Raw genomic sequence first — 57,671 nt, 5'->3', positions numbered from 1 at the left:
ATCGATAACCTAGGAAGGCGAGGCATGGACGCCGAGCCAGCCTGAGCTAGGGCGTGTCTGAAAAATGCTTGTACTGGACTGTGCACTCCACTTAGTGGGGTGGAAGTTCAAAAATCAGGAGGCGTAGCGAGCTACGTTGACTAATTTTTGAGCTTTCAGACCGCTGAGTGGAGGGTGCAGAACAGTGCAATGATTTTTCAAGATATGCCCTAAGGCAGGATGCCGAATTGAGGGCGATTCCGTAAAATTCCAATAGCTTTCCATACACACTTAGAAGTACTTAGGTGTGTAGCGTGTTTCGTATTATAGGGTAGCAACGAAGAAGCTCGTAAACCTAAAAGTTTTGCATCACAAACCTACCATACACAGGTAGTCACCCACCTATTTTTGATTGATATAATTAATCAACCCTTCTGCTTTGATGATTTTTTGCATAAACTCTGGGAAGGCTTGACCTTGGTACTCTGTTCCTTTTGTTTTGTCATAAATCATACCATTATCAAAATCAATTTCTACTTCATCGCCAGCTTCAATTTCTTTAGCAGCAGCTTCACATTCAATAATAGGTAATCCTATATTAATTGCATTACGGTAGAAGATTCTTGCAAATGTTTCTGCGATTACACAACTAACACCTGATGCTTTGATTGCGATTGGTGCATGTTCTCTTGAAGAACCACAACCAAAGTTTTTGTTTGCAACCATGATATCTCCTGGTTTTACTCTATTAACGAAGTCTGCATCGATATCTTCCATACATTTTTTCGCTAATTCTGCTGGGTCAGATGAATTCAAATATCTTGCTGGAATAATTACATCTGTATCTACGTTATCACCATATTTGTGTACTGTTCCACATGCTTTCATATTTATAATCCCCCTTATAATCCAAGCTCACTAGGACCTGAAATCTTACCTGTTACTGCACTTGCTGCCGCTACTGCCGGGCTTGCAAGATATACTTCTGATTCTACATGTCCCATACGACCTACAAAGTTACGGTTTGTTGTTGCAACTGCTCTTTCTCCTGCTGCAAGAATTCCCATATGTCCACCAAGACATGGTCCACATGTTGGAGTTGATACAACACCACCTGCTTTGATAAATGTTGCAAGTAAGCCTTCTTCCATTGCTTGAAGATAGATTGCTTGTGTAGCAGGGAATACGATAAGACGCATTCCTTTTGCAACTTTACGTCCTTCTAACACTTTTGCTGCAACTCTAAGGTCTTCAATACGACCATTTGTACAAGAACCAATTACTACTTGGTCAATTACTACTTCACCAACTTCATCAATTGCTTTTGTATTCTCTGGAAGATGTGGGAAAGCAACTGTTGATTTAAGTGTTGATAAATCAATTGTATAAACTTCATCATATTCTGCATCTTCATCTGCTTCATATGTTGTAAATTCTTTTGTTGAATGATCTTTCATATATGCAACTGTTTGATCGTCTACAGGGAAGATACCATTCTTTGCTCCTGCTTCTATTGCCATGTTTGCCATTGCAAAACGGTCATCCATTGATAGATTCGCAATACCATCACCAACGAATTCCATTGCTTTGTATAATGCTCCATCTACACCTATCATTCCGATAATGTGTAAGATAACATCTTTTCCGCTAACCCATTGTGCTGGTTTTCCTGTCAATTCAAATTTGATTGCGCTTGGTACTTTAAACCAGGCTTTTCCTGTTGCCATTCCTGCTGCCATATCTGTACTACCAACACCTGTAGAGAATGCTCCTAGTGCTCCATACGTACAAGTATGTGAATCTGCTCCGATAACAACATCTCCAGCTACAACAAGACCTTTTTCTGGTAACAATGCATGTTCAATTCCCATTTCACCAATTTCAAAGTAATTAGTAATATCATTTTCTTTTGCGAAATTACGAACACACTTACAGTGTTCTGCTGATTTGATATCCTTGTTTGGAGTAAAATGATCTGGAACTAGTGCTATTTTATCTTTATCGAATACAGTTTTTGTATTCATTTTTTCCATTTCGTGAATCGCTACTGGTGCTGTTACATCATTACCTAGTACTAAATCAAGATCCGCTTCAATTAATTGCCCTGCAGATACGTAATCAAGACCAGCATGGGCAGCCAATATTTTTTGTGTCATTGTCATTCCCATAATTAAATCCTCCTATTTAAAATGTTTTGGTTATCTAATGTACGTTTATTCTAACACACGTTTAGCTATAAATAAAATACATATTAATCATATTTACTATATTATTTAGTTATGTTGTTTGAATTGTACTTTTAACATTTTTCAAATTTTCAAAAAACCTATTGACAACCGCAATTAAATTGTGTACAATTCATTTATATCAATTGCATACAATTTAATTGCAAACAATATTTAAGAAAGGACGTTTTAATATGAATATCTATGATTATAAAGTAAAAGATGCTAACGGCAATGAAGTTTCTATGGAGATTTACAAGGATAAGGTTTTACTTATTGTTAATACTGCTACTGGTTGTGGCTTTACTCCACAATATGATGAGCTTCAAGATTTGTATGAACTATATGAAGAGAAAGGGTTTGAGATTTTAGATTTTCCATGTAATCAGTTTGCGAACCAAGCTCCCGGTAGTGCTGAGGAAATCGCTGATTTCTGTAACTCAAGATACGGAATTACATTTCCACAGTTTCAAAAGATTGATGTTAATGGTGTAAATGCTGCTCCTCTCTATACTTACCTTAAATCACAAAAGGGTGGTATTCTTGGAAGCAATGTTAAATGGAATTTTACAAAGTTCCTTGTTGACCAAAAAGGAAATGTTGTTGGTCGTTTTGCACCAACTACGAAACCAAATGCTATAAAGCAGGAAATTGAGAAACTTTTATAATTGACATCATCGTTCTAACTACCAAACGAATGAAACACTACAAAGAATTTTTAAATAAACGTTTATACTCACAAACAAAAAACAACTTTAAAGGAGAGATTAAGATGAACGTGTACGATTTTTTAGCCAAAAATGCAAATGGAGAAACTATTCATTTAAAGGATTATGAAGGTAAGGTGTTACTTATTATAAATACTGCAACAGAATGTGGCTTTACTCCTCAATATGATGATTTACAAGATTTATATGAGCAATATCAAAGCAGTGGTCTTGAAATTCTTGATTTTCCATGTAACCAGTTTGGTAATCAAGCACCTGGAAGTGATGAGGAAATTGTAAGCTTCTGTGATTCAAGATTCGGAATCACTTTCCCTCATTTCGCTAAGATTGATGTTAATGGCGAACATGCATTACCACTTTATATGTTTCTGCAAAACGAAAAAAGCTTCTCTGGATTTGATTCAGAGCATCCTCTAACTCCTATTATCGAAAGTGTACTCGAACGAACAAATCCTAGTTATAAGACAGAAGCTGATATTAAATGGAACTTTACAAAATTCCTTATTGATAGAAGTGGAAATGTCGTGGAACGTTTTGAACCAACTGAGCGTATGGATGTTATAGAAGAAAAAATGAGAGAATTACTTTAAATTTTAAAATCAGAAAGGATGATAATTATGGTATATAACTACACTACAAAAAATACATGTTCTACAAATATTAAACTTGAGTTAGATGGAGACATCGTAAAAAACATTGAATTTACTGGTGGCTGTAACGGAAATTTAAAGGCGATCCAACTTCTTGTACAAGGCTGGACCGTAGAGCAAATCGAAGAAAAATGTCATGGTATTACTTGCGGAAGACGTCCAACTTCTTGTGCTGACCAACTAGCTCTTGCTGTTCGCGAAGCCTATAACGAATCACAGAAAGAATTTGCTGCTGAGTAGTATGTTGTTACTGTTCACACATAACGTTCACAGTAACAGTATGTTAACACTGTCGTCTTAATCTTTAAATCAGCATTGCAATAAAAGAAAAAAGATGGTAAATTTAATTGTATGCAATTTATTAATGATTCAAAAACTATAGTGATACAATGAAACGAATAGATATGGAGTACAATACTATGCAGAATAAATATGATGCTTTAAAATTAGAAAACCAATTATGCTTTCCACTGTATGCCTGTTCAAAAGAAATCGTAAGAAAATACAAACCATTTCTCGATTCCATTGATTTGACTTATACACAATATATTACAATGATGGTATTGTGGGAACACAAACAGATGAGTGTAAAAGAGCTGGGCGAATTTCTCTATTTGGATTCTGGTACATTAACACCAGTTCTAAAGAAATTAGAGCAAAAAGGATACATCACAAGAAGCCGTGATAAACAGGATGAAAGAATTCTAACAGTTTCTTTAACAGACGCTGGTGAAGAGTTAAAAAAAGAGGCTGTTGAAGTCCCTATGCAGATTGGAAAATGTATTAACCTTGCACCAGAAGAAGCTATGACACTCTATCAGCTTCTATACAAAGTATTGAATTCTTGTAACGAGTAACTAACTTCCACTTGCATTCTCCCCCCATCTTGGTATAAGATAATATCATACAAATATATTCTTGCTATAATAGTAAGTTATGTAATGGATTATTTAGATCAGGCAGATTACGAGAAAGGCATGGTTATTACTATGGAACAGAATTTATCCCTATACAAAATATTTAATTGCGTTGCAGAGACTGGCAATATATCACGTGCGGCAAAAGAATTATATATTAGCCAACCGGCTATTAGTAAGGCAATTAGCAAATTAGAACAAAATCTTGAAGTTGTTTTATTTACAAGAAATTCTCGTGGTGTCCATCTAACAGATGAAGGTAAGATGCTCTACGAACATACGAAATCTGCATTTGAAACATTACAGCTTGGAGAAGATACGATTCGAAAAGTTAACGAACTTGGAATCGGTCATATCCGTATCGGTGTCAGTACTACTCTCTGTAAGTATTTGTTGATTCCTTATCTTAAAGATTTTATTATTAAATATCCACATATCAAGATTACAATTGACTGCCACTCAACTTTTCAAACACTTGAGCTACTTGAAAGTCGCAAAATCGATATTGGTCTAATTGCTAAACCAGAACAACTGCGCAATATAACATTCTTCCCAATCGCAGAAATTGAAGATGGTTTTGTTGCAACAAAAACATATATGGATAATCTTAAACTTCGTGAGTCTGAGGATAATTTCGATGTATTCAAGTCTGCAAATTTGATGCTTCTTGACGAAGAGAATATTACTAGAATGTATATTGATAACTACTTCAGAACTTATCATGTAGAAACTAATAGAATTCTTGAAGTAAACGACATCGACTTACTAGTTGAATTTGCAAAGATTGGTCTAGGAGTAAGTTGTGTTATTAAAGATTTCGTTCGTGAAGATTTAAAAAATGGTACTTTAATCGAAGTACCGTTTGTAGCTCCTATCTCCAAACGTCATGTAGGCTTTGCTTATGCAGAGAATGCAGAACCATCGGAATCACTACAGAAATTCATTGATTTCTTTCAAGAGAGAGCATAAAATTATAATATTAATTTGATAAGGACGACGATGCCATTTTGAAGCTCAAATTGACACGCCCTAGGGTCACCCCCCTACTTAATAATTTCATAAGATTTTCATAAGAATAATTCATCAATTCTTTCACATATCTTAAAACATAAACTTTGATTTTGTGGTTTAATAGTATTAGAGCGCATATGAAAATATGCTCTTAGGAATTACGAAACACATTGGTATGTTTTTGAAAGGAATGATATAGTTATGTATATTTATGATACTAAGAAAGAACAGTTTAGCAAGATTAAATTTCTATTTCTAAAGGCAATTGGAGAAGTTATTTTATTCATCGGCATCTTAGCCGGAATTAGTTTTGGAATCGGAAAGTACTTTGGATAACCCCTACACTAATATACTGCCAAGTAAAAAGATTATTTTGAACTTTTTGCTTGGCTCTCTTTTTGCTTTATGCTAAACTTATATAATAAACAATCTATAGGTATAGGAGGTTTCTAAAATGATTGGAATACTTACTTTAAGTTATTATCTTGACAAACAAACATATCAAAATATAAGCCAGAAATATGATTTAACCAAGGAAAACACCAAAAAAGCGTTTGATGAAAATCCAATATTGGGAATTAATTTATTTAGTTTACATTATGAAAGATGGGGAGATGTTTACTTTTTTTATACGACTATTGACTTGAATCGATTGTACAGTGCCAAAAAAGATACCTTTGTTCCCTTTGATAAAATTGATACTGAAACTTTCTGTCAGCTTCTTGCTAAAGCATATCAAAACACCTTTGGACAAGAAATTACTGAGGGGATAAGTAAAAGAGAACACTTCTATTGCACTTATATAGAATATAACGCTCATATAAAGTGTGATGATGCTGATATATTAATGGAAAAATTAAAACAAGGAACTTTCACTGACGAACAACTTGATATAAACTGCTTTCATTCGTATCGTCTTAAAAATGCCTTCATTAGTTTTACAATAAACAAAATTGACAAGCATACAATCCGCTTATGCGCAAAATGCCCTAACACGGCTTTGAAAAAAATATTTAAAATTTCTGGTTCAGATGAAGATGGTAATATTGCACACACAGAATTAAATCAAGTATTAGACAAAGAAACAGCAGCAAATATATTATATAAACAGGTTGTTAAGTTCACCAAACCCCAAACACCTATAGAATTGTCGAAAGAAAATATATTAGCTGCTTTATAAATACCTATTCTTATATAAATCATATCTACATTTGAGGAACTAAGATTTATGACTTTACCAAATCTTATATCCTTCAAATGCAGATGGCAATGCATAGGACTCTTCCACTTCTTTATAAGGAACAATTCTATAACTATTCATACTATTCTCTTTATAATTTGACTCTTCTCTCACAGTAGAGTTATCCACATCTGCATCATCATTCTTCCCAAGTTGTCCACAAAACAGTTCCATTTGTTCACTTTTGGTGAATTTTATGTGGATACCTGTCATGTGCCACTCAATATGGCTAAAGATATGTTTCTTTTCTCCCAAGGATGTCAGCTCTATACAATCAGACTCTTCACTAGAAAAAAACTGTTTTAACATGTCCTGTGCTTTATCTATAGAACTCTTACCTTCTATATTCGGTAATTCCCATAGACCTGCTAACAAACCGCTTTTCGGACGTTTGTGTAATGCTATTTTTCCTTTATATTCAAGTACGAATACTGTTTTATCTTCTATTTTTCTTCCTTTTTTCTTTGGCTTAACTGGAATCTGTGCCTGTAAACCTTTCTTAAATGCGATACACAGATGCATCACTGGACACTTCTCACATAATGGCTTTCCATTTGGTATGCAGACTGTCGCCCCTAGATCCATTAACGATTGATTAAATGCCCCCGCTGCATCTTCGGGTATAATCGCAGCAAAATCTGTTTCCAGTTGCTTCTTAACACTTGCTTTTGTAATATCAGCAAAACTTCCAGATAGACGATGGGCAATTCGAAATACATTACCATCTACTGCTGCTACCGGAATTCCATACGCAATTGAGGCGATTGCACCTGCTGTATAAGTTCCGATACCCGGTAGTTTTAGTAACTGCTCATAGGAATCAGGTACTTTGCCATCATATTCATTAACAATAACCACTGCTGCCTTTTGTAGGTTACGAACTCTTGTATAGTAGCCAAGCCCTTCCCACAATTTCAATATTGTCTCTTCCGATGCATTTGCCAAATCTTCTATTGTCGGTAATGCAGTAAGAAACCTGTCATAATATCCTCTTACTGCTTCTACTCTTGTTTGCTGTAGCATGATTTCAGAAACCCACACATGATAAGGCGTGGGGTCTAATCTCCATGGCAAAATTCTCGCATTTGCTCCAAACCAATCTACAAGATATGGAACAATCTCTTTATATTCATATGATTTATCATCTATTTCGCTCATCTCGAACCTCTTTATCATTCAATTACAACATTTTGTCACCGACTTCTATCTTATGACTTTCCAAGCTTCAACTAACCGCTCAAGAGAAAAGGAAGCATTCGCTGGACTCGTTGACGGAAGTTTAATTATATCACGACCTATCACTGGAAGACAATATTTATTATACAATTCATATGATTTGTTTCCGTTCGCAAAAATATTCTCTACTTTCGAATGTTGCAATATAATTGATAAATCATTCGGTATTACATTCCTAATACTACTGTCACTAGAGCCTGTAATCTCACAGCTTTGAATGACATCCCAAACTGCAATTTTATTCTCTAGCAAAAACTGTGTCTTCTCTTCAATAGAGGAGGGCACATCTGTCTCACAAACATTTGCCAACACCTTCCAAAACCGATTCTGTGGATGATGATAAAAGAACTGCCCTTCTCTTGATTTTACCGAAGGAAATGTTCCAAGAATCAATATATTAGAATCCTCATTAAAAATTGGTTGTATTGGATGAATGATTGTATCAGACATATGTGCCTCCCTTATGATAACTGTAACGCTTTCAGACTTCCTTCTTCCAAGTACAATAAGATACTCTTGAAGAACATCACGTTTTTCTTTTATAATTTACTTCGCTATTTCAAATTCCTGAATTCCCATGAAACCTGGAGCTACTTCATATTTTTCAAATACAACTACAGGATTACCATCTTCATTAACATAAAAGTTTACGTTTTCATCAACGCTAACAAATCCACCCTCTTCTTCTGTAAAATACATGATATTCTCTCCAGCATTCACTCTCTGTTCCATCTCTTCACGAATTGCTTTATTTGCTTTTTCAATATATCCGTCGCCTAAGATATCTTTTAATGTTAACACATCTCCTGTTGTCAAATCAAGCGTATAGAAGAATTGTTCTGTATATGCACTTGCCCAATTTTCATAAGATGTAATCACGATTGAAACCATCTCATTTGTCTCTGTTTTAATTTCATGTGATACATTTGCAACGATACCCTTTTCTGTGAATTCTTCTTCTGTACCACCAGTTGCTATAAACGCCTCTTTATATTCAGCAATATGCTGATTTGCTAACTTAATATGTTCGTCAACTAATTCCCCAATCTCTTTGTTTAAGTCAGCCACAGCCTCTTTCACTTTTTCATTATCTGTCTCTACTTCTATCTGTGCTACATCTGCTCTGATTGTTCTATCCTCATTCGTATCTTCATATGTACGAACGGTCAACACTCTTGCAATTGTTCCAACGACTGGTATCTTCTCAGCCCCTTTTGCAAATGTTTCACTTGTATTAAGTCCAATTACAAACACAGCAAAACATGCTGCAATCCCCACTCCTATACGAACCAAAATCTTTTTTGGCTTACCTGTTTCTTTCGTGTTTGTAGTATCATCCATCGTATTCTTCATACTCCCCATCTCCTTCTCTTTTTGCTCATATTCATGAAACATTTCATTTACCCGATTATGCAATTCCTTTGGTACTGGAATCTGATTATAACTTTGCTTACTTTTATTAAGAATTGCATCTTGAACTCTCTTGTTATCTTTCTTCATTCTCAACCTCCCGCAATGCCTGTTTTAATCGATTTAGCCCTGCATATAATCTTGATTTTACAGTGCTTAGATTTGTCTCAGTTATCTTTGCAATTTCTTTCAGCGAACATTCATTATAAAATCGCAACACAACAACCGTCCTAACTTCATCTGTGAGAGTATCTAAAGCTTGTAATACTGTATCATCCCCTTCTACTCCGTATTCTTGTACGTATGCTTCTTCTCGTATGTTTTCTTCCCCGCAGACAATCTCTTTGGAATTCTTTCTTATAAATCCTAAGCTCTCATTGACAATCACCCTGTAAAAATAAGTGGATAGATACTTCATATTATGTATCTCTTCATAGCACTCAAGTAACTTACATATACTGTTTTGTACAACATCTAAAGCAGCTTCTTCATTCTTTACATAAGAGAATGCCAAACGATAGAATTTCTGTTGATTTGAAATTACATACTCCTTCACTATCTCATATTTTTCTTTATTCATAGAAATACATAATCTCCTTCCTACATCCTTTAGATGATTTTACAGATGCAAAAGTTTTAGAATTTAATACTTTTATAAAAAACTTATTTGCAGAAAAACTCATAGACAATCAATTCAGATAATCTATGAGCTTCTCTTTTTTGTAGTATTTTCCTATATAATTTTTTATATATCATTCAAATAGTTATATAACTCTTCTAATGCTATTGTTGAATGTAAGTCCAAACAAATATTTCCCACTAAATTATAAATATCTATTTGAATATGTTCAAAATTCTCCTTTGCACAGACTGTTCTCAATTCAAAATGTTTTATACATTATACGTTAATTTCAGCCGTCATTCCTAAAAGTTCTTTACTTGCTTCTAACACTGGATTGATTACCTCTGTAATAAATTCTTCTGTTTGCATTGGTGCACAACCAACATATTTGCTTGGATCCATTGTTTTCTTTAGCTCTTCAAGTGACATATTAAATGCTGGATCAGCGGCAATAAGTTCTAACAGATTGTTATCTAAACCATTCTCTTTTACATTCTTACCAGCTTCCATTGATAATAGACGAATCTTTTCATGAAGTTCTTGTCTATCTCCACCAGCTTTAACAGCATCCATCATAATATTTTCTGTCGCCATAAATGGTAGTTCAGACATAAGACGTTTTTCGATAACTTTTGGATATACAACAAGACCATCAACAACATTTAAACAAAGGTCTAGGATACCATCAATTGCCAAGAATCCTTCTGGAATACTAACTCTCTTATTCGCAGAATCATCTAATGTTCTTTCAAACCATTGTGTAGATGCAACCATTGCTGGATTTAATGCATCTGCCATTACATAGTTAGCTAAAGAAGCAATTCTTTCACTTCTCATTGGATTTCTCTTATATGCCATTGCACTTGAACCGATTTGGTTCTTTTCAAATGGTTCTTCGATTTCTTTAAGATGTTGTAGTAAACGGATATCATTCGAGAATTTATGAGCACTTGCTGCAATTCCTGATAATACATTCAAGATTCTTGCATCAATTTTACGAGAATATGTTTGTCCTGAAACAGGATAGCATTCTTCAAATCCCATCTTCTTAGCAATTGTACGGTCTACTAATTTAACTTTTTCATAATCACCATCAAATAATTCTAAGAAACTTGCTTGTGTTCCTGTTGTTCCTTTCGAACCTAGTAATTTCATAGAATCAATTAAGTAATCTAAATCTTCAAGGTCAAGTTTAAATTCCATTAACCATAGTGTTGCTCTCTTACCTACTGTTGTTGGTTGCGCTGGTTGAAAATGTGTAAATGCTAATGTAGGAAGGTCTTTGTATTTCATCGCAAAATCTGCTAATTCTGCAATAACATTGATTAATTTCTTTCTTACTAATTTAAGAGCTTCTGTCATTACGATAAGATCCGTGTTGTCACCAACATAGCAAGATGTTGCACCTAGATGGATAATTCCCTTTGCTTTTGGACATTGTACGCCATATGCATACACATGAGACATTACATCATGTCTAACCAAAGCTTCTCTTTCCTTTGCAACATCATAGTTGATATCATCTTTGTGAGCTTTTAACTCTTCAATCTGCTCATCAGTAATATTCAAACCTAGTTCTTTCTCTGTTTCTGCAAGTGCAATCCAAAGTCTTCTCCAAGTACGGAATTTCATATCTGGCGAGAAGATATATTGCATCTCTTTACTTGCGTATCTTTCAGACATAGGGCTTACATATCTATCATTACTCATGTGTATTTCTCCATTCATTGTTTTTAAGTAACTATTCAGAACTTCTTCCTTCTGCATAATTACGCTTATACTATATAGTAACAAAAATCTTCTTATTCGTCAAAGTCACCGCGAATATTCTCTTTTGGTGGCTCGATTGGATAATCTCCTGTAAAACAAGCACTACAGTATCCCATATTATTTCCTAACAATTCTGCAAGGCGATTCACATCAAGATAGCCAAGTGTATTTGCTCCTAACATTTCGCAAATTTGCTCTACAGTATTATTATGTGCAATTAATTGATCGTCTGATGGGATATCTGTTCCAAAATAGCAAGGGTGCAAGAACGGTGGTGAACTGATTCTAACATGAACTTCTGTTGCCCCTGCATTCTTTAACATACGAACGATTCTCTCGCTTGTCGTACCACGTACAATCGAGTCGTCAATCATAACTACTCTTTTCCCTTTTACAACTTCTTTAAGAACATTCAACTTTATCTTAACACTTGATTCTCTTACACTTTGTTTTGGTTTGATAAATGTTCTTCCTACATAACTATTCTTAACAAATGCCATCCCATATGGTATTCCAGATTCCATAGAAAAACCAAGTGCTGCAGCATTACCCGAATCAGGAACGCCAACAACGATATCTGCATCAACAGGATGTGTCTGTGCAAGAATCTTACCAGCCATAATTCTTGAATTATATACACTCACTCCATCAATACAACTATCTGGTCTTGCAAAATAGATATATTCAAAGATACATCTTGCTGTCTTTTCACTACACATACTTGTGTCGGACTTAATTCCGTCCTTCGTAATCGTTACAATTTCACCTGGCAATACGTCACGTACAAATTCCGCACTTACTGCATCGAGTGCACAAGTTTCTGATGCAAGAATATAACAGTTATCTCTCTTACCAATAACAAGAGGACGAAAACCGAACGGATCTCTTGCTCCAATTAACTTTCTTGGACTCATAATTACTAAGGAATAAGCCCCTTTGATTTTTTGCATTGCATTCTTAACTGCCGATTCCACATCTGCTACTTTCAGACGTTCTCTCGCAATATGATAGGCAATTACTTCGGAGTCAATTGTTGTTTGAAAGATTGCTCCTGTATATTCTAATTCATGACGAAGCTCTAATGCATTAATTAAATTACCATTATGTGCTAACGCCAATGTACCCTTTACATAATTCAAAACAAGTGGTTGGATGTTTTCACTTGTGCTCGCACCTGCTGTTGAATAGCGAACATGTCCAACTCCAATATCACCTTTTAAACCTTCTAAGCTTTCTGGGGTAAATACTTCGTTCACTAACCCCATTCCCTTTACAGAAGATACTTTTCCTTTTGGTCCGTTTGTATCTGATACTGCAATACCGCAACTTTCCTGACCTCTATGTTGTAGGGCAAATAGTCCATAATAGATAGAAGAGGCTACGTCGTTTCCAGCTAGATCATATACACCAAACACACCACATTCTTCATGTAACTCATCTGATATTATACTACTCACTTTGTTTTCACTCATTCTCTAGCCTTCCCTTATCTTAAAGTCCTAATCGTTTAAATACTTCCGCATACGCATCCTCTACGTTACCTAAATCTCTACGGAATCTATCCTTATCTAATTTATCATGTGTTTCACTGTCCCATAGTCTACAAGTATCTGGAGAAATCTCATCAGCAAGAATAATCTCACCGTTACATCTACCAAATTCCACTTTAAAATCAATTAATTCAATTCCACAAGACATAAAATACTTACATAATTCTTCATTTACTTTAAACACAAGTTCTGTTATCTTATCAATCTCTTCACGAGTAGCGATTCCCATTGCAACAGCATAGTAATCGTTAATCATCGGATCTCCAAGTTCATCATTTTTATAACTAAATTCCAAAACAGGAGCTAATAATTTTGTACCTTCTTCGATACCAACCTTCTTAGAAAATCCTCCAGCAGCAACATTTCTTATGATTACCTCAAGCGGTACAATTTCCACTTTCTTAACGGCAGTTTCTCTATCACTAAGTTCTTCTACAAAATGTGTTGGTATTCCTGCTTCTGCAAGAATTTTAAACAAATGGTTACTCATTCTGTTGTTAATAACACCTTTACCAGTGATAGTTCCTTTTTTCAAACCATTAAATGCAGTTGCGTCATCTTTGTAATCTACAATATACACATCTTCCACATCTGTTGTGTAAACCCTTTTAGCCTTACCTTCATAGAGCATTTCTAACTTTTTCATCGTTTGCCACCTATCCTTTGATTCCCTGTTTTGAGATTGCTATTGGTTATCAGTTTCTTTACATATATCTCGCCATGGAGTTACATTTTTTTACAGTTAACCTTATAAAAATATTAATGTAAACATACATTAGCTACTTCTAATTATAAACTTGAGACGAAGATACGCAACATTTTTTTTTAATTTTGTCAAATTACACGAAAAGGAAAGTTTTGATTTTTATTGTTTTGTGTAGATTGATTAATCTCTTAAAAATAATAATAAGGAGTACCTCTCACTTACATAAGCACTCCTTATAATTCAATGTTATTAAATTGTTGTGAACTTATAAACTGTTACGAAATCGTATTCCTCTTCTGCTTTAATAATTGAAGATGGAAACTCTGCTATATTACAAGCATTTGGATAAAATTGTGTTTCAAAACATACACCATCTCTTGCGTTGTATGTAGTTCCTTCTTTGCCTTTTTCTCCATCTAGGAAGTTTGCAGTATAGAATTGCATACCTGGTTTATCTGTATATACTTCCATCTTACGTCCACTTGCTTCATCAATTAATTCTGCTACAAGCTCTACATCTTCTGACTCACGATTTAATACATAATTGTGATCATAACCGCCACCTTGCTTTAATGGTTTGTAATCTGCGTTAATATCTTGTCCTATTGTTTTCACTGTTCTGAAGTCCATAGGTGTTCCTTCTACATCAACAAATTCTCCTGTTGGAATTAAGCTGTCATCTGTTGGCGTGAATTGATTTGCATTAATCCATACTTTATGATTTAATATTGATCCAGATTTATGTCCTGAAAGATTAAAGTAAGTATGGTTTGTAAAGTTTATTACCGTATCTTGGTCAGGTACTGCAAGATATTCAATTACAAGTTCATTCTCTTCTGTTAATGTATATGCTACTGTTACATCAAGATTTCCAGGGAAGCCTTGTTCCATATCTGGACTTAAACGTGAGAATTCAATTGTTAAAGAACCATCTTCTTCATAATACTCTGTTTCATATAGGAATTTATTATAGCTCTTGCTTCCTGAATGTAAGTTATTATTGCCATCATTTTTCTCAAGTTCATATGTTTTGCCGTTGATTGTAAATGATGCATTCCCGATACGATTTGCATGTCTTCCAATAAAAGACCCAAAACCAGGAGCATTGCCTGTGTATTGCTCAAGATTATCATATCCAAGAACTACATCTTCTAATTTTCCTTTTGCATCTGGCACGAATACATTCACAATTGTTGCACCGTAATCACTAAATGTTACTGTCATTCCTGATTTGTTTGTAAGGGTATAAAGACTTGCTGTCTCACCATTGCTTGTTTTTCCAAATACTGTTTTCCTTATATTCATTATACATTCTCCTTTTATATTACTTTTCTATTGCTATTATACATCATTTTATACAAAACTAAAGTCTTTCTTTTTAATAAAACAAATTATTTTATAAATTGCTGTACGATTCTCTCGTATTCACAATTTGGAAGTATTTCTCTTTTTATTATTGTTTTCTGTAGCATCACCTTAATGATATTAACTACATCTGTCATCAGTCCAATTTTCTCGTTTGTCCATTCGGGCTCTGTGTTCTTATCACAAAATGCTATGATAATCGTTTCGTTCCATTCAAATTCAAGCATAATCATCGCCAATGATTTCACTTTCCGGAAATAAAATTGTCCCTGTAGATATTCTGGCATCTCTCCTTGCTGATAGACAACCATACTCCTATGTTTCAATATGTAAAGCAGTTCTTCACATTCTTTTAGATTGATTTGCTCACGGACTTGTGTTATCTTACGATTTTCTTCCCCATTTGTACTCCACTCAAATAGCTTCTCATAATAATCTTCTTCGCCAACTTGGTGAAATAGTAACGTCTCTCCAACATCTATATATTGTGTAAGATTACGAATAATCTTATTCAATCCACTATGCCAATCGTCTTCTGTCAATGCAATTTCTAATTCCTTGTTTAAAAACTCACTTTTTCTTTGCTCTATTCTAAGTTGAAACTCTGCACTCTCACGTCGGTCTTTCTCTCTAAGCATCTCTATATTCATTTCTACCGAAGAACATAGTTTTTCTATTACATCGTTTAGAAATAGAAGTACTGGTGAATCTGATGGCATCTCCTCTTTTGACAATACATTAAATACTCCAATACATTTGTCTTCAATACGAAACGGAACGGCATACACATAGATTTTTCTTTTTTTATCGTATATATAATTTGACTCTTTGTCTCTTACTAGTTTATACAGACTACGAAAGGCATCTCTTCCTTCTTTTCCTTCATAGTATTGATAAACCTCCTCTTCTATAAATGGGTGTCGCATTATCTTACAGAGTAATTTTCCTACATAATCTGTTATTACACAACTTATGTTCATCATATCGGAGAAATTTTTCGTCGTAGTCAATATTTCTTCCAGCTTAAACAAGTCTGTAAACCGTACTAATTTAATTGGAATCTCTCCCTTTTTAATCATCTCCAACTTTGTTTTTGCAATATCCTTACTAATTTCTAGTTCCTTTTTCAGTGTTTTAACTTCTGTTATATCGCTTAACATTACATCGATATACGAATACTTCACTGGATCTTTCTCTGAACTCATATAGACACATGTACTCTTTACCCATATTGGAGTTTCGTCTGCTTTTCTAATTCGATACTCCATCACAAGGCTTCCCGCTCCTTGTTTCTTTACACTCATAAACTCTCGTAACACCAATCGCAAATCCTCTTTCACTATCAGCTTACGAAAATTTATTTTCCTCACATAGAAGTCCTTACTTGTATAGCCTAACTTTTCAATGTTAGGGGTCACATATTCTACTGACCATTCCGAATCGGTACGAACTCGTAGAAATATTGCATCATTGGCTACTAATAACTTTGTAAGTCTGTTTTTTTCCGATTCAAGCCACTCTAGTTCCTCTTCCAATTCTTTTTTGCCAAGTACTAATTGATAATTCCCTAGTATCCCTGTTACTGTTCCATTTCTGTTTATAATCGGAATACGACTTGTATTAATAAACTTTTCTGTTCCATTTTTATACTGAATCAACTGTAATACATTCCAACTAGGCTCTTTTGTATTAAGAATCTCTATCTCTTTCTCCATTAGCATATCTTTGCTAATCCTATCATAAGAGCTTTCGATTTCATCACAGTTAATCTGTCTTTTCCTTACATCTTCATAATAAAAATAATTTGCGCCTTTTAATTTTAACTTCTTATCCTTCCAGAAAAATCTAGGCACATGGTTGCTTGATTTATCTGTAAAGCTTTGATTCTCTGTATAGTCTAGCAATAGTATTATAATATGCTTTCCATCAAGCTCTATCGAATTAATCTCTATATCAACATTTACCTCTTGATTTCCAAACACTGCGGCTACATTAAACAGCAATTCGCTTTCCTCGGCCATAACTTGTTGTCTTATCTGCTTTCTTAATTTTGTATTTGGCATATACTTTAGCATTTTCCCATTTGGGACTAATATATTTTTTGCATTCTCATTAATAGCAATGATTCTGTATGTCTCATATGTATATATTACTACTGGAAATGAAATTCCATCTATTAGCTGTTGGTATTTCAATTTTTCGTCAATTCTCACTCTTTATGTCTCCTTAAATCATCTTCTTATGTTTGTAATGTCATGCTTCATGTTGTTTCTTTATAATCACAAAATCCACACGACTTCTTAGTTGCCAAACAGTAGCAACATGGATTGTTAAATCTATTCCTGCACTCCTCTGTCATTGATTTTAACTCCACAACAAAACCACAAATTGTATTCTCTGGTGTAAACTGATTCTTATCACTAAGAACAATTCCCATCTTACTACCATTAAGCAACTCATATAATTGTCTATTTTCCATTAAATCTATTCCAAAATATCCTGGCCCTAACACGGGTGTAAACACACCTCTATCGTCCATTTCCTCGCTTACCATATATTTATCTACTAAATCATCACGACAGCCTTGCAAAGCAGCATATATCCACATTGTCTCGTAATACTGACTTAGTAAATTCGCTTGTAGCTCTTTCTCTTCCCCCTTATCAACCGTAATAAGAAATGCCATTACCGACATTGCATCATGAAAACAGTCGTTTGCAAATACTTCGCCCTGAATACTAACTTGACCAATTGAAATCCTTGTATTACTAATTTTGAATTCTTGAGATGTATATACTTTAGATGCACTTGTAATCTTGCATGTTTTATTTAACTGTTGGAGAACTTCCGAGGCTGATTTTTTTTCTTCCTCATCCAAAAGTTCATTTCCCTTTATTTTATTAAAATATTTCTCAATATTATATTTGTTTAAATCTTCTACTGCCAATCTCATTATGTATTTGTTTCCTTCCTGAATCCTATGAACCAAAAAAAACTGCCTCTTATTAGTAACAACTAATTCCGAGGCAGTTTCTTTACAATTTAATACATTAAATCGTGTAGGTAATCAATTCATTAAAACAATATAGCTATTTCTGTATAAAAATTAAATAATTTATATATTAGAAATAAGGTACACTGATTAAACTGCTTTGATTATACTCTTGTAACATTTGTTGCTTGTGGTCCTTTTGCTCCGTTAGAAACTTCAAATTCTACTTCTTGTCCTTCTTCTAAAGATTTGAAACCATCCATGTTAAGACCAGAGTAGTGAACGAATACATCGTTACCTTGTTCATCAGAGATGAAACCAAAACCTTTTTGATTGTTAAACCATTTAACTGTACCTTTCATAATTCAATTCCTCCAAAAACAAATAATAATATGTTGCATCTTGCAACCAGTCATATCATAACATTTTTTCTAAAGATTGTCAATGCATTTTTCATTCAATAGCATAAATAGGTCTTAATACTCATAAAAGTAGGTAATATGTCGCAAATTGTGTGACATTAATTCAGAATCGTTGCAATAAGCACACTCAACTCTATATTATTAATGCAACAGAGTAAGGCAACTAATTGTTGCTTCACGAAAAAGCCACGTTTTGTTGCTTTTAAAGCCTTTTTCATATTAAATTGGTATAATAGGGTAAGTCTTGTATTACTAATCTAGGAGGAATATATGACATCGGATAACTTATCGCTCTCAGAAAAACTCAGAGAATTGCGTATTACACATGGATATACCCAAAAGTATATCGGCGTTTACCTTAACATTACAAGACAAGGGTATGCGCATTACGAAAAAGGTGGACGTACACCAGATAACCAAACGTTATTGCAACTTGCTGCTCTATATAATTTAAATATAGATGAATTAATAAACACAAATCTTATTACGAGTACGCTTCATGAAGAAACACCCTATTCTACAAATGATCGCTCAAATATAGAAAAATCTAAAATGAGAACTTCCGTTCAACCTAGTAATTCTATCGAACATAGTCTATTGCAGAATTTCAGACAACTTCCACCCCACATACAACTAGATATACTTGAGTATGTTAAATACCGACTCTCTAAGTGTCCAAAGCAATAGATTTTTTCTCTATTGCTTTATTTTTTTATCTTTTGCCTTACTTTATTATTACATAGGCAATTATTATGCAAATCTGTAGCAACAAAATCGCTGGCATCCCTATTGTAAATGTTTTATGCTTTGTCTTATGTCGAAACTGTTTCATTCCTAATATGCTTCCTATACTTCCACCTATAATTGCTATAAAAAACAATGTCTTTTCAGGTATTCTCCAATCCTTTTGCTTTGCCCTTCTTTTATCAATTCCCATACTAACAAAGCCTGCTATATTCATTATAACAAGATACGCACAAATTCCCGCTATCACATACGTATTAACCCCTTCTACAATGTCCATTATGTACCTTCCTTCTACAAGAAAAGAACGCGTTGAACATTTTCATCATCGCGTCCTTTTTTCTTGGTTCTATGTTCTATTCTTCTGTAGCTGCTTCTTCTACTTCTGAAATTTCAATTCCTAATTCTACTAATTGTTTCTCTTCTACGATATTTGGAGCGTCTGTCATTAGACAAGAAGCATCTTTTACTTTAGGGAATGCAATTACATCACGGATACTCTCTTCTTTCGCCATAAGCATAATCATACGGTCTAAACCATAGGCAAGTCCTGCATGTGGTGGTACACCATATTTGAATGCATTTAGCAAGAATCCAAAGCGATCATAGGCATCTTCCTTGCTGAATCCTAATACTTCAAACATCTTCTCTTGAATATCATTTTGGAAGATTCTCACGCTACCGCCACCGATTTCTGTACCGTTTAATACGATATCGTAAGCTTTCGCTCTAACTTTACTTGGATCAGTATTTAATAATTCAAGATCTTCTTCCATTGGCATTGTGAAAGGATGATGTTTTGCTACATATCTTTCTTGCTCTTTTGAATACTCAAGTAATGGGAACTCTGTTACCCATAAGAAGTTATATACGTTCTTATCAAGTAAATCTAAGTTTCTTGCAATTTCAAGACGTAAATTTCCAAGTACATCAAACACAACATCATCTACATCTGCTGCTAATAATAATAAGTCTCCTGGTTTACCTTGCATTGCATCTACTAATGTTGCTAATTGTTCTTCTGTCATAAACTTAGCAAAGGAAGATTTGTATGTTCCGTCTTCATTGATTGAAAGATAAGCAAGACCTTTTGCTCCAAAACCTTTTGCAAATTCTACTAAGGCATCAATCTTCTTACGAGGCATTGCACCTTGTCCATCTGCATTGATACCTCTTACAGAACCACCGTTCTCAAGAGCACCTGTGAATACTGCAAATCCACAGTCTTTCACTACATCTGATACATTCTTCAATTCCATACCAAAACGTAAGTCTGGTTTATCTGAACCGAAACGATCCATAGCTTCTGCATATGTCATTCTACGGATTGGTAATTGAACATCTACATTGATTGTTTCTTTGAATAATTTTTGTAATAATCTTTCGTTTACAGCGATTACATCATCTACATCTACGAAAGATAATTCCATATCGATTTGTGTAAATTCTGGTTGACGATCTGCACGTAAATCTTCATCACGGAAACATTTTACGATTTGGAAGTAACGGTCATATCCAGAACACATTAATAATTGTTTGAATAACTGTGGTGATTGTGGCAATGCATAGAAGTTACCTGGATGAACACGGCTAGGTACAAGGTAATCTCTCGCACCTTCTGGTGTACTCTTTGTAAGCATTGGTGTTTCAATTTCAAGGAATCCTTCTTCTGCTAAGAATTGTCTTGTTAATGTAGCCACATTACTTCTCATAATAAGGTTTCTTTGAAGGTCTGGTCTTCTAAGATCTAGGTATCTATATTTAAGACGTAAGTCTTCTTTTGTATTGCTTTCTTCCTCGATTGGAAATGGAGGTGTTTCTGCTTCTGAAAGGATACGAAGCTCTGTTGCACGAATCTCAATCTCTCCAGTTGCCATATTCTCATTCACAGCACCAGAACGTGCTTCTACTTTACCTACAACAGCAATAACGAATTCACTTCTTAACTTGCCAGCTTTATCAAATCCTTCTGTTCCTATATCGTTTTCATCAAATACAATTTGAAGAAGACCAGAACGATCTCTTAAATCTACGAATATTAAACTACCTAAATTTCTTCTTTTTTGTACCCATCCCATAGCGGTTATCGTTTCACCAATATTCGCTTTCGATACTTCTGTACATCTATGAGTTCTTGATAACCCACGCATTGACTCTGCCATGTTGAATCCTCCATATATTTTTATATCTTTTTACAATCGTATTTTCTAAAATGTATTCATTCAAAGTAATACTACAGATACTTATTGAAAATATGCTTCTATCTTATCAAGTTCAACCTCAACTTGCTCATGTGTTTCCATGTTTTTAATTGTTGCTTTTGCATTCGCAATTTCATCTGCACCGATAATTACCGTGTTCTTCGCTCCAATTTTATTCGCATACTTCATCTGTGCCTTTACGCTTCTGTCCATATAATCTGTCTCAACAACAACACCTGCACTACGTAATGTATTCACGATACGATATGCTGCTGCTTTCGCTTCTTTACCAAGAATACCCACATATAATTCTGGTACAGTTTCTGGTGCAAGTTCTACTTCTTCTTTCTCAAGGAAATAGATAATTCTTTCAATACCCATACCAAATCCTACACTTGGAATATTCTGTTTTTCATCTATCTCATGAACAAGATTATCATATCTTCCACCTCCACATAATGTGAAGCCATCTTCGTTAACAAATTCAAATACTGTCTTTGTATAGTAATCAAGTCCACGAACGATTCCTGTATCGATTTCATATGGAATTTGAAGCTCATTTAACAGGCTCTGTAATTCTTCAAAGTGTTCTCTACATTCGTCATCAAGATAATCAATTGTTCTTGGCGCATTGCATACAATTTCCTTACATGCTGGTACTTTACAGTCAATAACACGAAGTGGATTCTTTGTCATTCTCTCAAGACAAGTTGGGCATAATTTGCCTTTGTGTTGCTCAAGATACGCAAGGAGTGCGTCATTATATGTTTTACGGCAATTTGAACAACCAATACTATTAATGTGCAATTTCGCATTTTTCAAACCGATTTCTTTAATAAATGTAGTAATTAATGTAATTAACTCCACTTCTGCAAGCGGACTCTTAGAGCCTACGAATTCAACACCAAATTGGTGATGTTGACGTAAACGACCACTTTGTGGTTGCTCATAACGGAACGCTGGTGTTACATAGAATAATTTTGTTGGGCCACTCTCTGCATATAGATTGTTCTCTAAATAAGCACGAATTGCACCTGCTGTACCCTCTGGTTTAAGGGTAATACTTCTGTGTCCCTTATCTTCAAATGTATACATTTCCTTTTGAACAACATCTGTTGTTTCTCCAACGCCACGTTGGAATAACACGGTATGCTCAAACACTGGAGTAATAATTTCCTTAATATTATAAGTCTTGCATAACTTTCTAGCTAACTCTTCAATTAACGTTCTTTTGTGCATATTACTGCCATACCAATCGCCTGTACCTTTTGGTCTTTGTGTAATCATATGGTGCCTCCCTTATTTCTAAAAAGCAGATATCGAAACCTGCTACATAATTAATTTTAATTTTTGTTGCTTATTATTATTATTCTCAATAATCGCCTTCACTTTCTCAAATTCAGGCGAATGAACTAATTCTAGGAACGCTAAGAAAATCTCCATATCAAAATTCTTAACTTCATCAATCATTAATTCCACTGCTGCCTCTATCTCAAATGCTTTTCTATATGGTCGTTCTGAAATCAATGCAGCAAACACGTCACAAGTGCGAAGAATCCTAGCTCCAATAGGAATGTCATAAGACTTTAGATTATCTGGATATCCTGTCCCATCAAAATTCTCATGGTGATGATAGATTGCTTCTAAAATTGTAGGTGATAAATCATATTTGTTAAGTATATCATAACTAAATTCAGAATGCATCCGCACATATTTCATTTCTTCAATTTGCAAAACATTCTTTCCTCTGCCATAGAGATATTTGCTAAGACGCAATTTACCAATATCATGTAGTAAACCTGCCTTCGCCATCTCGTAGCAGTATATATCATCTTTATTTAGCTTTTCAGCCAAAAGCCTTGCCAAATTACTAACAATAATACCATGCTTTAAACCCTCAACCAAATCCTCATTCGCTATGTCTAGCATTTCTCCGTTATACGGAATATCATCAACAGTTAGTAAATCAACCATTCTTCGCACCTCTTTCTCAATTCATGGCCAAGACCAATTAGCGTAGTTGTTCTGCGTTCTCAGAAAGCACTTTTTCTTTCCTTGCAATCATCTCATCCACTCTTGCTATATAGTCCGTTACGCTCTTAACATTCTCCGCACGCTCAATTCGATACCCATCAGGAAAAACAAATTTTGAAGCTGCTCCTGCACCAAGAGCAAGTATTGTTTGTTTTTCTTCCATTATGAGAATGTTATAGATTCCTTCTTTTCCATCTCTTGCATATCCTATGTTTTCAAGATTTTCTGCCATATTCTTCTGTCTGTACAAATAGTATGGTTGATAGTTTGCTCCTTTTGTATATTTAAAACAGACATCAAGCATACCTGATACATCTTTTGCTTCCAATCCTTTGTATTGATCTTTGTAAATGTTTAAATTTGCAGCACGTTTTATCGCCAACGTGTGAACCGTCAAACTATCTGGAGAAAGAATATCTATTTCTTTTAATGTGTTTTGGACATCTTCTTTGCATTCCCCTGGCAAACCGATAATAATATCCATATTAATATTATTATGACCTTCTTCTCTTGCCATTGCAAATGCTTCCCTAATTTGATCAACCGTATGCTTTCTTCCAATTAAGTCAAGAGTCTCTTGCTTCATTGTCTGCGGATTGATTGATATTCTTGTTACTCCTTGTTCTTTCAGAATTCGAAGTTTCTCTCTTGTAATGCTATCTGGTCTTCCTGCTTCCACAGTAAATTCTTTCACGTATGTAAAATCAAGTTCTTTATGAACCTTTATCAATAGTCGCTCTAGTTGTTGTTCATTCAATGTTGTTGGCGTACCGCCACCTAGATATACTGTTGTTAATCGCTTATTCGGACATGCATTCTTTGCATATTCTATCTCTTTGAATAGTGCTTCAACATAATCGTCTACTAGATTCGAAAACTTTTCCAATGAATAAGAAGCAAACGAACAATACAAACATGTACTTGGACAAAACGGTATTCCAATGTAGATGCTATAACCATTCTTGTAATCAATCTCTTCTAAAATCCTATATTCTCTTGTAACAATATCCATACACAAATCTGTCTTCTCTTTACCACAAAGATACTGCTCATGCATAAATGTTTCAATTTCATCGATTGCTTCCTTCTGCTCTAACTTCTCCATCGCTAACTTAGTTGGGCGAATCCCTGTTAGCGTTCCCCATTGTAGGGTTCTGTTTGCCACTTCTGATAATACGCTGTATAGTAAGCGTTTCAATACGTTCTTTTTATTCCTGCGTTCCTCATTCTCAACAGTATCTGACTTCACTAAGATAGGTACTCCATTCTCATTGAATGAAATACCTATTTGTTTCTTGTCATACGATACCTCTAACACACGTTCTGCTTCTTTTTGATTATCAAATGTGATATCTTCTTTCGGAAAGAATGCTTTTGTTAGTGATTGTATATCATATTCAAAATCTATATTCGTTAATTTTATCTGTATCATTATTTTACACCCATCTGCACCAAGCTGGCAAGCCTGTTTGCGTATAATTTTGTTACTATTCGCTGCACTCACAAAAAACTTGCGCGATATTGCATGTGATCAGTAACTATACTTTACCCCTCCAAATATGGATTGTATTTTCTTTCATATCCCATTGTTGAAGTTTCACCATGTCCTGGTAGTACAATTGCTTCCTCTGCTACTTGTTTTAGCTTCTCTGTTACAGAATGAATCATCTTGCTTGTACTACTTGTAGGTAAATCGGTACGCCCAACTGTTTCGCGGAACAGTGTGTCGCCACTTACAAGAACATTCTCTTCTTTAAAATAATAGCACATACAGCCCTTTGTATGCCCTGGCGTTGCAATCGCTTCCATCGCAAAACCTGCTAACGTAACTTTTTCACCATCACGCAAATAGTTGCTAGCATCAAACGAAAATGTAGTTCCAAGATGACTTGTTGATAAATTCAGACTACCATCTAATAAAACATCTTGCTCTTCCTCGTTCGCATATACAGGAATCCCATATGCACTTGCAATATCTTTCACAGCTAGTATATGGTCGAAATGCCCATGTGTTAATAGGACTGCTACTGGCTTTAAGCCATCTGTTTCTATCTTTGTCTCAATAACCATTGCTTGATCACCTGGATCAACGATAATACACTCTTTTGAATCTTCATTTATTAATACATAGCAGTTCGTCCGAATAGGACCAACAACACATGTGGAAATCTCCATATTACCTGCCTTCATTAATCTAATACCTGCTTTCTATCATTAACCTGTTGTTCTCTCTACATCAAGTACACTTTCAATATTACGTATCTTGCCTACAATAATCTTTAATTGCTCTACGCCATGAATATCAAAAGCTACATTAATTGTTGCTGTTCCTTGCTTACTTGTACGAACCGTCATGGAAGTAACATCAATTTTGTTTTCCGTAAAAACTTTGGATACATCTAAGAGTACACCATTTCTATTGTTCGAATAAATCTTAATCTCTGCCGTGTATAATTCATTCATTCCCTTGTCTGTTGCAACAGACCATTCTGCATCAATCAATCGTACTCTATCTTCTTCTGGCAGATTCATAACATTGATACAATCCGTTCTATGAATTGACACTCCACGACCACGAGTAACGAAACCGATAATTTCATCCCCTGGAACAGGAGAGCAACATTTTGAGAAACGTACTGCAACATCATGGATTCCTTCAACAACAATACCATTCTTGGATTTTGCAACCGCTGCCGGTCTACTATCCTTTACTTCTGCTATTGTCTCAAGTACTTTCTCATCTGTAATTTCTTTTTTGTCTTTTTTCTTTTTCTCTTCGATTAATTTATTGACAACCTGACCTTCTTTTAATCCACCATGGCCAACTGCTGCATACACGCTGTCCCAATCACGAAAACCGTATTTTCTCATTGCTTTTGTCATAAATTCGGTTTTCAGAAGATCACTTAATACAATGTTTTTATTCTTACAGTACGTAACAATCATTTCTTTACCACGACTGATATTATCATCCTTCAATTCCGCCTTGAACCACTGATTAATCTTGTTCTTTGCCTGTGTGCTCTTAACAATACTTAGCCAGTCACGACTTGGTCCTCTTGAATTTTGTGATGTAATAACTTCGATACGATCTCCATTTTGAATCTTATACTCAATTGGTACAAGTCTGCCATTCACTCTTGCACCAACCATTTTATTACCTACCGCACTATGAATGCTGTAAGCAAAATCGATTGGTGTAGAACCATTTGGCAGATTCTTCACATCACCTGTAGGGGTAAAACAATATACACTTTCAGAGAATAAATCAAGGTCACTCTTTAGCAAAGTAAGAAACTCTTTATTATCCGACATCTCTCTTTGCCATTCAAGAATCTGACGAAGCCATGTAAGTTTCGCCTCTTCCGTATCTCGTGTGTTTTTACCTTCTTGGTTTTCTTTGTATTTCCAGTGGGCTGCAATGCCGAATTCAGCAGTACGATGCATCTCATACGTACGAATCTGTACTTCGAATGGTTTTCCTTCTGGCCCTATTAGCGTAGTATGAAGTGACTGATACATATTTGCTTTCGGCATTGCGATATAATCCTTGAATCTGCCTGGTATTGGCTTATACATCTCATGAATAACACCAAGTGCCGCATAGCAATCCTTCACCGATTCCACAACAATACGAACAGCAAACAAGTCATAGATTTGCTCAAGTGTCTTGTTCTGATTCACCATCTTCTTATAGATACTAAAGAAATGTTTTACACGTCCGTCAATCTTTGCTTCTATATTTGCTGAATGAATATGGGTTTTCACTTCTGTAACAATGGCTTGTATGAAGGACTCCCTTTCACTTCTCTTTGTTGCAATCTTTTGAATCAAACCTTGATAGACTTCTGGTTCTAAGTACTTTAAAGATAAGTCATCTAACTCTACTTTTATCTTAGATATACCTAATCTTTGTGCAAGTGGCGCATAGATATCCATTGTCTCACGAGCTTTTTCTTTTTGCTTTTCTGCTCTCATATACTGAAGTGTACGCATGTTATGCAAACGGTCAGCTAACTTTATTAGAATAACACGGATATCCTTTGCCATTGCAAGGAACATCTTGCGCAGATTCTCTGCCTGTATCTCTAATTTATCTTTTGAATAGTTCAATTGCGTCAACTTTGTAACACCATCTACTAATAACGAAACCTCTTCACTGAATTGTTCCGTAATCTCTTCTGTTGTCAGCACCGTATCTTCCACTACATCATGAAGAATTCCTGCAACAATAGTTTCTTTATCAAGCTCTAATTCTGCTAATATGATTGCTACACACAACGGATGAATAATATAGGGTTCTCCCGATTTTCTCTTTTGGTCTTTATGTGCATTAAAGGCTAACGTATATGCCTTTTCAATCATGGAAATATCCGCAGAGGGATGATAGCTTTGTATTGTCGTTATTAATTTATTATACAACACTTCTGGTACTGTAAAATCCGCTGGCGCTGTAATATCTGAAAAATCATCATTTACAATATTCACATCTGCTTGTTGCTGTTTACTATCCATGAAATCACCACCTATTCCTGCGTCATAATTCACTCTACGATCTTATTTTAAATAATTATAAAGAAAACAATTCAAAAAATCAACAAAATAATAGAATATTGTCACCCATTATTAAAAAAGTGAGCCACGGCTCACTTCTTCAATCGGCAAACGCTGTCTAATTGACTTTATTTACCTTCATATTTAATAACAGATACGACATCGTATCCGTCTAATTTCTTTCTTCCTTCTAATCCTTCTAATTCCATTAAGAACACAATACGAACTACTTCTCCGCCTAGTTGTTCTACTAACTTAGTAATTGCTTCAATTGTACCACCTGTAGCAATTAAGTCATCAATTATTACTACTTTTTGTCCTGGTTTAATAGAATCCTTGTGAAGTTCAATTACTGCTGAACCATATTCAAGATCATACTCCATCTCTACTGTTTCACGAGGTAATTTTCCTTTCTTTCTAACTGGTACAAATGCTTTATTCATATTATAAGCAACAGGAACACCAAATATAAATCCTCTTGATTCTGGTCCAAGTACAACATCAAAATCAACATCCTTTAACTCTTCCATAATCGCATCAATCGCTAATTTTAATCCATCACGGTCTTGTAGTACACTTGTTACATCTCTAAATATAATACCTTCCTCTGGGAAGTTTTCTATACTTACTACGTAATCTTCTAATTTTTTCATTCCTGTTCCTCCATCTATCACTAAACACGTTCTTTTTCAACAAGATATTATTATAACACTGCCTATTCTTGTTGGCAAGCCAAAACATCTTCGTTTATTGAATTCCTTGAATTATAATCTGTGGCGTTTTCATCCCATTATATTCATTAATGTTTGGATAATATACAACAGATACTTTGATATCATTGGGAATGCCCTTATACAACTTATCAACTTCATTATTACCATATTTATCAATTAGATATTCATTGAATTGATCGATTTGATTAAAATATAAAGCATCCATTCTCTTTCCGTATTGATTCTCCACTTTTAACTTCAGTGTATTACGGTTCTTTCCAAGTATATCAGCTTTGATTATTGATAAATCTTTTTCTGCAAATACTGGTTTCTCATTCCCTTTTCCAAATGGTTCAAGTAACTCAAGTTCCTCTACAAGCTCTTCCTTCACATAACCAAGTGGCATTACTACATCAATGGAAATCTTGTTAATAAAATCATCTTCTACAAGTATTGTACGCTCATTTAGCGCGTTACGCAATGGTTTTATATTCTCTTCTTCTAGAGACAATCCTGCTGCCATTGGATGCCCACCAAACTTCCCCAAATACTCTTTGCATTTTGTTAATTCCTCAAACATATTATATTGCTCTATAGAACGTGCAGAACCCTTAACTCCTTCGATTGCCTTTGTTAGTACAATCGCTGGCTTATGATATCTCTCACGAAGTCTTCCTGCAATAATTCCAGCTAGACTTTCATGACAATCTGGTAAATACACTACTAATACCTTATCGTTTATCAAATCTGTCGTTTCGATCATCTCAATTGCTTGTTCGACACCTCTTGCTGTCATATCTTTACGCTTATCATTTAACTCTTTTAATTGTATTGCTATCTGTCTAGCTGTTTCGCCATCCTGTTCCAGTAATAGTGATAGACCAATCTTTGCTGTTTCAAGACGACCAGAAGCATTCAGGCAAGGACCAATAATAAAACCAAGGTGATACGCTGATAACTTATATGTATTGATTTGATGAAGCTCTATTAATGCTTTCAATCCCTTATTGTCAGTTTTCTTTAGTAATTCCAAACCATACTTAACAATAACCCGATTCTCATCAACTAAATCCATAACATCACATACCGTCGCTATCGCAGCATATGCTAGTAACTCCTCAACCTCTCTTTTATCCACAGAAAACCTCTCATATAAGACTTCTATCAACTTATATGCCACAACTGCTCCACAGATTGCAGAAAACGGATACTTGCAGTCATGTTGCTTTGGATTGACAATCGCATCTGCAGGTGGCAACACATCTGTTCTCACACCATCTTCCTCTACAAATGGAATATCATGATGGTCTGTTATAATAAATGTCATACCAATCTCTTTCGCATATCGTGTCTGTTCAATTGCTGCGATACCATTATCACAAGTAATAATAGTATCAATCGAAGCTTCTCTCGCCGCCTCTATAATATTTATATTAATACCATATCCATCTTTCATACGCTCTGGTATCTCGTAGTCTACATTAGCGCCAACACGTTGTAGTGCTGTATATAGCAAGAATGTCGATGCAACACCATCAACATCATAATCACCAACAATTCGAATACGTTTGTTCTCTTTTATCTTTTCCTCTAAAATCTCACATGCATAATCCACATCTTTTAATTGATGTGGATTATGCATAGTATCTATACTTGAATGCAGATATGTATGAATATCTTTACTTTCAACAATATCCCTATTCACTAGTAATCTTGCCAATACTTCACTTATGTGATTCTCATTTGCAATTTTAGCAAAGTCTTCTTTTTTGTTTTTTAAAAACCATTTTTCTCTCAATTTTCTTTCAATCCTATTCACCATTATAATTATAGATAAAATTCTGTAATGCATCTATATTTGTCTGCATATCAGGAACTAAAACAGCCATGCCATTAATTCTTTGTTGTGTATAAGAATTATCAACAGGTATTCTCATCTGGTCAATCTCTGTTGTTCCAAGCATAAGAACCGATTGCATATAAGACAGAATCTGATCGTTCGTTAAATCGGTTGATATGCAAGGCATAATCTCCTCGGCTAACGCTATTAATTCCGATAATGACATAGATTTCGCTTCTGTAAATATTGCCTGCAGCACTTTTCTTTGTCTTTGCGTTCTTCCAAAGTCACCTTGAGCATCTTGACGTATTCTTGTATAAGCAAGTGCCTGTGCTCCATTCATAATATTCGTCCCTGGCTGCAACTCTAAGACAGAACCTTTCTTATATGCTGTTGTTAGATACTTATATTCCGCATCTGTCAATTTAATCTTAACACCACCTATTGTGTTAATTACTTTCTTAAATGCGGAAAAGTCAACTACTGCATACCCATCTAATCGTATACCAAAATTAGATGCTATTGTTTCATACATTAAACTAACTCCACCAAAGGAATACGCCGCATTAAAACGGTTCTCTCCATTTCTAGGTATTGTTACATACATATCTCTCATTAGTGATGTCAATTTTAATCTTTTATGTTTTAAATCTAATGTGGCAATCATTGCTGAATCCGATCGTCCTGTTTGTGTCCACGTCGCTCGTTTATCACTTCCTACTAGAAGAATATTAATAATTCTATCGTCTTCTACTAAGCTCACATCATCTAAATTAACTGATGACAATGCCACACCACCTTGTCTATCCAGACCATCTAACACACCATAAATCTTAATCTTTGCCTCTGCTAATAAAAATCCTGTTATCGCTGACAATAACAGCAATCCTATAAACGCAACTTTATGAAGAGGACTCTTCTTTCTTTTTCTCGCCATGTAATCCCCTCCTTGTTAAATTACAAGTAATAATCCTATATTCCTTGGAAGACCCGATTTTCTATATCCATAACAATACATTGCGTAGCGACGATATAGCCAACTCCTTGTATTCAAATACGCAAATCGTTCTACCAGTTTTCTCTGTCTTTTTTTCATTTGTTCCCCGTATATCTCTAAAAACTCTTCTGCTTGTCTCATACTAGCATCTATCACTTCTTTTTGTGACTTCAGGTTTTCCATTCTCTGTTTTATATAAGAGCTATACTCTTGATTACCAATTACATTATTCTCATGTTGACGATATAGAATTGTTGCCTTCTCTATATATCCAATCTTACCAAATGCCGCTGCAACAAGTGCAATCCACCAATCATGTACTCTTGCCTTCTTAGGAATCGTAGTTATCTTTTTCTTTAACGCTTCATTCATCATCATCGTACAGCCAATTAGCTTATTCTCCATTAATAAATGCGCCAAATCCAGCCTAGTTATATTCAAATGATTGGAACGATGGAAGGACAGGCTTATTAGATTAAGCTCAGAATCAACAACTATTGCATCTGTAAATACTACTAAAGGCGTATCTTTTCCGTATATACGCTCCATCTCTTTCATCTTCTTTAACGTTGCTTCTATCTTATCCTTGTTCCAATAATCATCTTGATCACTAAACATAACATACTCTGCCGTACTCGCTTGCAATCCTTCAAGAAAATTTCTTGTACACCCTTTATTCTCTATATTCTTCTTATACGTAACTTTCTCCCCATATCTTTCTATCATTACGCTCAGAATATCTGTCATAGCAATTGACGTTCCTATCTCTCTTGCATCATCATATATCGTCAATTGAATATCTTCGTATGTGTTCCTCATGATTGATTCAATCTGTTGTTTTATATACTTTTCTCCATTGTATGCTGCCAATACTATCTCAACCATTGATGCCTCCGACCTTTCTAATCCCCTTACTTGTTCCACTTACTTCTTCTTACACTTGTCCCAATAAGTTTTATTCATACTGAATCTTCTTACTGTCTTATCTGATAGTTTTTCATACTGTAATCCTGCTCTATAACCAAGAAACTTGAATCCACTCTGCATTACTAAATCAGGAATCAAATAAAACTTTCCTTTTTTTATTAAATGCTGTTCTGTTTTTATTACAAGATCAATCCCCTCTGATTCTGACTTTATATTCTCAAATATCTCTCGATACTGTCTCTGCGAAACTCCTAAGTCAAAATTACGTGTAAACTGCTCACGATATGTGTATTTGTGAGAATGTATTACTCTTGCATCCGCAGCATATGCCACTGTATAATCATTCTGAATTATCTTAGATGCAAAAATCATATCCTCGTTAAATATTGTTTGTGTAACAAATCCGCCTAACTTCATATAAACATCACGCTTATAGGCACAACATACATTAGAACAAAAATATGTCTTGATTCCTAACACATCAATATCTTTCTTACTCTTACGTATACTTTTACTTGGATAATTAAATTCTCTTGTATATCGCTCAATCTCCCCAGCTTGTCCATTAGGTAACTGTCTTCCATACGACGCAGCTACCTTTTTTTCCTTCAATGGTTGTATGAGTTCCTCAATTAATCGTTCATTTTCTGGTACAGCATCTTGTGTCATGAACATAATAATATCGGCTCTTGATAAACTTGCCGCAAAGTTTCTTGTTCCCCCATGATCAAATTCTGCCTTTGTAATATGCCTAACCTCTACACATTTACTACCCTTACTTATCTTTTGAAACTTCTTTTTATCAAAAAATTTTTCCTCTGTATTCATTATAAATATTTTATTTAGATATTCATTATCCGTCTCATCCACCTTATCTATTGTTTTCACAGTCTGATTCAATAGCATTTCCAATGATTTATAGAACTGATCATCTGGGCGGTACGTTGGTATTATAATATCAACCGACACTTTCGACTTATTCGATTTACTCATCTGCATTTCCTTTCTGTAACGATTATCCATCTCTACATCTTATCACACAACTAAATTACTGACAATATTAATCTGATTACTTATAAAAAGCCGTGGATTTCTCCTCGGCTAAATAAAATTATACTGATGTTGTATATAAGTTTATATCATTAATAGTCAGAAAATCTTTGTCATCAGTAATAAAATTAACGATTCCCTCTTTTTTCAATTTATTAATGACTATGTAATCGAAAATGTCACATGCGTTATTATCAATGTTATCTATATATTGATTAACACTTTCCTCTGAAATTTCTATTACTCTTATTTGATTTCCATACGTTTCATTTAACTGTAACATGATTGTTTTCATTTCTTTTTTTAAGTGTAATCGTTCTGAAATCATCTTCCGGAATTCTTTCTTTTTTACTTTACAACCATTCAGTACATTATATATTCTCAACTCACTATTCTCTACCACATGAGCTAATTCACTAATATTAAGAACTGTAGTCACTAACGTATTTCCGTTTTCCAATAAATCCGAAATAAAATTTGGATACTTTGTTACTTGATATGGCAAAGCTCTTAAATTTGGATCACTTGCTTGCGAATAATGCGTCCAATACAATATATTTGTATCTAATGCAAATATTTCATTTTTATCAATCAAATTTATATCTACTTTACCAATATCAAAAATCTTAGACGTCATATCTCACCTCCCTAGTCCTGTGGATTTCCGATTATATTTAATATTTCTTCATGCATTTCCGGGCTATATTTTTCTATTGCATTTTCATATGAGCTTCTATACGTACTCTCTCCTAGATCTGATAGACCCCTTACCTGAATCTTCCTATCATACTCCTCTGGTCCTAATATAGAAACAAAAAAACCAGTACTGAAATTAAAAAATAATGTCGTGTATTTCGTAATACCTGTAAAATCTAATACAACCGAATCCTCTTGACTTAACATCTTTTGAATTTCTTCTCGTAAAATTACTGCTTTACTTTCAGAAAAAGCACTTGAAAATAAATCTTTCACCAAAATTGTTTTCATAATTAATCATCCTTTTCATCGTCAACTATATACATATGTTCCGTATCAGCCTTTATGCTAATTATTATCATTGTTCCCTTTATCGGTTTATTCAATTCCATATTTTTTTTCATTCCATTTGTTATGGTATAACAAATATCATGAGAATAAAGAGACATTGTACCGTCATTTAACATTATAAATTTTTCTAGCCTGCTAAGCCCTAAACCTCTTTTAATAATTGTTTCATCTAATGTAGTTGTCCCTTCTTGAAATGCCCACTCAATACATTCTTGCGAAGTCATATCACAATCAATATTATGTTGTACATTATACGGAATCCCCACTCCCATATCATATATTGAGAATATAAGCTGTTTCTCCATCCAATAACCACAAGAGAAAACATCTATTTCACTTTCTGAATGCGAAAAACTATTCTGATATATTTCAAAAAAATATGATGATAATACATCACTAGCTTTATCATTCATAATAATTGGTGCTAATTCCATTATTTTATCTGTATATTCTTCCATCATATCTTCATTAACTATTCTGTTAAAAGGCAAAGCTCTTTGCTTCGTATATTGTGGCTTCTCATTGGAATTCGTAAAAAAATCATACATACCAACCTTCTTTATAAACTCAAAAACAGGACTCTGTTTATCTCTAAAGCGAATATAAACATGCTTTCCTTTTAATTGTGCATAAACTGGCAATGTTCCAATTAAAACTGAAACAGCAGCATTAAGAAACTTGGCATCTGAAAAAATAATTATATATGTATCTGCTTTACCATAAATAACTTGATGCTGTATATCTATTACTCGTTGAACATCATATACATTTAAATTAATATTATAATTGATTTCTATTTCAACTGACTCCAACAATACCCACCTTTCAAATTTAGTATCTAATATTTTACCATAAAATTCATTTTGCAACAACACGTATTTTGCTTGAATTTCCAAAGTCATGTACATTATTCATTTACTATTAAAATTCATTTTGATATAATTATAACTAGCGATTACATAGTGTTTGGCAACAAGGTCAATACTATTGTCAATTAGAAAAAATTCAAGTTTCAATACTTGAGAAAGAAGGTCAATATGAATTCAGAATGGTCACTTGATGCCCTTTATAAAGGATATGATGATCCTGCTTATCAACAGGATTTTGAAAATCTTGATACTGTTATCAACAAATTCCATGCATTTGCAGAAAATCTTGGGCAAAAATCAGATAACGATACGGTTGTAGAATACATTACATTAATGGAAGAATTCACATTTCTTATTTCCAGTTTAGGAAACTATACTGGACTTCGAGAAGCCACAGATACTACAGACAGTGAAACTACTTCTAACATTAATCGTCTTCAAGCTAAAGTAAATGCTACTGCTAAAGACTCTGCTAAAGTTGATAAATATGTAGCTAATATTGCAAATCTGGAGGAAATTATTGCTACAAATGATAGTTTAAAAGAATATACATTCTTTTTCAACACTCAAAAAAATTATGTCTCTCATCTATTAAGTGATGATGTAGAAGAAGTTATCGCAAAACTTAATCAATCTGCTGGAGCTGCATGGAGTTCCTTACAACAATATCTTACTTCTACTGTTGAAGTAGAATATAACAATGAAAAAACAACACTTTCTGGAATTCGTAATCTTGCTTATAGCAAAGATAAAGAAGTTCGTAAATCTGCCTATGAAGCAGAGATTGCCTGCTATGATAAAATTAAAGATGCCGTTAGCTTTTCTTTAAACAATATCAAATCTCAAGTCAATACGATTGCAGAACTTCGTGGATATGAATCTCCTCTTGCCATGACATTAAGCGAATCTCATATGTCTAAAGAAACGCTAGATGCCATGTTAACTGCAATGAAAGAATATATGCCAAAATTCCACGAATATCTCAAGAGAAAAGCTACTATCCTTGGATATAAGAATGGTCTTCCTTGGTATGAATTATTCGCACCACTTGGAGAAAACCATACCGAATATACAACAGAATCAGCAAAAGAATATCTTTTAAAACACTTTAGAAATTTCGCTGATGATTTGGCTGACATGGTAGAAGAAGCCTTTGATAATAGCTGGATTGATTTCTTCCCACGTAAAGGTAAAGTTGGTGGGGCATTCTGTGAAAATCTTCCTATGATTAAACAAAGCCGTGTTCTAACAAACTTCGATGGTACATTTGGCGATGTGGTGACATTAGCACATGAACTTGGTCATGCCTACCACGGTTTACAGATTCAAGAGCATCGTCCTCTTAACTTGGATTACTCTATGCCAGTTGCAGAAACTGCTTCTACGTTTAATGAAAATGTAATACTAGATGCTGCAATTCATGAAGCTGAGGGTAAAGATAAATTAGTTCTTATCGAAAGCCAACTTCAAGATACAACACAAATTATCTGCGATATCTACTCACGTTTCCTATTTGAAAGTGCTGTATTTGAAAGACGTAAAGAGGAATTCTTGTTCAGCGCTGATTTAGAACAGATTATGCTAGATTCTCAAAAGCAAGCTTTTGGTGATTCGTTAGAAGAAGAGACTCTTCATCCATATATGTGGGTTAACAAGAGTCATTACTATTCAGAAGGGCTTAGCTTCTACAACTTCCCATATGCATTCGGCGGTTTATTTGCTCGTGGTCTATATTCTATGTACCAACAAGAAGGCAAAGACTTCGTACCAAAATACCGTGCACTATTGAAAGCCACTACCGTAAGCAGTGTAGAAGACGTTGCCAAAATGGCTGGAATTGATTTAACAAAACCAGATTTCTGGAGACAAAGCTTACAAAGCTATTCCGATGAGATAGATATGTTTCTTGAACTTACGAAGTAATTAACTACAAAAATCCCCACATTCATAATGCTTTGAGTTGCCCTTAAAAGTTAAAAATTCTAACTTTTACGAAGCAGTTCACTCCATGAATGGGGGATTTTATTATATCATATAAATCAAGGTTCATAAAAGCATTTATAATTTTGCCAATGAGTACATAGGGAATGTTTATTCATTCAACATGTAACCTGTACTTGTGTTTTAATAAAGTAAACTATGCAAAACTTCATTACCTACACTTGCTTCTTCGCTGCTGTATGATAAGTAAGAAACGATAGCGAAACACCTTAGTACTTCTTAGTGTGTACATCTACAACCTAGGAAGGCGAGGCATGGACGCCGAGCCAGCCTGAGCTGAGGCAGGATGCCGAATCGAAGGCGTTTCCGCAACATTCGAAAACTTTCCGTACACACTTAGAATTACTTAGGTGTGTAGCGTGTTTCGTGTTATCGTACAGCAGCGAAGAAGCCCTGAAAACGTATAAAGTTTTGCGTCTAAAACATAAGATACACAAGTACATCCAACCAAGTTCAAATGAATAAACATTCCTAGACTACACTGCTAATAATCTTTTCACTACACGTACTGCATCTTGTGCATCTGTAGAATAGCCATCTGCCCCGATTTCGTCAGCATAGCTCTGTGTAATTACTGCTCCACCGATAACGACTTTTGCTTGCAGGCCAGCAGCCTTGTTTGCATCTACTACTTTCTTCATCTCTAACATTGTTGTTGTCATAAGTGCTGACAACGCTATAATATCTGCATTATGCTCTTTCGCTGTTTCAATGATTTTATCACAAGATACATCTTTCCCAAGATCAATTACATCAAAACCATAGTTTTTGAGCATCAAGGATACAAGATTCTTTCCGATATCATGGATATCCCCTTCTACTGTTGCAATTATAATCGTACCAAGTTTCTTATCAGAATCTCCTCCTTGTAACATTGGCTCAAGGTAATCAATTGCCATCTTCATTGTCTCTGCACTACCAATTAATTGTGGCAGGAAATAAATCTGCTTATCAAAGAGATTTCCAACTTCGTTAATTGCTGGTATTAACATCGTATCTACAATTGCTGCTGCTTGCTCCCCTGATGAAAGTGCTTGTTTCACATGGTCAAGAATGCTTTTTCGATTACCTTTGATTACATCTGTATAGATAATCGAATCTTTCACTTCTTGTTCATCATTATTTTCGCCTTGCGTACCTGCTGCATTCGATGCGATACCAGTTTCTTTATTATCTCCAGATGATTTTGTATTCTTCGATCCCCCACCTACAGCTCCACTTGTAATTGTCATTGGTCTGCTAGTTACACGATTTATGTAACGTAAATCTGCTTCTTCTTTATTACATAATAAATCTGTTGCAAAAGCTGTATTCACCAACAAATCTTGAGAAGGATTTGCGATTGCCATTGTAAGTCCTTCATGAATTGCTAATGCTAAGAATGTACTGTTTACAAATTGTCTCTCTGGAAGACCAAATGATATATTAGATAATCCTACAATTGTAGCAAGTTCTAATTCCTCTTTGCAGTAACGAATCGTTTCTAATGTTTCAATGGCAGCACGTTTATTCGCACCAATTGTATTTACAAGACCATCTACAATAATGTCTTCTTTCGTTAATCCTTGTGCATATGCTGCTTCTGTTATTGTATGGATAATTTGCTTCTTCTCATCAATATCTTTCGGTAATCCTTTATCAGATAATGGAAGTAAGATAAACATTGCTCCATATTTCTTTGCGATTGGAATTAATTTTTCAAACTTTTCTTTCTCTAATGAAATAGAGTTAATCAGTGCACGACCTGGATAGATACGAAGTGCTGCTTCTATTACACTAACATGGCTTGAATCAATACATAATGGTAGATTAACTACTTGTGACAGTTCATAAACAACAGAAAGCATCGTCTCTTTCTCATCAATTCCATTCATACCCATGTTTACATCTAGGATAGAAGCTCCGTTTTCTTCTTGCTCTTCCGCCATCGCTGTTACTAAATCAAGTTTTCCTTCTTTTAATTCTGCCTGTAAATCTTTCTTACCAGTCGGATTGATACGTTCTCCAACAATTAAAAACTTCCCATCTAAGTCAATCTCTACCGTTTTTCGTTCTGTACTTAATGCACGAACTTTTGGATTATATGCAAGATTAGGCGTAATATCTTTCACTTGCGCTGCAAGTTCAGCAATATGTTCTGGTGTTGTACCACAGCAACCACCTACTATTGTTGCACCATCTGTAACAAGACCTTTCACTTGAAGACCAAATTCTTGTGGCCCAAGATTAAACACCGTTTCGCCATCTACAAGGACTGGTAGCCCTGCATTCGGCTTCACTATAATTGGTACACTTGTATATCTTCGCATAGTTATCACTACATCTCGCATCTGATCTGGGCCTGTAGAACAGTTTACACCAACTGCTACTGCACCAAGACTTTGCAATACTGTCACAGCCGTTCTTGCATCTGTCCCAAACATGGTACGTCCATCTTCATTGAATGTCATCGTTACCATAACAGGTAAATCACATGTTTCTTTTGCTGCAATTAACGCTGCTCTACATTCTTGCAGACTCATCATTGTCTCTACTACTAACAAATCTGCTCCAGCAGCTACTAGATATCTTATCTGCTCCTTGTAAACGTCAACAAGTTCTTCAAACATAAGCTTACCAATTGGATATAATTGCTCACCAGTCATTGTAAGATCACCAGCAACATAGATATTCTTTTCTTTTAGTTCTGGTCTTTCTTCCTTCGCTAATTGAATCGCTTTTCTCGATAAACTGATAAGCTCTGCATTCATCTCTTTTATCTTATCTTCTAGTCCATATTCCTCTAATTTAATACGATTCGCCGTAAATGTTGGCGCATAGAGGATATCTGTTCCTGCTAATACATATTCCTTTTGTAAGTTAATTAATGCCTCCGGATTTTTTAAAATCCAATCTTCTGGACATACTCCTGTCGGCATACCTGCTTTCTGCAGATTACTACCTGTCGCTCCATCTAATAATACAACCTTTGATTTACACAGTTCTAGAAATTCTTTATGATTCATGTTCTATTCCCTCCCAAATATTCTCTCTCGTATTGTCTTTGCTGTAGGTGTCGCCGCAAGGCCACCTAAACCGGTCTCTTTCAGTTCATATGGAAGTTGCTTCCCTACTCGATACATTGCTTCTACAACTTCATCTGCTGGAACGATACATTTCATACCTGCCATAGCCATGTCTGCGCATATAATCGCATTCACAGCCTGTGACGCATTCCGCTGTGCACATGGTACTTGCACAAGACCTGCAATTGGGTCACATACAAGACCCATAACATTAATTAATACTAACGAAAATGCATGTAACGCCATCTGTGCACTTCCTCCAGACATCTCTACCGCTGCCGCCGCTGCCATTGCCGCTGCAACACCACATTCCGCTTGACAGCCACCTTCTGCTCCCGCTACTGTCGCATTCTTCATAACAACTGCGCCTACGCCCGAAGCTGTTAATAATCCTTGCAATACTTCGCGTTCAGATAGATTCTTCGCTTCCTTCATTCCAATTAATACTGCTGGCAAGATTCCACATGATCCTGCTGTTGGTGCTGCACATACTCTTCCCATTCCTACATTTACTTCACTAGAAGACAATGCAAGTGCCATCACATGATTTAGCCACTCACCACTTAGCGTATCCCCTTGCTTGGCATACTGGTTCTGCGAATATGCTAAACCATTAATCAAACTACCTTCTATATGCAGTTTTTGATTCATCGCTTTATGTGAAGAAGCCACCATGACTTTATATCTACGACTTAGATTCGCAAACACTTCCTCCTCTGTCATCTGTGATAATTTCATTTCATTTTCTAATATAACTTTCCATAAAGGAACTTCCTGTTCCTTCGCTAAATTAAGAAGCCCATGTAAATTATAATACATTCTTACTCCCATCCGGTAATTATTCAGAAGTACGTCCTGAATAGTTACCTCATCCGCTACTATTTTATCACACTTGTATATTGTTTTCCACATTACTAGTCATTTACATTAATCACTTGCACTTGTATAACACCATCAAGTTGCTCTATACACTCTTTCACATCATAAGGAACGATATCATCTGTATCAATAATACAAAACGCTTCTTCTCCTCTCGCATTACGATTCAAACGCATTGTCGCAATATTAATATGACTATTCGCTAAAATCGCTGACACTTCACTCACTATTCCATATCTATCATAATGCTTCATCATTATCGTGCTATATTGTGCTGTAAATTCTGTTTGAAATCCATTCATATTTGTGATTATAATCTGACCACCACCAATTGATGAGCCGATTACATAATAGTTCGAACCATCTTCCAAAAGAAATGTAATCTTCACGGTATTCTCATGTACGTTCTCTAAATTTATCTCGTAAAATTCATATTCTAATCCTTGTTGCTTTGCTAATTCAAAAGAGTCTGCAATTGCTTCATCATCTTCATATAACCCAAGTACTCCTGCAACTAGTGCTCGGTCTGTTCCATGCCCTTTATACGTCATTGCAAAAGAACCATGTAGCCCAAACGTTACTCTGTTAAATGATGCATTTACAATGTCTTTTGCAATCCGTGCTAACTTTGCAGCTCCTGCCGTATGAGAGCTTGATGGACCTATCATAATTGGACCTATTACTTCAAAAACACTTACATCCATCCGATTCACCTTGTCCTTCCAAGTTTGATTCAGGGGGCAAACTTTCATATATAACAATGTACACAGAATAGGATTTCCAGTAAATGCAATCCTATTCTATATATTATTCTTGGATGAAGACAACAACTTATCTTTCATTTAACTCCACGAATGCACTTTCCATCTTCTCAAACAAGGATACTCGGTTGAATGGTAGCATAAAATAATATCCATCTGCATACGGTTCTAATTTTTTTACTAATTCAATTCCAAGAGCTGCTCCAATTTCTTCCGCTTCGTCTTTGCTCATATCTTTTGAATATCTCGTTACAATTTCATCTGGTACATGAATCCCTGAAAATTCATTTTTAATAAAATTGGCATTGTTATAACTTACAAATGGCATAATGCCACATAATATCTTCGTATCAACGTGCTCTTTGATATAATGAATCTTCTCTATCGTTTCCTCATCATATATTGGTTGTGTCAGAAAATATTTCGCTCCTGCCTCTATCTTACGCTTCATACGTTCCACTACTTTATCAACTCTTCCAAGTGCAGGATTCAGCGCGCCTCCATATTGTATCGGGTCATCTGCAAAATGCTCCTCATTCATCTGCTTAATAAACTGCATTAATTGAATGGAATTATAATCAAATACATTCGTTGTTGATAATCGTTGTTCACTTGGAACAGGATCTCCCGTTACTACAAGGAGGTTACGAACTCCATTCAGATACGCTCCAAGTAGTGTAGAACGCATCGCTATCATATTCTTATCTCTACAACAAACATGTGGCATTACAGATACTTCATGTTTTGCTGCAATCTTTAAACTCATTAGCAATGAATCCACGCGACTTCTTCCCATTGGTGAATCTGCAATTGTAACAATATCTGCTGATGTTTTCTTTAATGCCTCTACACAACTCATAATCTTCTCATCGTTATTATCGTAAGGAGGGTCAAGTTCAACGGCTATTACTTTCTTTCCCGATTCCAAACGCTCTATGAATGTATTTTGCTTTTGGATTCTCTTGTTGAGTTCTTTTTCAAATGTGGAATTTGAATCGTCATTTTCTTTATTATTCTTTGTATCTTCATTTACCTTGATTTCTTTTTTCTTCGTTATAATTTCTTTATTCGCTGTAGACTCTTTATCTTCATTGGCAGATGTTTCTATACACTTCTCATTACAGTTTTTATTCTTTATATGATTCTCATTATCCTTACAAGTTTCTACCACAGCCCTAATATATTCTGGGGTCGTTCCACAGCAACCACCAAGAAGCGATACACCCAGTTTTTGAATCTTGTTCATATTCTCTGCAAAATATTGTATATTGCTATTAAACACCATTCTGTTATACATCTGCTCTGGATATCCTGCGTTTGGCAATACTGCAATCTTTTTATTTATCGGAAGTTCTGCAGATTGCAATAGCTGAAACATATGTCCAGAGCCAATACCACAGTTATATCCACAAATTCCAATTTCCTCTATGTTAGCGATTTCTTTTAATAACTTCTTCCCTGAAATGCCAGCCATTGTATAGCCGTTCTTATTTACACAGATATTCGTTATTATACACGCTGTTGACTTCTGCTCTTTAATATAGGTAACAACTTTCTTCAAAACCTCTATCTGTGAAAATGTTTCAAACAAGAATATATCTGCCCCTTCTTCTAAAAACGCATCACAGATTCTCTTATACTCTTCAAGAAGCTCTTCCTCTGTTCGCTCTGCATGAACTGGAATCGGCCCGATATCTGCTGCTATATATATGGTTGTATCATTTGTCTGTTCAAATTCCTCTACTGCTTGCTTTGCTAACTGATAGCCTTTTCTAATCAATTCCTTTTGCTCTTTCTTATCAATTTCCATTACGACCGAATTAATTGCAAATGTATTCGTTCGAATCAAAGAAGCTCCTGCCTCCATATATTCCTTATGAATTGCTACTACAGCATCGGGATTATTCTTATTCGCCCACTCTGCCATCTCATTAGAACCCTCATTCTTTTTGGCATAATATGTTCCCATCGCACCATCCATAATAATTATACTTTCCTGCAACTTCTCTAACAGTGTCTTTTTCATCGTCCGAACCTCCTTATCACTTGCTTTTATCTTGTTTCTTGTTATTTTAAGTAATTAACAGATTAAAGTCAATGCTTCCTCCGATATTCAAATATTCGAAAAAACAATACCTAGCTATACTGTTTTTGAATAGCAAAAGAGATGCAAAGTCTCTCTTTACTTAAGACTTTACACCTCTTTAATTTGCTGTGCTTAGTTACACATTATTTAACAACAACTGTTGCTTTGAATGTATCTTTTCTTCCGTATTGTGATACTGTTACAGATACAGTTGTTTTACCTTTTTTAACACCTTTAATTACACCAGCTTTTGTTACTGTAGCAACATTTTTATTACCAATTTTGTAAGTAACTACAGCATCTTTTGCTAAGTTCTTAACTGTTACTGTTTTCTTCTTTCCTTTTGCTACTTCTACTTTGCTAACAGAAGGTGCTTTTACAACACTTACATTTGTAAATAGGTACACATTGCTGTTATATTGTTGAAGTTGGAATCCAAGCATTGTACTTCCTGCTGCTTTGTCAGAGAATACAATCTTGTTATTGTTGCCGTAATCAACGTAGCAAGCATCTCCTGCTGCCCAAGAACCAGTAGTTTTGAATCCTTTTACACCTTTTACATATGCGCTAAGATCTTGTTCTCCAGCATATAATGTAACGTTTTCAGGAACAGATGGTTCTACGATTGAATCAAAGATCGCTTTTGTATCGTTAGAGCCTGTAATAATTTTTCCACTCTTATTTAATACATAATATACTACTTCTCCATTATAGAAAGTACATTCTAATAAAATCTTGCCATCTTGAACAGTACCATCGTTAAAGAATTCAGATGTTACTACAAGTGTATTTGCAGAATAATCAGCTACATATGCACTACTATATTGAAGATATCCCCACCATGAACTTTGAGGACCAACTTTACCACTTGCTTGGTATGCTGTCATTTTTTGAATTTGATTTCCACCAAAGTCAATATTAACGATTGCTTTATTGTAGCTCTTTAATGCTGTTTTAAATTCCGGAGTCTTTACTTTTGAGATTTTTTGAATCCAGTTAGCTCCGCTAGTGAATTTGAATGTAACTTTTTCACATAATCCATAGTTTTTATCTGCAACAACTTTTTTGATATAAGAAGATGTAAGTGTTACTACTTCATTTTCATATGTATAGTCTTTACCTTCTACTAAATCACCAGTAGTGTCGCTTAATGATACTAATTTGTTACCGTTTAATGTTAATGGAATTTCTACAGCTTTTGTTTCATCTTCAACATATGTATACTCAAGACCTGTTGCATAGGAAGATCTTCCCTTCATACTTGCTTGAATAATTGCTTGGAATTCACTGTCTCTCCATTTGAACTCGCTACGATTTACCATACGTAAATTAGTTCCGTTATCCCAAAGCATCAATGTGATACCTTTTTTGTAAGCAACATAATTTATGTACTCAAGATATTTGTTCTCTTCACCGTTGTTTGTACAAGCGTATTGTTGGTCATGGCCTAATAAACCATATTCACCACAAATAACACCGATTCCATTTGCAGTAAGTGTGTTATATACAACGTCAAATGCTTGGTCTACAGCGATTCTTGGAGTGTATCCATATTCGTTACCATCTGCATCTGTATTGTTCCATAAAACTTCATCAAATCCTGTTTTACCAAGGTTTGCACTATATACCCATTCACTGTAGTAGTGGAATGTAGCAATAATGTTTTTATCTTGATTGAAATCTACTGTGATTTGCTCATACATAGCATCACAACGATCTTGTCCACCATTTGCATCTAATGCTGGAATAACGATCATACGATTTACGTTAGCTCCACCAGATTTACGAATTGTTTTGTATGCTGCATTATTAATTGCACGTATCTTTGTTTCACCATCTGAATCAAATCTTGGTTCATTGATTGTTTCGAAACATACTTTACTACTGTAATCTTTGAATTTTGCAGAAAGTTGTTCCCATATACGTACATATTCAATATATTCATCAGATTCTACGTTGCCATCCCAAGCGTTTAACCAAAGCCATGAATCATGATGAACATTAACCATTACATATAAATCTGCCTCTAATGCCCAATCAACTACTTGTGCATATCTATCAAGAAATGTTTCATCAATGATATAGTCATCTTGTGTAGTTGTATCATCGCTTCCTTTACCAGAAATTCTACGATATAGAGTTAATGGAATTCTAATACTGTTAAATCCTTGATCCTTTATGTATTGAATCTGTTCTTTTGTTACTTCAGCATTTCCCCATGCTGCTTCGTATGTATCCACTTCATCCAAATTTGTATTCACTGCATCGAATGAGTTTCCTAGATTATATCCAGGTTGCATTGCATCTACATATGCTTGTGAAGCTGATTTTGTAGCTGCTTTTGTTTCTACTGCTGCCGAACCTAATGTTGGCAATACCATAGCTACTGCTAACAACAGCGCTATTACTTTCTTTGCTCTCTTCATACCTTTTAACCTCTCCTTCTGACATCTGGACTTCCAGTGCACATGAATTATAGGTATTTCCTGTGAGATTTCCCACCGAAATACACCTTTATCATTATATCCCATGTTTTCTATGCAAAATACCCAACAAATAAGTTATGGTATACTATATTTTTTATACTTTTTACATGGTTGGCCGTAGTAATCGGAATATATCGATATCATTTTTCCTATATTTCGAGGAGATATTGGGCTTTAAATCGCAAAATGTCTAATGGATGAGGTAAAGGCTATGAGAAAAAACTCATAGCCTTTGTTGTTTTTGATTCATATTCCCATATCTCTACTTCATGCGTTTCGTCACAAAAAAGGGCAATTATATTCTACTTTTTTTATAATTTTACTCATTCACTCAGTCCTTTCGAACTCCCAAACATATCGCCACAATAACACTTCCTACAATAATAAAAATATCCGCTATATTGAATATCACATTCTTTAAAAACTTAAACGAAAAATAATCCACAACATAACCACGCTTAATACGGTCATACACATTGCTTGCTGCGCCACCAACCAAAAATGCCATTGCCAGCTTCAATACTCTGTTTTCTTTCTTAGGAATCAGCATTCCAAAAAACAAAAGTAATCCACCTAAGAATAATCCAGACACAAAAGCGACTGCCTTTGCATTCTTATCCATAAAGTTAAGCATAGCTCCTTTGTTGTGATATCTCGTTATTGTAATATTACCATTAAGAATTTCTTCTTCCTCATTCATCTTTTTGTGCTTCTCTATATAATTCTTGATATAGAGTTCTGCTACAAATATTATTAGTGCTAGTCCGATATATACCATAGTAATAAGCCCCACCTTTCTGTATGTGAAAATCTATAAACTCCACTTCTCCGCCAATTCCTCATAGGCACTTGTCTGCTCCACATTGCCAAGCGCACGGTAACAATCTGCAAGTCTCTTCAATGGATAATCTCCACCGTAGTGGATATTCAACTGGCACTCCGTCTCATAGGCTGCATTGTAATACCAGATAAGGGCTTCTTCATATTCACCTAGCTCTAGATAATGTTCCCCTAATTCATAGCAAACTTCTGCACTTGCCTTTGATGCAATGTTCTTTAACGCTACTTTCATTAGTAATTCAAGATTTCCTTGTATCCTTGCGCACTTTGCCAAGACACATTGAATATAGGCACACTCTTCAGGCGTTATCGTCGTATCTCTTTGCCACTCTTCAAAATACGCTCCTGCCTTTATGAAATCCTCCTCATCTCCCGCAATAAATAATTCTTTCGCAAACATATGCACAAGCTTCGGTGATAGGCGTTCTCCCTTATCGAGTACTACATAAAAGTTGTTAAAATCTCGCTTGGCATGTGACATCGCTGGTCGATGGATAATCTCAATATCACTATCATAGATAACAGGATCTAATGTTACAGTCTCATGGATTGGATCTTGCCATGTAAATTCTCTCAGTCTCTTATATAGTTTTGGTCGATATTCTTTATCGTAATTATATGTTGTTCCATATTCTAATTGATTTGTATAATACATCTGCACCAGTTCTACCTCTGGAATCATTGCTTCCTTGAGATTTCTAAACTTCTCTTGATTTTCTTCATCAATCTCCTCATCGGCATCGGCAACATAGATATAATCCATTGTCGCCTTTGAAAAAGAGAAGTTTCTAGCTGCTGCGAAATCATGTATCCATGTAAAATCATATATCTTATCCGTGTATTGTTTCGCAATTTCCTTTGTTCTATCAGTCGAGCCTGTATCCACAATTACAATCTCATCTACAAGATTTTTCAAACTGTCTAAGCATCTTCCCAATACATTTTCTTCATTCTTTACTATCATACATGCTGTAATTGTAATCATCTTATGTCCCCCTGTGACAATGACGGATTTGAATTAACACGCCATTTCTATCTATACATAATATTTTTTCTTCAAATGAATCTACTCATATCTATATCCTTTGATTTACTAAGATATGTCTGAAAAATGCTTATACTTGGCTTTCAGAGCGTTGAGTAGAGAGTGTAACATCAGGCAATAAGTTTCAAACACACCCTAGTATCCATTATACCATCAAGCCCCTTGTAATAAAAGCAAAAGCGATAAAATTCCAGTGTGTTTCACACTATGAATTCTATCGCTTTTTTAGCTTGATGCTAACTTTTTACTACCAGCACCTTATCTGTTACTATCTTATTTTTGTTTTTATTCTGTTATTGTTATTATGATACTACCCATCTAGCTATTTTACTGTAATTGTCTTGCTAATTACTCTCTTTTGTTTATTCTCTAATAAGATTGTGATTTTCACAGTAACTTTTCCTGCTTTCTTTGCTGTAAGCTTTCCATTTGCAGAAATCGTTGCTATGTTTTTATTGCTAACACTATATGTAACTTTTGCTTCTTCCTTACCACATGGGTCTCCTGAAGTAAATTTCGTTACTAGTGCAAGTTCAGCTGGAAGTACTGCTTTAAGATTCAATGTCTTTCCAACTGTAACACTTGTTTTTGAACTAGTAAGTGTCACTTTGTCGGTAAGTTTAACTGCTGTTTTGATTTCCTTCGCACTGATAATAAATGTTCCACCAGTTAACGTAGATACTGTTATATATCCTGTTCCACTTACTGTTTTCTTATTGTTTGGTACTTCTTCTAGTTTACCAGTTGTTGGATTCATCTTGTATACATAAACAGCATCTGCCTTTAGTAAGTTACTTACCTTAACTTTAATGCTTGCAGGTACAGAAAGTGTTCCTTCTTCCGCAAAAGTAAGTGCCACATTACCGTCTTCTTGTTTTGTTACATTTACTTCAACATTGATGTCTTCTACTGTCTTTGCAGCTTTCTTTAACTCTGCCTTTGAAAATGTTATTGTATACGTTTGATTCTTTCCTTCAATTACTTGAACTACTAGTTTTTCACCTGCTGCTTTTGCTTCACTTATTGCTTTTCCATTGATTACAATGTTCTTGCTACTTAGTTCTGTATTGGCAGGTATGATAATTTGAAGTTGTGTACCTTTTCCCTTCTTAGCAAGGGCAATGGCATCTTTCATTGCATCTTCATTAATTACAATATTCCATACATTAATGTCTGCTACTTCTTTTAATATTTGATTTACTAGTTTCTCATTAAGTACAACAGTTGCCATATTGTTTGCCATTGCAACATCTGCAAGATAAATATCGGCCACAGCCTCTATCACATTGCCATCTTTATCTTTTGTTATTGTAATCTTTGCCTTTGAACCCAAACCATCTACTACTACTTCGATTACTTGTGTTACTTCTCCTACTTCTTCTGTTTCTTCCTTTGTAGTGTCCTCACTTGTATTCGTTGGTTCATTTGGTTTTACTAGCTTATCAATTATTTCTGAGATAACATCTCCACATCCACTACATGTCTTTTCCTTGTGCCCTATTGTTGTATACGTTGGTTCTTCTACAACAACCCAGTCTCCATAGTTATGTCCACCTAATGATGCAATTGGAGTAACTGTACTCTTACCACATGAACATGCTGATTCTACATGAATTCCATCTTCTGTGCAAGAAGCTTCTTTTGCTGTTAGTGGTCCATATTCTTTACATACATGGTCATTGATATCGAGATTAGTTAATGTACATTTCTCTGTATCCCAGAAAGCACTTACTGATTTTCCTACACCAATTGTTATCTTGTCACAAGCTGCAATATAGTTGAGGATATCTGCAAATGTTCCATCACCAGTTGTTACATATTCAAGTAATGTACCATCAGCATAGATCTCAATACTGTCACGTGTTAATACATAGTTGAATGTATAATCTTTTCCTTTTTCCAATGTAGCAGCCGTATTTACAGGAGCTGATTCTGGGTGATTTATATCCATCCATTTACCACCACCGTTATAACATAGATAAGGAAGTGTTTGGAACGATACTCTTCCGTTATTATTTGCAGTATTAAAGAATGCAAATATACCATCCCAGCCATTTTTAGCAGCATCCTCAGCCCAGTTAATTGTGTAGCTAACATTTATAATCTCTAATTTCTTTCCATAGAAAGGATTACTATACTGCGTAATATCTGACGATGTCTCTAATACTGCTTTATCAATACTAAAATGTGTATCTGTATTTGTTACTTTAATATTATCAATTAACATGGTATCAGTATTTCCAGTGCTACGTAGGTAGAATCCGTCTAATACTCCACTACCACTAACTGCTACTACACTATCATAATATGTCTTAGATGCATCTGTAATTGTTACTACAACTACTCCATTCGAAGATGTTACCGCAGTTACATGAACCCATGTGTTAGGCAATGTTATTTCATCTTTTCCATTAACTTTCCATGTAGATTCACCTGTTTTTGTTAATTTTAATACATATCCCGAATTCACACCATCATTTGCATCTTCACTCTTGTATTGTTTGTCTGTTCCTAAGATTGCAAATTCTGTACCAACTTTACTACCTGTTTGTAATGCGATATCACATTCCACACTATATTTGCCTTTTACTCTTGCGTATTTAGGAAGTTGGCTGTATGCCGATTTTGCTTCTGTTGCTGTAAACTCTACATAGTTACCGTTTTCTATATTATTCTTAATAGTAAGTGAACCTTCTGATTTCCATTTTGTTGTTGCATCTGTAACTTCTGAATAATCCATTTCATAGATTGCACCACTTGCATATGTTACTCCTGGCTCTACATAACATTTTACATTGCTAATCTTGCAATTCGCTTCATCATAGCCTGCTGCATTCCACCATGAACCATATCCAAAGTACAATTTATCTGCCGAACCATTTATCCATGATAATACATTCGCATAACTTGCAACTGTTCCGCCACCGTTTTCAGTACCAATTATTTCTTCATTATATACTTCTTTACCATCAACACTTACACTAAATCCATCTTTGTTAATGTTGATTGCCACTGTTGATGAAGCTCCGATATAATCCTCTACTAATGTAAATGAATTAACATTCGCATCGAAATAACTTCCTGCTGCATTATAGCCAAGGTAAGAACCTGGTGTGAAATACAATCTTCCACTGCCACCCATCATACTTAGAATTGTTCCAAGCATACGGATATCACCAGTACGTTCTACATCAAATTCAATTGTAATACCATTCTCAATATTAATTCCTACATTTGTATCATTACAGAATGGATTTCTTACATATAGACTTCCATCAAGTGTTTTTGTTAAATCTTGTGGGTCATTCTCAAAATATGAGCCAATTAGATATGCGTCCTCATAATCGGAACGATTTGCATATACAGTAACTGTGTAGTCATGTGTATAGTAGTAATCACCTTTATACAATGTCATTGTTAATGTTACATCAGTATCTTGGCTTGGTGTTGTTACTGTACCATCATTTGCCAATACTGCTTCATTACTTGATTGCCACTTATACTTTGCTCCACTTTGTCCTTTTGTTGGAAGCGTAAAGCTTGAGAATGCACCAAGAGGTACGCTTGTTTGTTGTACGTTACAAGCAACTGCAATATCATCAGCTAAATATTTTGATCCCCATATGCTAAGACCTTCTCCATTCACTGCTGTAAAGCACATAGTCTCTACATTCGTTTCGTCTATTGTTTGTTTTGCAAATACACCTTTGTATGTTTTACTACCCATTACAAGATTACAATATGCAGTACCATCTACCTCTGTCCAAGTACCTTCATAAGCTCCTGTAATTGTACCATCTGCATTTAATGTAACTTTGACTGGTTTCACTGTTTCAAGATTAGCAAAATCAACCTTATATTTATGGACAATCATGTCATAGCTACCAACAATATCTGCACTATCATAGCCTGTTGCTGATATTGTCTCTTCTGCATATTCATATGGTGCTGCTACAATCCAACCATCTTCGTTTAGGTAAAGTTGGTGTACTCTTAATTGATGTCCTGCTGTACCATCATCAAATTTTGTATGGTATACAAGATATGCTTTTCCATCAGAATCTACAAATGCCGAGTTATGCCCTTGTGCTACTTCTCCGACTGACATTGTATTCCACTTGTAGTTACCCATTAGCTTCATACCACGATTGTCACCGATTCCATTAAAGTTATCTGGATTTGTTGTAAATATTGCATTTGTCCCATTTGTATCTACATATGGGCCATTTGGATTTTCTGAACGGAATATTCTCATTACATATCCACCTTCTGGTGAATAGAAACCATAAGACATAAACAAGAAGTAGTAATCTCCTATCTTCTCGATATAAGAACCCTCTCCCGATACATATTGTCCACCTGCTATTTTCTTTCCGAAATAAGCATCACTTGTAACATCCTTTGTTCCGTCTCCTACATTGTCATATACTACAGAATAGTCTCTTAAACCTGTTTTCTCATCAAGCTCTAACATAAAGATTCCGCCTGACCATGAACCATAAGCCATCCATAGCTTACCAGCTTCATCATAGAATACACATGGATCAATTGCATGTGGTAAATATTCTCCCCAGTTTTCACCATTGAAGTCACTATATTTTGCAGGCAATTCTGATAATGTCGTTTTTAAAGCAATCTCAAGGTCTGTCTTTTTATATGATTTGCTTTCGCTATTTGTAAAACCAGAGAATACGATTGGAGCTTCATATACATATGGTCCAAACTCTTTATCTGCTGTTAATAATACAATTGATGAATGCCAGTCATTTCCATTCATACTTAGGTACATACACCATTTACCCATAACTTCATTATAGACAACATCTGGTGCCCACATATTACCTTGTACTGTATTGCTTGATATCCAATCTGCTACGTCATATGTTCCAAAATCTACAGTATAAGTTTCACCATTTTCTTTATATAATGTTGTTGTTCCTGTTAATCGATTTTGTTTAAATGCTTCTTCATATGAAACTACTTTACCACTTGCATCAGCAAATAATGTGCTATCTAATGTTTCTCCTGTTACAGATGTCCAATTCATTAAATCATATGTCTTTGATACTCCCATATGAGAGCCAAATACACTATATAGTTTTTTTCCATTCTCATCAGTTGATACAACAATTGATGGATCATGAACAGAATTTCTTGTTTTTGATACTATTTGATATAATGATGCTATATCTGCATCTGATAAGGAAGTTGTTGGTTCAATATCATCTTCCTCTTCTATTACTCCGCCTTGTGCAACATAGTTTAGTTGTAACTGTGATGTTGTTAGTGCTTTTGAATAGAATGAGATATCGTCGAAGTAGCCGTTGATGTCTGGGTCTGGATTCCCCCATAATGAATTACCACCAAATGATATCTGGTTTAGTGTTGGGATATCATTGAAGAAGCTTCCGTAAGTTGCTCCTACTGTTGATGCGTCAAGTGTCTTTGATGCGATTCTTTCGCAATCTATGTATACCGCTATCATATTGTTTGATACTGTATATGCTACTTGATGCCATTTACCATCATTTATCACACCATATGATTGTTCGTTATTTAGTGTTCCATCTTCCAAATCAACGAATTCTCCCGTATCATCTAATCCATTTATTGCATTGATACGTGCAATCATATTAATACCTAGTTTTGTCATTGTACTGTTGCCATTATTGGAAGCTACAAATATATCACCCCAATAACCAAGGTCTGCACTACCTTTTTTCACCCATGCACTAACAGTAAATCCTTTGTCTACTGTCACATTATTAAAGATTGCTGGAAGATCAATGTAATTTTGTTTACCAGTTGCTACTGCTGTCTCTGCATAGTTACTAAATACTTGTCCACGCTCAGAATCTGTTGTTGCTTGTCCTTGTCCTACAATTGTCGCATTTGACATTGTATTAGAAATCTTTGTTCCCGATACTGTTCCATCTTCAAATGTATAAAGATACTTAGGTGTTTCTGAATTATTTTGCACCTCTGTTGCTGTTAGATAAGAATGGTAGATTGCGATATCATCAAAATAAGCATTCACATCATTATCATTCCAGAAACAATTACCACCAACATTTATATTCGTAAGTTGTGATAGTGATGTAAATAAGCTACTGCTAATAGCTCCTTCAGAGCCCTCTAATACTAATTTAGATATCTCATTACCATCACAATATACACTGATTTCATTCGCTTTTACTGCATATGCTACTTGATGCCAATTTCCGTCCGTCATCAAATCATAGCTTGATGTATTATAAGATGTACCATCTGTTGTTTCCACATCCCCATTTAACTTTACTCTACCAATCAAATTGAATCCAACTTGTGTAAGCGGAGTCTCTTGGCTATCCTTATACGCATTAAAGACAGCTCCCCAATATGACTCTGCATGATTCACACTCTTCACATACATACTAACAGTAAATCCTTCTGTTGCCCCTTCTAACACTTGTGGCAATGACAGATAATCTGTTCTTAATGCAGATGTTCCTGTCGAATTGTTATCAAATACCTTTCCACGTTCTGTATCATTTACAATACTTCCTCCGCCCACAATTGTAGCCGTGTCCGCTTGTGAAGTAATCGTAGTTCCAGTTACCGTCCCATCATCAAAACCATAAAGGTAATCTGGTTCAACCGCATATCCATTACTTACTTCCTCTGCCTTTACTACAACTTGACTCGTTCCCAATACATTGCTTTGTGGTAGTACTAATGCTGCTGTTAATACCAAAGCCAATGTCCTTTTTGCAAATCCTTTCCTTCTCATAACCTTCTCCTTTCAGATTCCCCATAAAACGTTACCCCTGTACCTTACCTTTTTCTGTATATTTGACTTTTAGGTAAAATACTTTATGTTATTATATTGCAACATGTTGAGCTTGTTGTCAACTTGTATAATTTTTTTATTTTATAGAGTGTTTTTTTATATATTATTATGTATTATTTGGAATTTACTAAAGTATTTAATTAATTATTTAACAATCTTCTTATTGTTTACAGGAATTTTTTGTTGGGTTGTTCTGATTTGGGAGGAATGATGAATTTGGCGAGGTGTTTTTAATGCGAATTTTCCGTACAAAAAAGAAAAGCACCCTTATTGGATGCTAATCTTCAAAATACGCTTCATCTACTTTTACCATTTTGTTTCCATTAAAATAAAACATTCCACCCTTTCCTTTATCAACTCTTTCAACTTTAAATCCATACTCTTTTGCAAAATCTAATACTGATTTAAAATCATCTAGATGTAATAAAACTTTAAAATCACTACTACAATCACTTTCCATATGTCTATCATATACTTCTTTCATCTTATTCACTTCGTCAGCTGTTGCATTAACAGTCATTTCAACGCACTCACCTATTATTTTTTCAAACTTATCCATATCCCACCACCTTTACCTTCCTACTTAATCCATGAATTTATCAGTGATTTTGTTTCTTCTATGTCTGCTTCATTCTTACTCTTTTTTAGTATTTATTTTTCGTTATCTAGTGTTCTATCAAATGGTCTTTCAAGGGCTTTTGTAACATACTGATTAAGTGTCATACTTTGTTTCGTAGCCTCTAAAGCTATTCTTCTATGCAAATCAGATGGTATTCTAACATTGAATGAACCTTTAAATTCTTTATCTGGCTCTTGACCACATTCTTTACATAAATGCAAATAGTTATCAATGCTTTGATGAAACATTTCCTCTAGTTCATCAACAGATGAACCATGAAAATTCAGCGAATCTACTATTCCAAAAACTTCTCCAATAAATATTTTATCATCTGCATCATACCCTACAGTAGCATGATATCCTTTATATTCCATCATTGAGCTCATATCTTCGTATATCCCTCCAATACATAATACAGATCTATTATATGTCTTTCCCAAAAGGAAAAATCTCAATCCATCTTGCAACTAATTTATGGTTGTATTATACACATTCTTAAGAAATATGTCAATATCGTTATTTACTATTATATTTTCTTCGGTTATAATATTTTTAAACGTAATAAATGAATATTAGGAATTAAAATCAATTGACTATATACTTGTAATGACCGTGAAAAAACAAATCAAAAATTTTATGGAGGAAAGAATAATGGCAACAAACTACAAAACCACAGATGGCTTAATGAGACACTTAAGAAATAACGGCATAGATATTTCTGGATCTAGACAAAAAAGATTGCTTACTAATACTGGATATTTTCATGGTTATAAAGGGTACAGATTTTTCAAAAATTCTTCAACAAGACTGCCCTTTACATCATATGATGAAATATATGCCACTTTAGAATTTGATACACAATTAAAATCTCTATTTTATAGTAAGATAATGTTTATCGAAACTGCTTTAAAAAATATTGCTTTAAGCACAATTATGAACGAAATCAATTCCAGCAATTTGCAAGATATGTATGACATAGCAGTTAGTAGCTATAAAAACTCTCCTTCAGCTTTTACTTCTGATGAAAAAAAGAAATTACAAAAAAATAAACTAAGTTTGCAAAGTACAATTCAGTCTGCTATAACCCGAGCATATAGCAAAGGAAATCCCAAAATCACACATTTTTATAATAATATAAATTATAATGATGTTCCCCTTTGGACAATTTTTGAAATAATAACTATGGGTGACTTTGGATACTTGCTTTCTTGTCTAACCTTTGATATGCGTGAAAAAATATCTTTGGAAATTGGACTCAACT

General features: G+C 34.8%; 48 protein-coding genes. 10 read left to right on the top strand and 38 right to left on the bottom strand.

The features are described from left to right. Positions 1-381: 381 nt before the first annotated feature. Both leuD and leuC read right to left on the bottom strand, forming a co-directional pair. Positions 382-867: a 3-isopropylmalate dehydratase small subunit gene (leuD, locus tag RMR19_RS06250; protein ID WP_310602643.1), complete on the bottom strand. Its 486-nt coding sequence runs from the start codon at positions 865-867 to the stop codon at positions 382-384. A 14-nt stretch (positions 868-881) separates the two neighbouring features. Continuing rightward, positions 882-2,147: a 3-isopropylmalate dehydratase large subunit gene (leuC, locus tag RMR19_RS06245; RefSeq protein WP_310602642.1), complete on the bottom strand. Its 1,266-nt coding sequence runs from the start codon at positions 2,145-2,147 to the stop codon at positions 882-884. Positions 2,148-2,398: 251 nt separating this feature from the next. On the opposite strand from leuC, the gene RMR19_RS06240 reads away from it, so the two are divergent. From RMR19_RS06240 to RMR19_RS06210, 7 genes are all read left to right on the top strand, one after another. Further along, complete coding sequence (locus tag RMR19_RS06240; RefSeq protein WP_310602641.1) at positions 2,399-2,872, top strand: glutathione peroxidase; 474 nt, start codon at positions 2,399-2,401, stop codon at positions 2,870-2,872. 104 nt (positions 2,873-2,976) lie between these two features. Continuing rightward, positions 2,977-3,522 carry a glutathione peroxidase gene (locus tag RMR19_RS06235; RefSeq protein ID WP_310602640.1) on the top strand — a complete coding sequence of 182 codons (546 nt, stop codon included), beginning with the start codon at positions 2,977-2,979 and terminating at the stop codon, positions 3,520-3,522. A 27-nt stretch (positions 3,523-3,549) separates the two neighbouring features. Continuing rightward, the gene (locus tag RMR19_RS06230) at positions 3,550-3,822 is read left to right on the top strand and encodes a TIGR03905 family TSCPD domain-containing protein (protein ID WP_310602639.1); all 273 of its coding nucleotides are present in this window, start codon (positions 3,550-3,552) and stop codon (positions 3,820-3,822) included. A 179-nt stretch (positions 3,823-4,001) separates the two neighbouring features. Beyond that, positions 4,002-4,439: a MarR family winged helix-turn-helix transcriptional regulator gene (locus RMR19_RS06225; protein WP_310602638.1), complete on the top strand. Its 438-nt coding sequence runs from the start codon at positions 4,002-4,004 to the stop codon at positions 4,437-4,439. Between the two features lie 132 nt (positions 4,440-4,571). Then, positions 4,572-5,468 (top strand): LysR family transcriptional regulator, encoded by an 897-nt coding sequence (locus RMR19_RS06220; RefSeq protein WP_442871530.1) that lies wholly within the window; start codon positions 4,572-4,574, stop codon positions 5,466-5,468. Between the two features lie 243 nt (positions 5,469-5,711). Next, positions 5,712-5,846, top strand: coding sequence for a hypothetical protein (locus tag RMR19_RS06215; RefSeq protein ID WP_310602636.1), 135 nt, complete (start codon positions 5,712-5,714; stop codon positions 5,844-5,846). A 118-nt stretch (positions 5,847-5,964) separates the two neighbouring features. Beyond that, on the top strand, positions 5,965-6,690 hold the full coding sequence (locus RMR19_RS06210) for a hypothetical protein (RefSeq protein ID WP_310602635.1): 726 nt from the start codon (positions 5,965-5,967) through the stop codon (positions 6,688-6,690). A 54-nt stretch (positions 6,691-6,744) separates the two neighbouring features. Here the strand turns inward: RMR19_RS06210 and mutY are convergent, their stop codons facing one another. From mutY to RMR19_RS06155, 11 genes are all read right to left on the bottom strand, one after another. Further along, positions 6,745-7,908, bottom strand: coding sequence for an A/G-specific adenine glycosylase (gene mutY / locus RMR19_RS06205; protein WP_310602634.1), 1,164 nt, complete (start codon positions 7,906-7,908; stop codon positions 6,745-6,747). Positions 7,909-7,953: 45 nt separating this feature from the next. Beyond that, positions 7,954-8,436 carry a DNA-deoxyinosine glycosylase gene (locus RMR19_RS06200; RefSeq protein WP_310602633.1) on the bottom strand — a complete coding sequence of 161 codons (483 nt, stop codon included), beginning with the start codon at positions 8,434-8,436 and terminating at the stop codon, positions 7,954-7,956. Positions 8,437-8,532: 96 nt separating this feature from the next. Continuing rightward, on the bottom strand, positions 8,533-9,486 hold the full coding sequence (locus tag RMR19_RS06195) for an RsiV family protein (RefSeq protein ID WP_310602632.1): 954 nt from the start codon (positions 9,484-9,486) through the stop codon (positions 8,533-8,535). Further along, entirely contained in the window at positions 9,473-9,976 is a 504-nt protein-coding gene (locus tag RMR19_RS06190; protein ID WP_310602631.1) for an RNA polymerase sigma factor, read from the bottom strand. Before RMR19_RS06190 ends, RMR19_RS06195 begins: the two co-directional genes overlap by 14 nt. 318 nt (positions 9,977-10,294) lie before the next feature. Then, entirely contained in the window at positions 10,295-11,728 is a 1,434-nt protein-coding gene (gene purB / locus RMR19_RS06185) for an adenylosuccinate lyase (RefSeq protein WP_310602630.1), read from the bottom strand. 92 nt (positions 11,729-11,820) lie between these two features. Then, complete coding sequence (gene purF / locus RMR19_RS06180; protein WP_310602629.1) at positions 11,821-13,260, bottom strand: amidophosphoribosyltransferase; 1,440 nt, start codon at positions 13,258-13,260, stop codon at positions 11,821-11,823. A 19-nt stretch (positions 13,261-13,279) separates the two neighbouring features. Continuing rightward, positions 13,280-13,984, bottom strand: coding sequence for a phosphoribosylaminoimidazolesuccinocarboxamide synthase (gene purC / locus RMR19_RS06175; RefSeq protein WP_310602628.1), 705 nt, complete (start codon positions 13,982-13,984; stop codon positions 13,280-13,282). Between the two features lie 309 nt (positions 13,985-14,293). After that, positions 14,294-15,349, bottom strand: a complete 1,056-nt coding sequence (locus tag RMR19_RS06170) for an aldose epimerase family protein (protein ID WP_310602627.1) — start codon at positions 15,347-15,349, stop codon at positions 14,294-14,296. An 86-nt stretch (positions 15,350-15,435) separates the two neighbouring features. After that, the gene (locus tag RMR19_RS06165) at positions 15,436-17,622 is read right to left on the bottom strand and encodes a PAS domain-containing protein (protein ID WP_310602626.1); all 2,187 of its coding nucleotides are present in this window, start codon (positions 17,620-17,622) and stop codon (positions 15,436-15,438) included. 47 nt (positions 17,623-17,669) lie between these two features. After that, the gene (locus tag RMR19_RS06160; RefSeq protein ID WP_310602625.1) at positions 17,670-18,398 is read right to left on the bottom strand and encodes a hypothetical protein; all 729 of its coding nucleotides are present in this window, start codon (positions 18,396-18,398) and stop codon (positions 17,670-17,672) included. Positions 18,399-18,565: 167 nt separating this feature from the next. After that, positions 18,566-18,763, bottom strand: a complete 198-nt coding sequence (locus tag RMR19_RS06155) for a cold shock domain-containing protein (RefSeq protein WP_310602624.1) — start codon at positions 18,761-18,763, stop codon at positions 18,566-18,568. Between the two features lie 330 nt (positions 18,764-19,093). On the opposite strand from RMR19_RS06155, the gene RMR19_RS06150 reads away from it, so the two are divergent. Continuing rightward, positions 19,094-19,510 (top strand): helix-turn-helix domain-containing protein, encoded by a 417-nt coding sequence (locus tag RMR19_RS06150; RefSeq protein WP_310602623.1) that lies wholly within the window; start codon positions 19,094-19,096, stop codon positions 19,508-19,510. A 37-nt stretch (positions 19,511-19,547) separates the two neighbouring features. Here RMR19_RS06150 and RMR19_RS06145 read toward each other — a convergent pair whose 3' ends face one another. The 15 genes from RMR19_RS06145 to RMR19_RS06075 form a co-directional block, all read right to left on the bottom strand. Beyond that, positions 19,548-19,847, bottom strand: a complete 300-nt coding sequence (locus RMR19_RS06145) for a DUF1294 domain-containing protein (RefSeq protein ID WP_310602622.1) — start codon at positions 19,845-19,847, stop codon at positions 19,548-19,550. A gap of 76 nt (positions 19,848-19,923) precedes the next feature. Beyond that, a complete protein-coding gene (gene aspS / locus RMR19_RS06140; RefSeq protein WP_310602621.1) occupies positions 19,924-21,729 on the bottom strand; it encodes an aspartate--tRNA ligase in 1,806 nt (601 codons plus the stop codon). A gap of 81 nt (positions 21,730-21,810) precedes the next feature. Further along, positions 21,811-23,055, bottom strand: coding sequence for a histidine--tRNA ligase (gene hisS / locus RMR19_RS06135; protein WP_310602620.1), 1,245 nt, complete (start codon positions 23,053-23,055; stop codon positions 21,811-21,813). A gap of 42 nt (positions 23,056-23,097) precedes the next feature. Beyond that, positions 23,098-23,742 carry an HD-GYP domain-containing protein gene (locus RMR19_RS06130; protein ID WP_310602619.1) on the bottom strand — a complete coding sequence of 215 codons (645 nt, stop codon included), beginning with the start codon at positions 23,740-23,742 and terminating at the stop codon, positions 23,098-23,100. A gap of 37 nt (positions 23,743-23,779) precedes the next feature. Next, positions 23,780-25,234, bottom strand: coding sequence for a coproporphyrinogen dehydrogenase HemZ (gene hemZ, locus RMR19_RS06125; protein ID WP_310602618.1), 1,455 nt, complete (start codon positions 25,232-25,234; stop codon positions 23,780-23,782). 113 nt (positions 25,235-25,347) lie between these two features. After that, positions 25,348-25,992 carry an MBL fold metallo-hydrolase gene (locus RMR19_RS06120; RefSeq protein WP_310602617.1) on the bottom strand — a complete coding sequence of 215 codons (645 nt, stop codon included), beginning with the start codon at positions 25,990-25,992 and terminating at the stop codon, positions 25,348-25,350. Between the two features lie 24 nt (positions 25,993-26,016). Beyond that, positions 26,017-28,317: a RelA/SpoT family protein gene (locus RMR19_RS06115; protein WP_310602616.1), complete on the bottom strand. Its 2,301-nt coding sequence runs from the start codon at positions 28,315-28,317 to the stop codon at positions 26,017-26,019. 167 nt (positions 28,318-28,484) lie between these two features. Continuing rightward, the gene (locus RMR19_RS06110; RefSeq protein WP_310602615.1) at positions 28,485-29,009 is read right to left on the bottom strand and encodes an adenine phosphoribosyltransferase; all 525 of its coding nucleotides are present in this window, start codon (positions 29,007-29,009) and stop codon (positions 28,485-28,487) included. Positions 29,010-29,103: 94 nt separating this feature from the next. After that, positions 29,104-30,891 (bottom strand): single-stranded-DNA-specific exonuclease RecJ, encoded by a 1,788-nt coding sequence (gene recJ / locus RMR19_RS06105; protein WP_310602614.1) that lies wholly within the window; start codon positions 30,889-30,891, stop codon positions 29,104-29,106. Then, positions 30,881-31,846 carry an LCP family protein gene (locus tag RMR19_RS06100; protein WP_310602613.1) on the bottom strand — a complete coding sequence of 322 codons (966 nt, stop codon included), beginning with the start codon at positions 31,844-31,846 and terminating at the stop codon, positions 30,881-30,883. Before RMR19_RS06100 ends, recJ begins: the two co-directional genes overlap by 11 nt. A 15-nt stretch (positions 31,847-31,861) precedes the next feature. Beyond that, positions 31,862-32,791, bottom strand: a complete 930-nt coding sequence (locus RMR19_RS06095) for a glycosyltransferase family 2 protein (RefSeq protein ID WP_310602612.1) — start codon at positions 32,789-32,791, stop codon at positions 31,862-31,864. 39 nt (positions 32,792-32,830) lie between these two features. Then, positions 32,831-33,826, bottom strand: a complete 996-nt coding sequence (locus tag RMR19_RS06090) for a glycosyltransferase (RefSeq protein ID WP_310602611.1) — start codon at positions 33,824-33,826, stop codon at positions 32,831-32,833. Positions 33,827-33,944: 118 nt separating this feature from the next. Beyond that, positions 33,945-34,520, bottom strand: a complete 576-nt coding sequence (locus tag RMR19_RS06085; protein WP_310602610.1) for a PIN domain-containing protein — start codon at positions 34,518-34,520, stop codon at positions 33,945-33,947. Between the two features lie 11 nt (positions 34,521-34,531). Next, the gene (locus RMR19_RS06080; RefSeq protein ID WP_310602609.1) at positions 34,532-34,870 is read right to left on the bottom strand and encodes an STAS-like domain-containing protein; all 339 of its coding nucleotides are present in this window, start codon (positions 34,868-34,870) and stop codon (positions 34,532-34,534) included. Between the two features lie 2 nt (positions 34,871-34,872). Further along, positions 34,873-35,826 (bottom strand): hypothetical protein, encoded by a 954-nt coding sequence (locus RMR19_RS06075; RefSeq protein WP_310602608.1) that lies wholly within the window; start codon positions 35,824-35,826, stop codon positions 34,873-34,875. 141 nt (positions 35,827-35,967) lie between these two features. Here RMR19_RS06075 and RMR19_RS06070 point away from each other — a divergent pair, with 141 nt between their 5' ends. Beyond that, the gene (locus RMR19_RS06070; RefSeq protein WP_310602607.1) at positions 35,968-37,722 is read left to right on the top strand and encodes a M3 family oligoendopeptidase; all 1,755 of its coding nucleotides are present in this window, start codon (positions 35,968-35,970) and stop codon (positions 37,720-37,722) included. Positions 37,723-38,276: 554 nt separating this feature from the next. Here RMR19_RS06070 and RMR19_RS06065 read toward each other — a convergent pair. From RMR19_RS06065 to RMR19_RS06020, 10 genes are all read right to left on the bottom strand, one after another. Further along, positions 38,277-40,805, bottom strand: coding sequence for a homocysteine S-methyltransferase family protein (locus tag RMR19_RS06065; protein ID WP_310602606.1), 2,529 nt, complete (start codon positions 40,803-40,805; stop codon positions 38,277-38,279). 3 nt (positions 40,806-40,808) lie between these two features. Continuing rightward, a complete protein-coding gene (gene sdaAA / locus RMR19_RS06060) occupies positions 40,809-41,777 on the bottom strand; it encodes an L-serine ammonia-lyase, iron-sulfur-dependent, subunit alpha (RefSeq protein ID WP_310602605.1) in 969 nt (322 codons plus the stop codon). A 2-nt stretch (positions 41,778-41,779) separates the two neighbouring features. Then, entirely contained in the window at positions 41,780-42,448 is a 669-nt protein-coding gene (gene sdaAB / locus RMR19_RS06055; RefSeq protein WP_310602649.1) for an L-serine ammonia-lyase, iron-sulfur-dependent subunit beta, read from the bottom strand. Between the two features lie 127 nt (positions 42,449-42,575). Further along, complete coding sequence (locus RMR19_RS06050; RefSeq protein ID WP_310602604.1) at positions 42,576-44,531, bottom strand: bifunctional homocysteine S-methyltransferase/methylenetetrahydrofolate reductase; 1,956 nt, start codon at positions 44,529-44,531, stop codon at positions 42,576-42,578. Between the two features lie 203 nt (positions 44,532-44,734). Continuing rightward, the gene (locus RMR19_RS06045) at positions 44,735-47,017 is read right to left on the bottom strand and encodes a cellulase family glycosylhydrolase (protein ID WP_310602603.1); all 2,283 of its coding nucleotides are present in this window, start codon (positions 47,015-47,017) and stop codon (positions 44,735-44,737) included. Positions 47,018-47,408: 391 nt separating this feature from the next. Then, complete coding sequence (locus RMR19_RS06040; RefSeq protein ID WP_310602602.1) at positions 47,409-47,855, bottom strand: signal peptidase II; 447 nt, start codon at positions 47,853-47,855, stop codon at positions 47,409-47,411. Between the two features lie 33 nt (positions 47,856-47,888). Then, a complete protein-coding gene (locus tag RMR19_RS06035) occupies positions 47,889-48,902 on the bottom strand; it encodes a tetratricopeptide repeat-containing glycosyltransferase family 2 protein (protein ID WP_310602601.1) in 1,014 nt (337 codons plus the stop codon). 382 nt (positions 48,903-49,284) lie between these two features. After that, positions 49,285-55,731, bottom strand: coding sequence for a LamG-like jellyroll fold domain-containing protein (locus RMR19_RS06030; RefSeq protein ID WP_310602600.1), 6,447 nt, complete (start codon positions 55,729-55,731; stop codon positions 49,285-49,287). A gap of 337 nt (positions 55,732-56,068) precedes the next feature. Then, positions 56,069-56,350: a hypothetical protein gene (locus RMR19_RS06025; protein ID WP_310602599.1), complete on the bottom strand. Its 282-nt coding sequence runs from the start codon at positions 56,348-56,350 to the stop codon at positions 56,069-56,071. 92 nt (positions 56,351-56,442) lie between these two features. After that, positions 56,443-56,796 (bottom strand): type II toxin-antitoxin system HicB family antitoxin, encoded by a 354-nt coding sequence (locus tag RMR19_RS06020; RefSeq protein ID WP_310602598.1) that lies wholly within the window; start codon positions 56,794-56,796, stop codon positions 56,443-56,445. A 265-nt stretch (positions 56,797-57,061) separates the two neighbouring features. On the opposite strand from RMR19_RS06020, the gene RMR19_RS06015 reads away from it, so the two are divergent. Further along, positions 57,062-57,671: Abi family protein (locus tag RMR19_RS06015; protein ID WP_310602597.1), on the top strand; the 610-nt coding region annotated here is incomplete at its 3' end.

The organism is Anaerosporobacter sp., assembly GCF_031551385.1.
Classification (GTDB): domain Bacteria; phylum Bacillota; class Clostridia; order Lachnospirales; family Lachnospiraceae; genus Anaerosporobacter.
The sequence above is the reverse complement of the archived record's forward strand: the minus strand, read 5'-3'. Positions and strand labels throughout refer to the sequence as shown.

Excerpts from the sequence above, each read along its gene's own strand:
- RMR19_RS06050 (WP_310602604.1), bottom strand. The coding sequence starts at position 44,531 with ATGAAAAAGACACTGTTAGAGAAGTTGCAGGAAAGTATAATTATTATG.
- RMR19_RS06030 (WP_310602600.1), bottom strand. The coding sequence starts at position 55,731 with ATGAGAAGGAAAGGATTTGCAAAAAGGACATTGGCTTTGGTATTAACA.
- RMR19_RS06095 (WP_310602612.1), bottom strand. The coding sequence starts at position 32,791 with ATGGTTGAGATAGTATTGGCAGCATACAATGGAGAAAAGTATATAAAA.
- RMR19_RS06025 (WP_310602599.1), bottom strand. The coding sequence starts at position 56,350 with ATGGATAAGTTTGAAAAAATAATAGGTGAGTGCGTTGAAATGACTGTT.
- RMR19_RS06085 (WP_310602610.1), bottom strand. The coding sequence starts at position 34,520 with ATGACGTCTAAGATTTTTGATATTGGTAAAGTAGATATAAATTTGATT.
- RMR19_RS06100 (WP_310602613.1), bottom strand. The coding sequence starts at position 31,846 with ATGGCGAGAAAAAGAAAGAAGAGTCCTCTTCATAAAGTTGCGTTTATA.
- recJ (WP_310602614.1), bottom strand. The coding sequence starts at position 30,891 with ATGGTGAATAGGATTGAAAGAAAATTGAGAGAAAAATGGTTTTTAAAA.
- RMR19_RS06120 (WP_310602617.1), bottom strand. The coding sequence starts at position 25,992 with ATGAAGGCAGGTAATATGGAGATTTCCACATGTGTTGTTGGTCCTATT.
- RMR19_RS06035 (WP_310602601.1), bottom strand. The coding sequence starts at position 48,902 with ATGATTACAATTACAGCATGTATGATAGTAAAGAATGAAGAAAATGTA.
- RMR19_RS06220 (WP_442871530.1), top strand. The coding sequence starts at position 4,572 with ATGGAACAGAATTTATCCCTATACAAAATATTTAATTGCGTTGCAGAG.
- hisS (WP_310602620.1), bottom strand. The coding sequence starts at position 23,055 with ATGATTACACAAAGACCAAAAGGTACAGGCGATTGGTATGGCAGTAAT.
- RMR19_RS06200 (WP_310602633.1), bottom strand. The coding sequence starts at position 8,436 with ATGTCTGATACAATCATTCATCCAATACAACCAATTTTTAATGAGGAT.
- leuC (WP_310602642.1), bottom strand. The coding sequence starts at position 2,147 with ATGGGAATGACAATGACACAAAAAATATTGGCTGCCCATGCTGGTCTT.
- hemZ (WP_310602618.1), bottom strand. The coding sequence starts at position 25,234 with ATGATACAGATAAAATTAACGAATATAGATTTTGAATATGATATACAA.
- purB (WP_310602630.1), bottom strand. The coding sequence starts at position 11,728 with ATGAGTAATGATAGATATGTAAGCCCTATGTCTGAAAGATACGCAAGT.
- mutY (WP_310602634.1), bottom strand. The coding sequence starts at position 7,908 with ATGAGCGAAATAGATGATAAATCATATGAATATAAAGAGATTGTTCCA.
- sdaAB (WP_310602649.1), bottom strand. The coding sequence starts at position 42,448 with ATGGATGTAAGTGTTTTTGAAGTAATAGGTCCAATTATGATAGGTCCA.
- RMR19_RS06170 (WP_310602627.1), bottom strand. The coding sequence starts at position 15,349 with ATGAATATAAGGAAAACAGTATTTGGAAAAACAAGCAATGGTGAGACA.
- RMR19_RS06155 (WP_310602624.1), bottom strand. The coding sequence starts at position 18,763 with ATGAAAGGTACAGTTAAATGGTTTAACAATCAAAAAGGTTTTGGTTTC.
- RMR19_RS06115 (WP_310602616.1), bottom strand. The coding sequence starts at position 28,317 with ATGGATAGTAAACAGCAACAAGCAGATGTGAATATTGTAAATGATGAT.
- RMR19_RS06020 (WP_310602598.1), bottom strand. The coding sequence starts at position 56,796 with ATGAGCTCAATGATGGAATATAAAGGATATCATGCTACTGTAGGGTAT.
- RMR19_RS06215 (WP_310602636.1), top strand. The coding sequence starts at position 5,712 with ATGTATATTTATGATACTAAGAAAGAACAGTTTAGCAAGATTAAATTT.
- RMR19_RS06045 (WP_310602603.1), bottom strand. The coding sequence starts at position 47,017 with ATGAAGAGAGCAAAGAAAGTAATAGCGCTGTTGTTAGCAGTAGCTATG.
- sdaAA (WP_310602605.1), bottom strand. The coding sequence starts at position 41,777 with ATGTGGAAAACAATATACAAGTGTGATAAAATAGTAGCGGATGAGGTA.
- RMR19_RS06090 (WP_310602611.1), bottom strand. The coding sequence starts at position 33,826 with ATGAGTAAATCGAATAAGTCGAAAGTGTCGGTTGATATTATAATACCA.
- purF (WP_310602629.1), bottom strand. The coding sequence starts at position 13,260 with ATGAGTGAAAACAAAGTGAGTAGTATAATATCAGATGAGTTACATGAA.
- RMR19_RS06190 (WP_310602631.1), bottom strand. The coding sequence starts at position 9,976 with ATGAATAAAGAAAAATATGAGATAGTGAAGGAGTATGTAATTTCAAAT.
- aspS (WP_310602621.1), bottom strand. The coding sequence starts at position 21,729 with ATGGCAGAGTCAATGCGTGGGTTATCAAGAACTCATAGATGTACAGAA.
- RMR19_RS06040 (WP_310602602.1), bottom strand. The coding sequence starts at position 47,855 with ATGGTATATATCGGACTAGCACTAATAATATTTGTAGCAGAACTCTAT.
- RMR19_RS06235 (WP_310602640.1), top strand. The coding sequence starts at position 2,977 with ATGAACGTGTACGATTTTTTAGCCAAAAATGCAAATGGAGAAACTATT.
- purC (WP_310602628.1), bottom strand. The coding sequence starts at position 13,984 with ATGAAAAAGTTAGAAATGCTCTATGAAGGTAAGGCTAAAAGGGTTTAC.
- RMR19_RS06065 (WP_310602606.1), bottom strand. The coding sequence starts at position 40,805 with ATGAATCATAAAGAATTTCTAGAACTGTGTAAATCAAAGGTTGTATTA.
- RMR19_RS06210 (WP_310602635.1), top strand. The coding sequence starts at position 5,965 with ATGATTGGAATACTTACTTTAAGTTATTATCTTGACAAACAAACATAT.
- RMR19_RS06070 (WP_310602607.1), top strand. The coding sequence starts at position 35,968 with ATGAATTCAGAATGGTCACTTGATGCCCTTTATAAAGGATATGATGAT.
- RMR19_RS06150 (WP_310602623.1), top strand. The coding sequence starts at position 19,094 with ATGACATCGGATAACTTATCGCTCTCAGAAAAACTCAGAGAATTGCGT.
- RMR19_RS06145 (WP_310602622.1), bottom strand. The coding sequence starts at position 19,847 with ATGGACATTGTAGAAGGGGTTAATACGTATGTGATAGCGGGAATTTGT.
- RMR19_RS06240 (WP_310602641.1), top strand. The coding sequence starts at position 2,399 with ATGAATATCTATGATTATAAAGTAAAAGATGCTAACGGCAATGAAGTT.
- RMR19_RS06195 (WP_310602632.1), bottom strand. The coding sequence starts at position 9,486 with ATGAAGAAAGATAACAAGAGAGTTCAAGATGCAATTCTTAATAAAAGT.
- RMR19_RS06225 (WP_310602638.1), top strand. The coding sequence starts at position 4,002 with ATGCAGAATAAATATGATGCTTTAAAATTAGAAAACCAATTATGCTTT.
- RMR19_RS06110 (WP_310602615.1), bottom strand. The coding sequence starts at position 29,009 with ATGAAAAAATTAGAAGATTACGTAGTAAGTATAGAAAACTTCCCAGAG.
- leuD (WP_310602643.1), bottom strand. The coding sequence starts at position 867 with ATGAAAGCATGTGGAACAGTACACAAATATGGTGATAACGTAGATACA.
- RMR19_RS06230 (WP_310602639.1), top strand. The coding sequence starts at position 3,550 with ATGGTATATAACTACACTACAAAAAATACATGTTCTACAAATATTAAA.
- RMR19_RS06130 (WP_310602619.1), bottom strand. The coding sequence starts at position 23,742 with ATGGTTGATTTACTAACTGTTGATGATATTCCGTATAACGGAGAAATG.
- RMR19_RS06080 (WP_310602609.1), bottom strand. The coding sequence starts at position 34,870 with ATGAAAACAATTTTGGTGAAAGATTTATTTTCAAGTGCTTTTTCTGAA.